A 56,173-nucleotide genomic window follows, 5' to 3' on the forward strand; every position below is an offset into this window, starting at 1 on the left:
GCCTCGCGACCGCCGAACTGTTTCTGCGCGCCGGCGCTTCGGTCGCGATCTGCGGCCGCGACAGCGAACGGCTCGGCGAGGCGCAAGCCGCGCTCACGCAGAAATATCCCGGCGCGCAACTGCTCGCGCAGCGCTGCGACGTGCTCGACGCCGACGAGGTGAACGACTTCGCGCAGGCGGTGCAACAGCGCTTCGGCCGCACCGACATGCTGGTGAACAACGCCGGCCAGGGCCGTGTGTCCACCTTCGCCGATACGAGCGACGACGCCTGGCGCGAAGAGCTCGACCTGAAGTACTTCGGCGTGATCCGCCCGACCCGCGCGTTCCTGCCGATGCTGCGCGACACGGCCGGCGCCGGCCGCAACGCGGCGATCGTCAACGTGAACTCGCTGCTCGCGCTGCAGCCGGAGCCCCACATGGTCGCGACGTCGTCGGCGCGCGCGGGTCTGCTGAGTCTGACGAAGTCGCTCGCGGTCGAATTCGCGCCACAGCGCGTGCGCGTCAACTCGATCCTGATCGGCATCGTCGAATCGGGTCAGTGGCGCCGCCGTTACGCGACACAGGCAGAGCCCGGTCAGAGCTGGGAAGACTGGACCGGCGAACTCGCGCGCAAGAAAAACATTCCGCTCGGCCGCTTCGGCCGCCCCGAAGAGGCCGCACAGGCGCTCTTTTATCTGGCTACCCCGCTGTCGTCGTACACGACTGGCAGTCACATCGATGTTTCTGGAGGCGTTGCACGACATGTCTAACAAAACCACCGTTGGCGAACTGATCGCCGCCTTTCTCGAGCAATGCGGCGTCAAAACCGCATTCGGCGTGATCTCGATTCACAACATGCCGATCCTCGACGCCATCAACACGCGCGGCAAGATCCGCTACGTCGGCGCGCGCGGCGAAGCCGGCGCGGTCAACATGGCCGACGGCCTCGCGCGCGTCTCCGGCGGCCTCGGCGTCGCCTTCACCAGCACCGGCACCGCGGCGGGCAACGCGGCGGGCGCGATGGTCGAAGCGTTGACGGCGGGCACGGCACTGCTGCACGTGACCGGCCAGATCGAAACCGAATACCTCGATCAGGACCTCGCGTACATCCACGAGGCGCCGGATCAATTGTCGATGCTGCAATCGATCTCGAAGGCCGCGTTCCGCGTGCGCTCGGTCGAAACCGCGCTGCCGACGATCCGCGAAGCCGTGCGCGTCGCGCAAGCCGCGCCGAGCGGGCCGGTCAGCGTCGAGATTCCGATCGACATCCAGGCCGCCGAAGTCGAATGGCCGAGCGATCTCGGCGCTCCGCACGTGACGACGCTCACGCATTGCAAGGACCGCGTCGCGCAACTGGCCGAGCAACTGACCAGGGCGAAGCGTCCGCTGCTGTGGCTGGGCGGCGGCACGCGTCATGCGCGCGCGGCGGTCGAACGTCTGGTCGCGCTCGGCTTCGGCGTCGTGACCAGCGTGCAGGGTCGCGGCGTGCTGCCCGAAGATCATCCGGCCACGCTCGGCGCGTTCAACGTGCACCCGGCAGTCGAAAGCTTCTACAAGACCTGCGACGCGCTGGTGGTGGTCGGCTCGCGTCTGCGCGGCAATGAAACGCTGAAGTACAAGCTTGCGCTGCCGCAGCCGCTGTATCGGGTCGACGCCGACGCGCTCGCCGACAACCGCGGCTATCGCAACGACATGTTCATCCACGGCGACGCCGCCGCGGTGCTCGACGAACTCGCGACGCTGCTCGAAGGCAAGCTGAAGATCGATCCGGCGTTCGCGCAGGATCTGGCCGCCGCGCGCGAGAGCGCGGTCGCCGACGTCGCCAAGGGTCTCGGGCCGTACAAGCGTCTGGTCGACGCGCTGCAGGAAGCCGTGGGCCGCGACTACAACTGGGTGCGCGACGTCACGATCTCGAACAGCACGTGGGGCAACCGCCTGCTGAAGATCTTCTCGCCGCGCGCGGGCGTTCATGCGCTCGGCGGCGGTATCGGCCAGGGCATGCAGATGGGCATCGGCGCGGCGCTCGCGGGCAACGCGGCGAAGACCGTCGCGCTGTGCGGCGACGGCGGCCTGATGGTCAACGTCGGCGAACTCGCGACGGCCGTGCAGGAAAACGCCAACGTGATGATCGTGTTGATGAACGATCAGTGCTACGGCGTGATCCGCAACATTCAGGACGCCCAGTACGGCGGCCGCCGCTGCTACGTGCAATTGCATCAGCCGGATTTCGCGCAGTTCTGCGAAAGCCTGAAGCTCACCCACTACCGCATCAAGTCGCTCGACGATGCTTCCGCGATCATCCGCGAAGGCATGACGAAGACGGGGCCGGTGCTGGTCGAAGTGGACATGCTGTCGATCGGCTCGTTCGCGACCGCGTTCGCGGGCCCGCCGGTCAAGAAAGAGGAGCCGCAACATGCATGAGGCCGCCTACGCGGGACATCACGCGCCGCTCGACATCGCGATGATCGGCTTCGGCGCGATCGGCCAGGCGGTGTATCGCTCGGTCGCCGCCGATCCGGCGGTGCGCGTGTCGCACGTGATCGTGCCCGAAACCCACGTGGCGTCGGTTCGTGATGTGGTGGGCGCGGGTGTCGACGTGGTGTCGTCCGTGTCGGCGCTCAGCACGAAGCCGCAGTTCGCGCTCGAATGCGCGGGCCACGGCGCGCTGGTCGCTCACGTCGTGCCGCTCTTGAAGGCCGGCACCGACTGCGCGGTCGCGTCGATCGGCGCGCTGTCCGACGTGTCGCTGCTCGATGCGCTCGCCGCCGCGGCCGATGAAGGCGACGCGACGGTCACGCTGCTGTCGGGCGCGATCGGCGGTGTCGACGCGATCTCGGCGGCGCGGTTCGGCGGTCTCGACGAGGTGCTGTACACGGGCCGCAAGCCACCGGTCGGCTGGCTCGGCACGCCGGCCGAGGAGGTCTGCGATCTGGCCGCGCTCACCGAAGAAAAAGTGATTTTCGAAGGCAGCGCACGCGATGCCGCGCGGCTCTATCCGAAGAACGCAAACGTCGCCGCGACGATCGCGCTCGCGGGCCTCGGCCTCGACCACACGACGGTGCGGCTGATCGCCGATCCGAACGTGACGCGCAACGTGCATCGCATCGTCGCGCGCGGCGCGTTCGGCGAGATGGCGCTCGAAATGAGCGGCAAGCCGCTGCCGGACAACCCGAAGACGTCCGCGCTGACCGCCTATAGCGCGATCCGCGCACTGCGCAATCGCGCGGCGCGCTGCGTGATTTAAGACTCGTTAAGCCCTAGGCTTGAAAGAACCGGAACGACCGACATGACTCACTTCGATACCAGCCTCGTGCCCAACGGCGATATTTTCATCGGCGGCGAATGGCGGCAAGGGCGTGGCAACCCGTACAAAAGCCAGTATCCGGCGGATCAGTCGGTCAACATGGAAATCTCGACGGCCAGCGCCGACGACGCGCGCGAAGCGATCGAAGCCGCCGACGCGGCATGGCGCAAGCCGAACTGGTCGGGTCTGAAGCCGCATCAGCGCGCGCTGGTCCTGTATCGCATCGCCGATCTGATCATGGCGCGCCACGAAGCGCTCGCGAATCTGCAGCGCCGCGACAACGGCAAGCCGATCGGCGAGACGCGCGTGCTGGTAGCGAGCGCGGCCAACACGTTCCGCTATTTCGCAGCCTGCCTCGAAACGCTCGACGAAGACGTCACGCCGTCGCGCGGCGACTATCTGACGATGAGCATCTATGAGCCGATCGGCGTCGTCGCGGCGATCACACCGTGGAATTCGCCGATCGCGTCCGATGCGCAGAAGCTCGCGCCGGCGCTCGCGGGCGGCAACGCGGTGGTGCTGAAGCCCGCCGAAGTCACGCCGCTGGTGTCGCTCGCGCTCGCACGTATCTGCGAGGAAGCGGGTGTGCCGAAGGGCGTGGTCAGCGTGCTGCCGGGCAAGGGCTCGGTGATCGGCGACGTGCTGGTGCGTCATCCGCTCGTGAGGAAGGTGTCGTTCACGGGCGGCACCGAAGTGGGCCGCGGCATCGCGCGCATCGCGGCCGACAAGCTGATGCCGGTGTCGCTCGAACTCGGCGGCAAGTCGCCGACCATCGTATTCGACGACGCCGATCTCGATCATGCGGTGAACGGCGTGCTATACGGCATTTTCAGCTCGTCGGGCGAGGCGTGCATCGCGGGCTCGCGCCTGTTCGTGCAGCGCTCGATCTACGACACGTTCATGCAGCGTCTCGTCGAAGGCGCGCGCAAGCTGCGCGTCGGCGACCCGACGCGCGAGAACACGCAGATGGGTCCGCTGATCACGCAGGCGCATCGCGAGACGATCGAACGCTATGTCGCGCTCGGTCTCGAAGAGGGCGGTCGTCTGCTGTGCGGCGGCGAACGTCCGGTCGGCGATGGCCGCGAAGCCGGCACCTACTTCCAGCCGACCATTCTCGAAGGGCTCAGCAACGACGCGAAGATCTGCCAGGAAGAAATCTTCGGGCCGGTGCTCGTCGCGATGCCGTTCGACGACGAAGCGTCGCTGCTGAAGGAAGCGAACAATAGTGTGTTCGGCCTCGCCGCCGGCATCTGGACGCGCGACTACAAGCGCGCCTACCGGATCGCACGCGCGCTCGAAGCCGGCACCATCTGGATCAACACCTACAAGCTGTTCTCGATCTCGACGCCGTTCAGCGGCTGGAAGGAGAGCGGCATGGGACGCGAAAAAGGCCGGGTCGGCATTCGCGAATACATGCAACAGAAGAGCCTCTACTGGGGCTTGAACGACGCGCCGCTGGCGTGGGCGAACTGAAGCGGCGACGCAGAGGCAACCAAGAGGCACGTTATGACGATTCTCGGCATTGAACAGATTACTTACGGCGTGACGGATCTCGCCACCTGTCGGCAGTTTTTCGCGGACTGGGGCATGAAGGAGACCGCGCATGACGAAACCCGCGCGCGCTTCGAAACGCTGAACGGCTGCACGGTCCTCGTCGCCTTGGCCAACGATGCGTCGCTGCCGCCCGCGTTCGAGGAAGGCCCGACCTTGCGCGAAGTGACGTGGGGCGTCGCGACGAAGGCGGAGCTCGACGCGCTGCGCGGGCGCTTCGCCGGCCAGCCGGGCCACTACGAAACCGACGACGCGGTCGGCTGCATCGACCCGAACGGCATGGCGGTGCGCGTCGAAGTCACGCGCAAGCGGCCGGTCGACGTGCACGGTTCGCCGTCGAACGTGTGGGGCCAGACGTTGCGCGTCGATCAGCCGTCGCCGGTCTACGAACGCGCGGAGCCGGTCGAAGTGGGCCACGTGGTGTTCTTCACGAACAACCTCGCCGAGCAGGAAAAGTTCTATCACGAGCTGCTCGGCTTCGAGACCTCGGACCGTTATCCGGGCCGTGGCGCGTTCATGCGCTGCGCGCCGCACGGCGGCCATCACGACCTGTTCCTGCTGGCATTGCCGAACGGCAAGCGCGGCCTGAACCACGTCGCGTTCACCGTGCGCGATATCCACGAAGTGTTCGGCGGCGGCATGCACATCAGCCGCTGCGGTTGGGAAACGCAGCTCGGGCCGGGACGTCATCCGGTGTCGTCGGCTTACTTCTGGTACTTCAAGAATCCGGCCGGCGGCCTGATCGAGTACTACGCCGACGAAGACCAGTTGACGCCCGACTGGCAGCCGCGCGATTTCGAGCCGGGTCCGACCGTGTTCGCCGAATGGGCGATCGACGGCGGTATCGACGGCAATACACGACGCCAGAAGGACGCGAAGGCGCCCGAAGGCAAGTTCATGACGGAGCGCAAAAATGACTGACGCTGCTACCGAAAAGGCCCAGGCCGCGCATGCGGGACTCGAAGCGCCGCGCACGATCGTCGTGATCGGCGGCGGCCAGGCGGCCGGCTGGGTCGTGAAGACCCTGCGCAAGGAAGGCTTCAACGGCCGCCTCGTGATGATCGCCGACGAAGTGCATCTGCCGTACGAGCGTCCGCCGCTGTCGAAGGCCGTGCTGGCCGGCGACGCGGACATCGAGACGGTGCGGCTCGTGAAGCCCGACGATTTCGATGCGTTGAACGTCGAGGCATGGCAACCCGATTGCGCGACGTCGATCGATCGCGCGCAGCGCATCGTGCACACGAAGTCCGGCCGCGAAGTGCAGTACGACCGCCTCGTGATCGCGACCGGCGGCGCGGCGCGCCGTTTGCCCGACGCGCTCGTGCAGACCTCGCACATCACCTATCTGCGCACGCTCGACGAAGCGCTCGCGCTCGGCGAACGGCTGCGCGCAAGCAAGCGCGTGCTCGTGATCGGCGGCGGCTGGATCGGTCTCGAAGTCGCGGCGACCGCGCGCAAGCTCGGCGTCGACGCGTGCGTGGTGGAAGGCGCGCCGCGTCTGTGTGGGCGCTCGCTGCCGCCGCTGGTGTCCGATTTCCTGCTGAAGCTGCATCGCGCGAATGGCGTGGACGTGCGGCTGAGCGCTGCGCTCGTCAAGCTCGAAGATCATCCGAACGACGCCAACCGAGTGCGCGCGACGTTCGCGGACGGCTCGACGCTCGACGCCGACTTCGCGGTAGCCGGCATCGGTCTCGCACCGCACACGGCGATTGCGCAAGCGGCGGGCGTGAAGGTGGAGGACGGCATCGTGGTCGACCACTTCGGCGCCACCGACGACCCGCGCATCTTCGCGTGCGGCGACGTCGCGAATCATCCGAGCGCGTGGCTGAAGCGCCGCGTGCGGCTCGAATCGTGGGCCAACGCGCAGAACCAGGCGATCTCCACGGCTAAGGCGTTGCTCGGCACCTTCGAACCGTACGCGGATATTCCGTGGTTCTGGTCCGATCAGTACGACGTGAACCTGCAGATTCTCGGCGACATTCCCGCCAACGCGGAACTCGCGGTACGCGGCGATCTTCCGGCCAAACGCGCGACGCTGTTCTATCTGGAAGACAACACGATTCGCGGCGTGATCGCGATCAACACTCCGCGCGAGCTGAAGCTCTCGCGCAAGTGGATGAACCAAGGCCGGACCATCGACCTTGCCACACTGACTGACGCCTCTACGGCGCTTGCCTAACCATTTCTACGGACGGCACCTTGGCATGAGAACCATCGAAAACACTACAGGAGACCGCAGCAGCGCCGGTGTTTCAGGCGCTGTGACGCAAGGCTCGATCATCGCGCGTCTGGAGCGCTTGCCGCGGAACCGGATGCAGGTGCGCGCGCGCATACTGATCGGTCTCGCGACGTTCTTTGACGGCTTCGACGTCATCGCGATCGCGGCGACGCTGCCCTTGCTGATCGCGAAATGGAATCTGACTCCTTGGGACGTCGGCTTCCTGCTTGGCTCCGGCTCCGTGGGACAGCTGATCGGCGCGTTCCTGTTTCCGTGGTATGCGGAACGCGGCGGACGCGTGAAGGCGATCGCGCTGAGCTCGGGCATCATCGGCATCACCAGTATCGCGTGCGGCTTCGCGCCGACCTTCGCGGTGTTCGTCGCGCTGCGTATCATCCAGGGCCTGGGCCTCGGCGGCGAGTTGCCGGTGGCCGCGACCTATATCAACGAGATCAGCCGCGCGCACGGCCGCGGACGCTTCGTTCTGCTGTACGAAACCGTGTTCCCGATCGGGCTGCTCGCGTCGAGCGCGCTCGGTGCGTGGATCGTGCCGCGCTTCGGCTGGCAGGCGATGTACTTCATCGGCGGCATGCCGTTGATCCTGTTCTTCGTGCTGCGCAAGCTCGTGCCGGAATCGCCGCGCTGGCTCGCCGTGCGCGACCGGATGGCCGAAGCCGATTCCGCCGTGCTCGCGTTCGAACGTGCCGCCAAGGTGCCGCTGCCGCCGGTCGCGCATGCGTCGGAGTTCGACGAGATGGTCAATCGCCATCCGAAGCGCCGTGTCGCGGACCTGTTCGGCCCGGCCTATCTGAAGCGCACGCTCGCCGTGGCGATGCTATGGGTCACTTGCGGCTTCATCCAGTACGGTCTGTCGACCTGGCTGCCGACGATCTACCGCACGATCTATCATGCACCGCTGCAACTCGCGCTGAACCTGGCCGTCGCGGCGTCGGTGCTCGGCGTGCTCGGATCGCTGGCTTGCGCGTTGCTGGTCGACAAGGTGGGTCGCAAGCCGATCATCAACATCTCGTTCCTGCTGTGCGCGTTGTCGCTGGCCATGGCGGGGGTGCTGCACGGTTCGTCGGTGTATGTGGTCGCAACCTGCTGCGCGTTCGCGCTCGGCTTTCTCGCCAGCGGCTTCATCACGGCCTATGTGTACACGCCGGAGCTGTACCCGACGAGCATCCGCGCGATGGGCTGCGGTGTCGGCGGCGCGTGGCTGAAGGTGGCGGCGATCTTCGCGCCGGCGATCGTGTCGAAGACGATGATCGGCGGCAACCTGGAGGTGGCGTTCTATATCCTGGCTGCGGTGCCGTTCGTCGCGGCGGTGGCCGTGCACTTCCTCGGTATCGAAACCAAGGGCAAGGTGCTGGAGCAGCTCGAGGCTTGACCCGTACTGCGTGATGACCGCTTGAGCAGTAGAAACGCAAGGCGCACCGGGTGGTGCGCCTTTTGTCTTAGATGGGCCTCGATGAAGCGCCGCGCTTTTAGAGCGCTTTGCGATAAACCACGAAGCCGGACTTGTCCGCGACCTTGTCGTAAAGCCGCATCGCGGTGTGATTCGTCTCATGCGTCTGCCAGTAGACGCGCTGCGCGCCGTCGGCTTTTGCCCGCGCATAAACGGCCTCGATCAGCGCACGGCCGACGCCCTTGCCGCGCTCGCTATCGAGCGTGTACAGGTCCTGCAGATAGCAGATCGGGCCGGCCATCGTCGTATGACGGTGATAGAGGAAATGCACGAGGCCTTGCAATTGCCCGGCGCGTTCGGCGACGAACGCATGCATCGGCTCGTACCCATCGAAAAAGCGATTCCACGTGATTTGCGTGATTTCGCGCGGCAGCGCGGTATCGCCCGAGCGGCCATAAAACGCGTTGTAGGCGTCCCATAGCGGCAGCCATGCGTCGAAGTCGTCACGGTTGACGGCGCGAATCTGCAGCGGGGCGGACATGTGGGCGGCTCCTTGGGAAAGCAGTGGAACCGCCAGCATAGAAAATTTGCAGCGCGATTGTTAGCTCCACTATCTGCGCAAAATCTGGAGCCACGGCGCCTGCGACGCAGCGGTGAGCGGATGCGTCACCGCCTGCCGCGAGTCAGTGCTTGTGATGTTGCTTGTGGCGCAGCTCGTTGCGGACCTTCTTCGCGGCGAATAGCGGCACGTAGTCGAATACGCGCGCGTCGTTCCTGAATTCGGCGAGCGTATCGGCGTACATGCGCGACACCGTTTCGGCCGGCGTCCCAGTTTCTTCCGCGATGCTTCGGACTACTTCGTCTACATTCGGCTCTGGCTGAGACATGGGCTTTCTCCGGGTAGGGCGGCGGGCTGGATGGACGGACGGTACGCGGACGGCAGGAAACCATTACAGGATGCGAAGCGCGGGCACGCCAATTGAATCACCCTATCGCTCGACTCAAGTCACAGAGATTTTCTTCTTGCACCCCGGCAAACGCCGATGCGGTGGGGCCGCGCGGAAAAGCAACCGGCGCGGCGGTGGTGAATACCCGGGAAACGCGCTTGGGTAAGCGAGCGGCGTTTCTACTTCTCCATCTTCTGCGCCACATGCGCGATCCGGTCGCGCACGACGCCGATCGCCTGCTTCAATGCGTAAACGTCCTGAAAGTATCGATACGGAATGCGGATCTGACTCGCGTTCGCGTCGATGCTTTCAATCTCCTCACGCCATTGGGCGATCTGCGTGCGAGACGGCGTGGCGTTCTTCCACACTTCGTCTTCGAGCGCCTTGATCGCGCGATACCACACGAACAGGCGTTTCTTCATACGCGCTTCGAGCATGCGAGGCAGCGCCTGCGCGAGGCCGATCAGCAGCGCGAGGAACGGCACCAGAATCAGCAGCCGCCGTTCGATCAGGCTTGCGAGCCAGAACGGCAGGTAGCGATACAGAAACGGCCGGCCCGATTTGAAGTAGCGCACGCTTTCGTCGGAGATCGGGAATTCTTCGGTGTTCAGGTTCGGGAACGTGCCGAGCGGCGTGAAGTAGTCCTCGCCGCCGTGCACCGTGCGCGCCGCGTCGAGCAGCAGATAGACGAGCGCCGGATGCAGCGTGTCCTTCGACACGAGCAGCGCGGTGGCCGCGAGCAGCGTGACGTCGCTGCGCGGCAGATCGTCGGCGACGCTCGTCGATGCGCGCGGCAACACGATCTTCGATAGCGACGGGAATTTCTGCACCAGCGCATCGGCCTGGGCGAAGCTCATCAGCTTCAGGTTGCTGGTGAGCAGCGTGTGCTGCATGTCGGCGTCGGGCCGGCCGATGAAGAACGCCGCGTCGACCTGACCGCTTTCGAGCCCCTGGTAGGCGGCGTTCGCGTCCATCTGCAGCAGCGTCGAGTTCTGACTCGTGATGCCGCTATAGCCGAGCAGCACCTGCGATACGTTGAGCAGGCCGCTGCCCGGCACGCCCATCGAAATGCGTTTGCCGCGCAGTTGCGATAGCCGGTCCATCGTCGCATCGCCTCGATAGAACACCCAGATCGGCTCGTACGACACGGCGGCGATGGTTTGCAGATTGTCGGTGTCTTTCGGACTGGTCGTGCCCGACTGGATGAAGCCGACCTGATAGGCGCTGTCCGGGTCCGCGAGACGCTGGTAGTTTTCGATCGAGCCCGACGAGCTGCGGATGTCGAGCTTGATGCCCTCGCGCTTGAGCAGCGGCGCGTAGCGATCGGCGAAGCCGCGATAGATGCCGCCCTGCGCGCCCGAGGTGATGACGATCGTGCGCTGGAACGCGGGCTCGAGCACGAGCGCGAGCATCCAGCAGAACGCGGCGAACAGCACGATCGCGCCGACGAGCAGAAGACGCCGGCGCCGCCGCGTCATTGGCGTTCTCAGACTGCGGTACTGTGCGGGGTCTGGTCTCGGCATCGTTACCCGGGTATGGTCAGTCCGCCGTCGGCGAGCGACGTGCTGGACTCGGCTTGTGGTCCTTCAACTGTACGATATCGGCGCGCTTTATTCGACAGCGCTACGCAACATCCTCTGCCTCGCTGCCCAACTCCCGCGCAATGAACTCGACGAACGCGCGGATCCGATTCGACATCTGATGCCGCGGCGAATACACCGCGAAGATATCCGCATTCGGCGTGTCGTGATCGGGCAGTAGCTGGACCAGCGAACCATCCGCGAGATATTGCCGGATGTCCCATTCGGCGCGCATCAGGATGCCGTGTCCTTCGAGCGCCCACTTGACGGCGATCTCGCCGTCGTTGGTGGTCAGCGTGCCTTTGATGCGCACCGCCTCGGTCTTGCGCGCGGCGCCGCGTCCCGAGCTCAGCCGCCACACGCCGTAGGCTTCGTCGCCCTGACGGATGCCGATGCAGTTGTGGCGCGTCAGATCGTGCGCCGTGAGCGGCGTGCCGTGCGCCGCGAGATACGACGGCGCCGCGCACAGCAAACGCCGGTTCGGCGCAAGACGGCGCGCGACCACGCGCGTATCGGGCGGCTCGCCGAAGCGGATGCAGACGTCGAAGCTGTCGTCGGTGAGCGGCGGCGGCGTGACCGACAGCTGCAGTTGAACCGACACCTGCGGATACCGCGCGACGAAGCGCGAGATCGCCGGGCCGATATGGCTGCGCCCGAAGCCGAGCGTCGCGTTCACGCGCAGCAGACCCTTCGGCGTCTGCTTCGCCGAGCCGAGCAATTCGGCCAGCTCGTCGATCTCGTCGAGAATCCGCCGCGCGCGTTCGAGGTATAGCTCGCCTTCGGGCGTGAGCATCATGCGGCGCGTCGTGCGGTTCACGAGCGCGGCGCCCGCGCGCTGCTCCATTTGCGTGAGGCGCTTGCTGACGGCGGCAGCCGTCAGCCCCAGTTCGCGCGCGGCCGCGCTCAAGCTGCCGCTCGCGGCGAGCGTCGAGAAAAAGCCCAGATCCGCTGGCTGGACGGTGTCGCGCATCGTCTTTTCGACGCCTTCGCATTTGTGAATGCAAGTTAAAGATGCTTTGAGTTTAGCACCGGTTTTTACCTGAGGGATCGCGCTAGAGTGCACCTACGCCATTCACCAAGTACAGGACGGAGACATGAAAACCTATCGCATCGCAACCATCCCCGGCGACGGCATCGGCAAGGAGGTCGTGCCGGCCGGCGCGCAGGTGCTCGACGCGCTCGCGAAGACCACGCGCGCCTTCACGTTCGAGTTCGAGAACTTCGACTGGGGCGGCGACTACTATCGCCAGCACGGCGTGATGATGCCGGCGAACGGGCTCGACGCGATCCGCAACAAGGACGCGATCCTGTTCGGCTCGGCTGGCGACAAGGACATTCCCGATCACATCACGCTGTGGGGGCTGCGCCTGAAGATCTGCCAGGGTTTCGATCAATACGCGAACGTGCGCCCGACGCGCATCCTGCCCGGCATCGACGCACCGCTGAAGTACTGCAAGCCCGAAGATCTGAACTGGGTGATCGTTCGCGAAAACTCGGAAGGTGAATATTCGGGCGTCGGCGGCCGCGTGCACCAGGGCCATCCGATCGAAGCCGCGACCGATGTGTCGATGATGACGCGCGCCGGCGTCGAGCGCATCATGCGCTTCGCATTCCGCCTCGCGCAGTCGCGTCCGCGCAAGCTGTTGACCGTAATCACGAAGAGCAACGCGCAGCGTCACGCGATGGTGATGTGGGACGAGATCGCGCTCGAAATCTCGAAGGAGTTTCCGGACGTCACGTGGGACAAGGAACTCGTCGACGCGGCGACTGCGCGCATGGTCAACCGTCCCGCGACGCTCGATACGATCGTCGCCACCAATCTGCACGCGGATATTCTCAGCGACCTCGCGGCCGCGCTGGCGGGCAGCCTCGGCATCGCGCCGACCGGCAACATCGATCCGGAGCGCCGCTATCCGTCGATGTTCGAGCCGATCCACGGCTCCGCGTTCGACATCATGGGAAAGGGGCTCGCGAATCCGGTCGGCACGTTCTGGTCGGTCGTGATGCTGCTCGAACATCTCGGCGAATTCGATGCGGCGAGGCGCGTGATGCAGGCCGTCGAAGCGGTCACCGCGAACAACGCGCTGCACACGCGCGACCTCGGCGGCACGGCCACGACCGCGCAGGTGACCGCGGCCGTATGCGCGTTCATCGAGCAGGCGGCGACGCCCGCGGCGAACGCGGCTTGAGCGTCGGCTTCGCGTGAACTGACCAGCACTGAGCGGGAAGCGCGCGCAATTCGGGCGCGCGCTACGCCCCGGCCACGACGTGGCCGGCACCCAACCTTGACTCGACTAGCTCGGCCCAACGTCGGCCGGCGCGAGGCTCGCGCGCGGTCTACTGCCGCGCGCCGCAGGAGGAGACAATGAGTTCGGAACTCGAAACCCGGGTGTCCCGCAAGCTGATGCTGCGGATCATCCCGTTCGTCATGCTGTTGTACTTCGTGAGCTTTCTCGATCGCGTGAATGTGGGCTTCGCCGCGTTGTCGATGAACAAGGCGATCGGTCTGTCGCCGACCGCGTTCGGCCTCGGCGGCGGGCTCTTTTTTATCGGCTATTTTCTGTTCGAAGTGCCGTCGAACCTGATCCTGCACAAGGTCGGCGCGCGTCGCTGGATTGCTCGCGTGATGGTGTCGTGGGGGATCGTGTCGCTCGGATCCGCGTTCGTCGTCGGGCCGAACAGCTTCTACGCGCTGCGCTTCATTCTCGGCGTCGCGGAAGCGGGCTTCTTTCCCGGCATCATCCTGTATCTGAGCCTGTGGTTTCCGACGCGCCAGCGCGCGGTCGCGGCGGCGTGGTTCATGGCGGCCGCGCCGATCTCGACCGCGATCGGCTCGCCGATCTCCGGCGCGATCATGAAGCTGCCGCCCATTGCCGGACTCGCCGACTGGCAATTGCTCTACATACTGGAAGCGTTGCCCGCGATCGTCCTCGGCTTCTGCGTGCTCAAGTATCTGACCGACAAGCCCGCGCAAGCCGAATGGCTGCAGCCCGAAGAGCGCGACTGGCTGATCGCGAAGCTGAAGCTCGAAGCCGACGCGCGGCACGCGCATGCGGGCCACACGGCCGGCGCGCTCAGCGCGTTGCGCGATCCGCGTGTGCTCGCGCTCGCGCTGATCTACTTCGGCACCTCGGCGGGACTTTATACGCTCGGCTTGTGGGCGCCGTTGATCATCCGCCAATACGGTTTCGGCACGTTCGAAACCGGGCTGCTTGCCGGTGTGCCGAGCGTGCTCGCGGTGATCGCGATGGTGTTGTGGGCGAAGAACTCGGATCGCACCGACGAACGCACGTGGCACGTGGTGATTCCGTGCGCGCTCGCATGCGTCGGCTTCGTGTTCGCCGGCAATGCGGGCAGCGCATTGATGATCGTGCTTGCGCTCGTCGTCGTGAACGTCGGAATCAGCGCTGCGAAGGCGCCGCTGTGGGCGATGCCGAGCATGTTCCTGTCGGGTGCCGGGGCCGCGGCGGGGATTGCGATGATCAACTCGATCGGCAATCTCGGCGGCTTCGTCGGGCCGTTTGCGATTGGCTGGCTCAAGAACGTGACGGGCGGGTACACGGCGGGGCTTTATGTGGTCGGCGCGACGTTGGCGGTGTCGGCGGTCGTGACGCTGATGCTGAGCCGGCAGACGAAGCATGCGCCGGTCGCGGTGCGCGAACGGCAAGGGCATTGAACGAAGCATCGATGAGGCGAGCGGGCCGCCGGTTGAAATGCCGGCGGCGCCCGTAAATCGATCCGATGCGTCAGCACTTCGACTACCGGAACCCGTAGACAAGCACCTTCTTCCCTTCAAAGTGTTCCTGCACACCTTGCACGCAATTCATCGGACAGCTGTAGTCGGGAGTCGACGAGGCCGTCGGGACACTCGCCCGATAGACCACCGATTCGATCTGCGTCCCGTCCGAAGTGATCACGATGTTCAGGTCAGTCGCGACGCCAGCCGCCACCGGTCCTCCGGCGGTGTAGCGGACCGACATCGTTCCGGTGCAATCGGAGTTCACCGTGTAGGTGCCGGTCTGGTGCGGATTGAACGTAGTCGAGCCGGCTTTCGGCACGCCGTTGATGTTCCCGACGTCAGTGCGCTTGAAGCCACCGTTCCCGTCGAACGTCACGAGGGCGACGTCATCGTAAATCAACGGGGTCGTGAACGGATGCAGCGTGTTCGTCGAATCGAGCAATCCAAGAATCTCTCCGTGACCGATGAACCCATAGGGTCCCTTTAGCGTTGCCTTGGAGCAAAGGCCACCGCCACCACCGTCACCATCGCCATCACCCCTGCCGCCTGCCTGCGCGGTGCCGCTTAGCGACAGAAGTGCAACGGCTACCGCCGGCCAAACGCTTATATGCCGGGTCTTCATCTTCATCTCCTTGTTAGCAAATCAGGCGCATGAAATCGCGGCATGCAACAGCCCTTCGGCTGCCGGGATCGGGGCCTGAATCAATCAAACGAAAATAGTCGATCTGAAATGGCCGCAGCAATGCCTGGTCGCCGTCGGTTGAAGGACCAGGGGGGGCCAAAGTGGTGAATGACGAAACGCTTTCACCGGGCAATCGTGCTTCGCCCGGTGTCGGCGGATACGTGCTGAAGGAATGCACGAAAGTCCGCGCAATGGTGACTTCGTGGGTCAGCCACGCTTTAAAGGCGCATGGCGAAAACCAGTGTAATCCACGCTATTTGCGCGGACCTGATGAATATCGGACAAAAGGGAGGCACATTCAGATCGCACCACGCGAATCGAGGCGTTTTCTCTGGTTCTCCGCGTGGCTAATGTGCAACGTCGTCACGCGCGGCACAAGAGCGCGCGTGACGACTCGATGGCGGCGAGAAGCCGACTGACGGCGCGAGTGGCCGCTTTAGATTCCAGGCAAGCTCACTGCGGCGCGCGCTCGACTGGCGACACCGCTGCCTGATTCCGGTAGCGCGCGAAATACATCACGCTCAGCACGATCAGGAATGGCACACCGAAGATCAGCGTCATGTGGAACTCGGGCGTGAAGTACGTCGTGATCATGATCGCGAGCATCAGGCCCGCGCCGAGCAGCGTCGGCACCGGAAAACCCGGCATGCGGAAATTGCCGGCGGGCGCGCCGCTGGCCGCGCGGCGCCGGCGGAAGAAATAGTGCGTGACGAAGATCGTCATCCACGTGAATAGCGCGCCGAACATCGCAATGGCCATCATGATCGTAAACGATGCGTTCGGATACAGCACGCTGACCACGGTTGCAATCGCGATGCCCGCCGTCGACAGCAGCAGCGCGCTGAACGGCACGCCACGCTCGTTGACTTCGCCGAGGCTGCGCGGCGCGTAGCCGGCGCGCGCGAGGCTGAACATCATGCGCGTTGTGATGTACAACTGGCTATTCATCGCCGACAGTGCCGCCACCAGCACCACGAAGTTGATCACGCCCGCCGCGCCCGGCATGTGCACCGCCAGCATCATCTTCACGAACGGGCTTTCGTCGCGACCGGCCGCGGTCCAAGGCACGATCGCGAGCATCAGCGCCATCGTGACCAGATAGAACAGCACCAGACGCACGACCGTCGAGCGGAACGCGCGCGTGACGGCGCGCTCGGGGTCTTCTGCTTCGCCCGCGGCCACCGCGATCATCTCGATGCTCAGGTAGCTGAAGATCGACACGATGACCGCTACCCACATGCCCCAGAGGCCCCTCGGAAAGAACCCGCCGTGATCGAAGTAGTGATGAAAGCCGGCGACCGATCCGTTAGCGCTTCCGTCGGCACCCGCAACCAGAGAAGGATTCACGAACACCACATACGAGCCGATCACGATGAACGCGACGATCGCCGTGACCTTGATGACCGAGAACCAGTACTCGACCGAGCCGAATACGTCGACGCTCAGTGCATTGACGAGCACGAGTACCGCCGAGAAGCCGATGATCCACATCCATCCCGGCACGGCGGGAAACCAGTACTTCATATACAGCGCGATCGCGGTGACCTCGGTGCCGACCGCGAGCACGATGCACGCCCAGTACGAGTAGCGCACCAGAAAGCCCGCCCACGGGCTGATGTAGTGCTCGGCGTAGGCGCCGAACGAACCCGAGGTCGGATGCGCGACGGTCATCTCCGCAAGGCAGCCCATCAGCAGCAGCGAGATCAGCGCGCCGATCGCATAGCTGATCAGCACGCTCGGGCCGGCGAAGCCGATCGCGAAGCCGCTGCCGAGAAAGAGCCCGGTGCCGATGGCACCGCCGATCGCGATCATCGACATCTGCCGGGCCGTTAGCGTGCGACGAAGACCTGCTTCACGCGCGGCGATTTGCTGAAATTGTCCTTCTGAACTCATCGAATATCTCCTCCAACTTATTTGACGCCTGACGCGCAGCGCGGGCCGATGTTTTACCATCGATTGCCCGCGCGGACGAGGCACGACGTATTGCTTCGTTTAGAACAAGTGGCGTATGCCTGCCGCCACGCCGGTCTGATTGCTGTTGCCCGGCAATTCGGAGACGGCGCCGCCGGAGACCTTGTTGTAGTCGACGGTGCCGTAGACCTGCGTGCTCCTGGACAGCGCGTATTCGGCGACCACCACGCCCGTGTAGCGCTTGCCGCCGTTGTCGGCGATGCCGTTGACGTCGCGAATCGAGTCGTAGTAGAACGCGCCCGTCACGGTGACGGCCGGCGTGACCTGATACACGATGCCGGTATAGCCGATCGTGTCGCGACGCGGGTTGGCGACGAACGAACCGGTCTGGACGTTGCGGCTCGGATCGTTCAGATAGCCGTCGATTTGACCCGTCGAGTCCTTGCCGCCGATATAGCCGACGAACAGCGACGCCGGTCCGATCACGTAGCGCGCCGCGGCGCCCCACATCTGCTGCGAATGGCTTTCGAGGTCGCGGGTCTGCTGATACACGCCGCCGATCGTGAACGGACCGTGCGTGTACGACGAGCGCAGACCCCAGTACCAGTTCTGGCTCATGCTGCCCGCCTGGCCGCCGAAGCCATAGCTCGCGCCGACGTCGAGACCGGGGATCGTGCTGTTGTTGTCGTAGCTGACGACGTTGTTCGCGTAGCCCTGCGTCAGGTAATACGGCCAGCCGTTGGCCGTGTAATTGCCGATCGTCAGCGGATCGAGATCGCCGAACAGGTTGAAGCCTTCGGTCGTCTGGCGGCCCATTTTCACGGTGCCGAAATTGCCGGACAGACCGACATACGCATAGCGGCCGAACAGCAGATTGCTGTCCATCTTGCCGGTCTGCGGCTCGAAGCCGTTCTCGAGGCGGAAGATCGCCGACAGACCGTTGCCGAGATCTTCCTGGCCTTTCATGCCCCAGCGGCTGTTGGTGATCGCGCCGTTGAGCATCTGCACGCTGCTGTCGTTATCGGCATTCGCATTCGTCGTGTAGCGGACGCTTTGATCGACGATGCCGTACAGCGTGACCGAGCTCTGCGCGAAGGCGCTGCCGGTGATCGCGAGACCGAGCGTCGTTTGTAATGTCAGTACCCCAAACCGGTTGATGTGCTTTTTCATGATCGTGTGTCTATATCAGTCTTTTGATGCGTGGCTATCAAGCCGCGTTGTTTCGTTAGGCAGGTTGGTAAGCCGGTCAGATGGAATGCGCGGCCTGCCGGCCGAGCGCCACGTACGCCACCAGTTCGATACGCATGTCCGGATGCGCGAAGCCTTGCACGGCGACGCAGGCGCGATTCGGATACGGCGCCTGAAAGACCTTGCGGTACTCGGCGTCGATGATCGACATCTCGCGCGCGTCGGCCATGTACATCAGCACCTGCACGACGTCCTCCATGCGCGCGCCGGCGGCCCTGACGGCCTGCGCCAGATTCGCGAACGTCAGACGCGCCTGCTCGGCGATTCCGTCGCCGGCGATCGCGCCGCTCGCGTCGACCGGGCCGTGGGCCGTGAACATCAGGCCGTTGGCGTGGGTGGCCCACGAGAAGGGCTGGTTGGGTTCGGGCAAACCCACGGGGATCAGTTCAGGCATTGGAAATCCTTCGGGTGGGTTGGTATCGATTGACTCGCGCTTTCAGCACTTCACCGATCGAGTCCGCAACGTAATCGACATTCGCGTCGTTCAGACCAGCCATGCACGCGCGTCCGGAGCGCAGCAGATAAACGCCGCGGCGCTCGCGCAGCGCGCCGACTTCGTTCGGCGCGAGACCCGTGTAGCTGAACATGCCGCGCTGCGTGACCAGATAGTCGAACGACATGCCCGGCACCAACGTGTCGAGGCGAGTCTTCAGCGCGGCACGCATGCGCTTGATGCGCTCGCGCATCGCCGCGACGTCCGCTACCCATTGCGTTGCGAGCACCGCATCGTTGAGCACCGTCGAAATCAGCTGCGAGCCATACAGCGGCGGGCTCGAATACATGCGGCGCACGTTTGCCTGCGCCTGGCCGAATACGCGCGCGGCCTCGTTCTGGTTCGGACACACGACGGACAGGCCGCCGCATCGCTCGCCATACAGCGAGAAGTTCTTCGAAAACGAATTGCTGACGAACAGCGACAGACCCGCATCGGTCATCGCGCGAATCGGCCAGGCGTCGTCGGCAAGCTCGTCGCCGAAGCCCTGGTACGCCATGTCGAGGAACGGAATCAGGCCGCGCTTCGCGCACAGTTCGGTGATCGCGAGCCATTGCTCGCGCGACGGATCGATGCCGGTCGGGTTGTGGCAGCACGGCTGCAGCAGAACGATGCTGCCCGCGGCGAGACCCGATAGCGTCGCGATCATCTCGTCGAAGCGGATGCCGTTGGTCAGCGGGTCGTAATACGGATAGGTATGGACTTCGAGGCCGGCCGCGGAGAACAGCACGCCTTGGTTGTCCCAGCTCGGATCGCTGACCCAGATCGCGCTGTCCGGGAAATAGCGCTTCAGCAGGTCGGCGCCGAGACGGATCGCGCCCGAGCCGCCGACGGTCTGCAACGTCGCGATGCGCCGCTCGCGCAACGCCGCGCTGTCGGCGCCGAAAATCAGCTGCTGCAGCGCCTGGCAATAGCCGGCCGAGCCTTCCATCGGCAGATACGTGTGAGCGGTTCCCTGTTCGGCGAGTCGGCTCGCCGCGCCGCGCACGCTCGGCAGCACCGGCACCTTGCCGGCTTCGTCGTAGTACAGGCCGATGCTCAGATTGACTTTGCGGGCTTCGGGATCGCGCTGGAAGTCCTGAAACAGCGACAGGATCGGATCGCCCGGATAAACGGGAATGTGTTCGAACATGGTTTTCAAAACGCCAGAAGAGGATTTGCGGAGTGCGGGCGAGCGGCGCGGTTTCATCCGAGGGCGGTGGCGGCGGCGCGGTTGCGGGCCGTTGCGCCGTGAGGCTGCATGGCGACGTCTCTGGCGGCATGTTATCGACGTCAAATTGAAATGTGCTTCAGATATCGTGCTTGGAGAGCCTCTAACATGGTAGAGTCTGCGAATTCGTACAACTCACGCGACAGATTCTTCAATATGACGCCAGATCGAACGGATATGCGCATCCTCCGTCAGCTTGAAAACGACGGACGCATCAGCAATCAGGACCTCGCGAACGCAGTTGCGCTGTCGCCGTCGGCCTGTCTGCGGCGCGTGAAACTGCTCGAGGAGGAGGGCTTTATCGAGGGTTATCGGTGCGTGATTGCGCCGAAGCGCATCGGCGTGGAATTCGAGGCGCTCGTGCATGTGTCGATGCGACCGGATGTCGAGGAGTGGCACGACAAATTCCTCGAGGCGCTGCAGACATGGCCCGAAGTGGTGTCGGCGCAAGTGGTGACGGGCGCGTCGAACTATGTGCTGACGGTGCGCGCGCGCAATCTCGATCACTTCTCCGATTTCGTGATGAATCGCCTGCATCGCACGGCCGGTGTGATGTCGACGAATTCGTCGATCGTGATGGCGACGTTGAAACGGAATGGGTCGGTGCTGGATCTGGTGAATGAGTCGGCTTAAGGGCTTTCGTAAGGCGGCGAAAAGATAAGACGAATACGCCGCGTGCCGTCTATGCTGAAGAACGTGATGAAGCGACGGCTTGTTGTGGCCGTCGCGTTTCTGATGCACGACCTTGCACTGTGAGCTCACGGCATACGGAGACGAGATGGCAACCCACGATTCCTCGCAGGCGCTCGATCCTTCTGACTACGTCGCCCACCATCTGCAGAACTTTTCGACGACGTCGCCGGCTTCCGTCGCGGCGTCGGGCGGACAGCATGCGGGCGCGTTCATATGGAGTTCTGATGCGCTGGTTGTCGCTGGCGTGCTGTTCGTCGTGCTGGTGTGCTTGGCGGCGCTGAAGGATAGAGGTGCATTGTTCAGCGTCGGGCGCGTGATTGGTTTCTGGCGACGCCTGTATGTGTGGTGGTCGTGCGCGTGGCGTCAGTGGCTCGCGAGTACGCTGCTTTTCGTCGTCGCCGTGCTGGCGTTTCACATTTTGATGCCGCGCACGGCGGTGCCGCTGATGAGATTTTCCGAGCACGTGATCTCGCCTGATGTCGCGAGAAGTTCGCCGGTATGGTCGGGCGTGATCGCGGCAAGTCCGGCGATCGTGGCAGTTGTGATCTACCTGCTGGTGAGCCTGCCGATCGCGGGATATATGGTGCGCAGCGGATTGGCCGCGCATGCTTTCGCCGGCCCCGAACGTTTCGGCTTCCGGCGCGCGGTGTTGCTCGGGCTCACGACGTATGTCTGGTCGGTGCCAGGAAGCCTCGTGATTGCCGACGTCGGGATTTCGTTGCCGGGTCATGCCGCGGACGTGCTTCGCGCGATTCTTGTCGTCGCGTGGGGGATGTACGTCGTTTTGCCGAGGCAGGTGAAGAGGGTAGGGAGGTTTGCGGCGGGGTGAATCCCCGCGAAGCGACTCGACCGCGCGTGTGCGACGGCCCGCTCGAAGCGGGCCGTCCTTGTCTTGCCGCCGCCCGCACGGGTCAGCGCTCGCGGCACATCAATGATGCGCGTAGACCGGGGCGAAACCGGCAACGTCCTGCTGCTTCGATAGAACCGACACCTTGACCGTGCCGGCTCCGGCCGCCGATGCCCCGTTCGCCGACCCGCCATATGCGGCCGCCGCGCCGTTCTGTGCGCTCACGCGGGCCTCGGCGGCCTGGATATTCTGCGGATACGTAACGTAATCCGCAGCCGGGTTGTAGCCCGCCTTTTCCAGTTGGACCAGTTCCGCGCGAACCTGGGCACGCGTGAGCGCCGCAGTGGACTGCGCGAACGAAACGACGGGGACAGCGACGACAGCGGCGACGATCAGCGACTTGATGAGTTTCATGGTATCCACCTGAGAGCAATGAGTTGGTTCGAACCACGCTTGCGTGGCACATGCATCCAGTCAAGTCGACGTCCGCCTGGCTTTGCGATTCCGCCGACTGGCTTGGGCGTATTTGAACGTCCTCACGTATCTCGTTTGTTTCCACGAGCCCCGCCTTTTGCAACGGTATTTGTCCGTTTGCGCGGTGGATACACAACGATACGAAACTCGTCGAAATCAACCCGCACCGGTACTGCTCGCGCGCCCGGCACCGCCGCGCAACTCGCTCAGCGACGCGCCGTTTGGGCGCAACCGCAGGCGCGGATCGAGCCGCTGCCACGGCAGATCGGCGGGGTCGGCGGCCATCGGACCGGGCGCTTTCGCCACCAGATGGGCGGCGGCTATCGCGTCGAAATCGGCGCGATAGTGAACCGAACTCTTGTTGACGAGAATCTTCATTCGTTCGGGGTCGATGCCGGCGGCGCGATAGAGATTGCGGTCGAAAATCTGCATCTTGACGGAGCTGACCGCGATCCTCACGCCGTCGACGCGCAGGCATGCCACCGGCCCGATATCGGTCCACATGCCGTTCATCATCGGGCCATCGAAGCGCACCCGTCCGTGATCGAGATGCTCGACCACGAAGCGCCCGGCGAGCGGCGCGTCGCCAGGCACGCCCGAGCCGCCCGCGAGTTCGAGCTCGATCGTCGCGCCGAGGCCCGCCGCGTGCGCCTTTGCGGCCGCTTGCGGGTCCCAGATCAGGCCCACGGCGGCGTCGCTCGCGCCGTGGCGCAGCAGCGCGCGCACCAGGCCCATCGTGTTCGAATCGCCGCCCACGCCCGGGTTGTCCTGCGTATCGGCGATCACGACGGGCTGCGTGGCATGTTCGGCGAGCCGCATGGCTTCGCGCACGGCGGTGTCCGGGTCGAGGAAGCGCACCTCCCAGTCGCGCTCCTGCGCGACGATGGCCGAGGCCAACGCATCGACGGCGGCCGTCACGGCGGCCTCGTCGAAGCCGTAGCCCCAGACCGCCGCGCCACATTCGGGGAAATCGGACGCCGGAAATCCTGGCGCGAACGACAGCGAGACGACGCCGTCGCGTTCCAGCGCCGCGAGACGCTCGTACGTGCCGTGCGCCGGTTCGGCGAGCGTGCACATGCCGTTGACGGGGATCAGGAACGGAATACGGCGCACGACGCGCTTCAGACCGCGGCCCTTCTCTTCGGTGACGCGCATCAGGATTTGCGCGGCGCGCGCGCCGGTCTCGGCCATGTCGACGTGCGGATAGGTGCGGTACGCGACCATGGCATCCGCGTGCGTGAACATCTGTTCGGTCACGTTGGCGTGCAGATCGAGCGATACCACCAGTGGCATGTCGCGGCCCACGATCGCCCGCACGCGCGCGAGCAGTTCGCCTTCGCCGTCGTCGAGATGCTCGGCGACCATCGCGCCGTGCAGGTCGAGATAGATGGCGTCGAACCCGCCGCGCCGCACGGCATCGACGATTTCGCCCGCGATCCGCTCATAGGCGTCTTCCGTCACGTGCGCGGAGGCGCTCGCTCCTGCCCAGATCACCGGCACGAGCGTATGGCCCGCCGCTTCTACCGCCTGAATGAAGCCGCCGGCCGGCACGTTGACGTCGCGCAGCGCAAGCACGCCGTCGCCGCGGGCGAGCGGCGGAAAGCCCTCGCCCTGAACGAAGCTCTGCCAGCTTGCTTTGGTCGGAGCGAACGTGTTGGTTTCGTGCTGGAAGCCCGCGATGAGAATCTTCATTTCCGGTTACCTCGTTGATAAAGGATGACTAATCGAATGGATTGGGTGTCGCGCCTCGAAAGCGCGGCACACCGTTAGGGCTTCGTGGTGGCGAGCCTGAGCGGTAGGATCAGCAGTGCGGCGAGCAGCGACACGCCAGCGAGCGCGAGCAGCGCCGGTTGCAGGCTGCCGGCCGCGGTCTTGATCCAGCCGATCGCCGCGGGCCCCCAGAAGCCGCCAGAAAGTCCGATGGTGTTGATGAGCGCGATACCGCCCGCGGCCGCCGGCCCCTTGACGTACTCGGGCGGAATCGCCCAGAACACCGTATAGGCCATCCACAGCGCCATCGTCACGAGCGTGAGCAGCGTCAGCGTCAGCGCGAGATGAGTGCCGGCGGCCGCGCATGCCGCGAGCAGCAACGCGGCGGCGGCGGCAGGCGCCGCGAAGTGCAGGCGCCGCTCGCCGAAGCGGTCCGAACGCCGGCCCATATAGAGCATGCCGACGGCCGCCGCCACGTATGGAATCGACGTGTACCAGCCGAGCGTGATCAGGTTGCTCACGCCCTGAGCCTTCAGGATCGCGGGCAGCCAGAAGCTGATCGCGTAGATCGAGGCGATGATGCAGAAGTAGGCGAACGCCAGCACATAGATCTTGCGATCGCGCAGCACGTTGCGAAACGAAGTGGCATGCGCCGCGGCCACGCCGACCTCGGCCTCCAGTTGGCGCCTGTCGGCGTCGCTGAGCCACGACGCGTCCGCCGGGCGGTCGGGCAGATAGAGAAAGGTCGCAATGCCGAGCACGATGCACGGCAGGCCTTCCACGAGAAACATCCATTGCCAGCCGGCGAGCCCCGCCTTGCCCGCCAGCGTGCTCATGATCGCCGCCGAAACCGGTCCGCCGACAATCCCGCCGATCGGGCCGGCCAGAAACACCATCGCAATCGCGCGCGCCATGCGCGAAGGGCCATACCAGCGCGACAGATAGAAGATCATGCCCGGCGCGAAGCCCGCCTCGAACACGCCCAGCAGGAAGCGCATCGCGTAGAACGCCGGCACGCTGCGCACGAACAGCATGCAGGCCGATGTGATGCCCCAAAGCACCAGAATGCGGCCGAAGGTCTTGCGCGCGCCGATGCGCGGCAGCAGCAGATTGCTCGGCAGCTCGAACAGCACATAACCGATGAAGAAGATGCCCGCGCCCACACCGTAAGCGGCATCGGAGAAGCCGAGATCGGTCTGCATCTGCAGCTTGGCGAACCCGACGTTCACGCGATCGAGGTAAGCAAACAGATAGCAGAGCAGAAGGAACGGCAGCAAACGTGTGTTGATCCTGCTATAGAGCGCCGAAGCGTCGCCGCTTCGCGCGGTGGGAAGAATGGCCGCCATGTCTGTCTCCGAATGTGTCGACCGGGGGCGGCGCCTGGGCGCCTGCTCGGGTCGCATGCAATTGATGTGTGACGCGCTTCGTGCGCAACACCATCCTGACCAGGGCAATTCTCGCTAGCAAGAGCAACAAAGTTCACATATCGTTCCTCTCAGGGCAACGGTCATTCAGGCAAGCGGGGGTTGCGATGCGCGAAATCAATCAGCAGCGGTTGCGCTATTTCCACGAGGTGCTCGCGCACGGCACGATTCGCGGCGCGGCGGACAGCCTCAACACGTCGCCGTCGGTCATCACGCGGCAGATCAAGCTGCTCGAAGACGAACTGGGCGTGCAACTGTTCGAGCGCCAGGCGCGTGGCGTCAAACCCACCGAGGCGGCGGACCATCTGCTGGAATTCTGGCGCGGCTATCGCGCGCAGCAGGAGAAGTTCGAGGACCAGCTGCACGCGTTGCGCGGGTTGCAGCAAGGCCGCGTCGACCTGGCCATCAGCGAGGGTTATGTGGATGCGCTGATTGCCGAGGTCCTCACGCCGTTCTGCGTGCAATACCCGAAGGTCGATATCGGCCTGACGGTGCTGCCGGTCGACGACGTGCTGGACGCAGTGGCGGAAAGCCGCGCGCATATCGGGCTCGCATTCAATCCGCCGCCGCACCCGCGCATCGAATATCGCGCGAGTTCCGCGCAGCCCGTGGTGCTGCTGGTGCGCCGCGATCATCCGCTCGCGCGGCGCGGCACGCCCGCCACGATCGACGACCTGCTCGCGTGGCCGCTGGCGCTGATGCCGAGCACCTTTGGCATCGGACATCTCGCGACGATGCTGGCGTTCGTCGAACACGTCGAGATTCGCGCGACGCTCACCACCAATTCCCTGACGGCGCTCAAGCGTTTTGTCGCCGATGAAAACTTTGCGACGCTAATCGGCGAGTTCGCGGCCTCGCGCGAGATTGGGGCTGGGGAACTGGTGACCGTGCCGATCGACCATGCGCTGTTTCAGGGCACGAAAGCGCGCGTACTCGTGAAATCCGGGCGGCCGCTGGTTGCGGCGGCGCATGAACTGCTCGCTTGGATCTTGCAGCGCATGACGATGTTTGGGGCGGCGGGCGAAGGTGAACCGGCTGAATGATGCGAAGGCCGCATGAGCAGCGGCCAAAGCCGGCGTCGAGCCACTGCCGCGCAGGCGCGCCACGACGGTAGAGGCGCGCGCCGTTTTCCCGGTCGCGGTCGCGCGCGAGTTTTGTATCGCCACGTATCTGCGGTGCACGCGGAAACATGCGCATACAAGAAGGCGGCTCGCCCGACACATTTGGGGTACACCAGGACGTTTCAATACGCCTACCGGGCAAGACGCCCGTTCGTCCTGGAGTGGCGAAGCATGCAGGTGCGCTCTGCCACGAATGCCACGCAATCGGAGCCCATATGTCTGACGACCTTCTTCTCGCATCTTCGTCGCGCCGCCGTTTCGTAGGCGCTAGCGCCGCTGCCCTGGCAGCAGCTTCGCTGAGCCAACTGGCGTTCGCGCAAACTTCGCAAGCCATTACCGATGTTAAGCAGGCGGCGGACGGCGACAAGACCGCGATTCGTCCACTGCGCGTGCACGTTCCCGAAGCGCAGCTCGTGGACCTGCGTCGCCGCATCAAGGCGACGCGCTGGCCTGACAAGGAGACCGTCGATGACGACTCCCAAGGCGTGCCGCTCGCGATGATGCAGGAGCTGGCGCGCCACTGGTCGACCGATTACGACTGGCGCAAGTGCGAGGCGCGCCTGAATGCACTGCCGAATTTTGTGACCGAAATAGACGGACTCGATATCCACTTCATTCACGTGCGCTCGAAGCACCAGGATGCGATGCCGCTCATCGTCACGCACGGCTGGCCCGGCTCCGTGATCGAGCAGTTCAAGATCATCGATCCGCTGACCAACCCCACGGCTTATGGTGCACGCGCTTCGGACGCCTTCCATCTCGTCATTCCGTCGCTACCCGGCTACGGCTTCTCGGGCAGACCTACGGATCTGGGCTGGGGCCCCGAACGAACAGCGCGCGCATGGGTCGTGCTGATGAAGCGCCTCGGCTACGACAAGTTCGCGGCGCAAGGCGGCGACCTCGGCGGTGTGGTCGCGAACGTGATGGGCAAGCAGGCGCCGCCTGAGCTGCTCGGCATCCATGTGAATTTTCCGGCCACGATCCCGCCGGAAATCGCGAAGGCGCTGCAGGACGGCGATCCCACGCCCGCCAATCTCTCCGACGACGAGAAGCATGCCTACGAGCAATTGAGTAGCGCGGCAAAAAAGCGGCGCGCCTATGCGCTCGAAATGGGCACGCGCCCGCAGACGCTTTATGGGCTCTCCGATTCGCCGATCGCACTTGCCGCCTGGCTGCTCGATCACGGCGACGGCTACGTTCAGCCAGCGGCGGCGCTGACCTCCGCCGGGTATGGGCGTACCGTCAACGGTGAGTCGGCGGGGGCGATGACACGCGACGACCTTCTCGACGACATCACGCTCTACTGGCTGACGAATACCGGCGTGTCGGCAGGGCGCTTCTATTGGGAATCGCATTTCAACTTTCTCGCCGCCGCCGATGTATCAGTGCCGGCGGCGGTCAGCGTATTCCCGCGCGAGAACTATCAGGCTCCGCGCAGCTGGACGGAGCGCGCATATCACCACCTCATCTACTACAACCGTCTCGACAAGGGCGGCCACTTCGCGGCGTGGGAACAGCCGCAGCTGTTCGCCGAGGAAGTGCGCGCGGGGTTGAGGCCGCTGCGTCAGCAGTAAGCCGATCGAAGTTCCAGGCATGCCGGGACGTAGTGGCCGGCACGTTGTTGCCAATGATGGAATGTGGCAATGCGAGTGGGCCAGATTGAACATCTGGGCGATTTACCGCGACCGCTCGGAATACCGGTCCACCTGCCGCCTTCGCACCACCATCAACAAACACACGCCACCGGACGCCACGATATTCACCGCCGGATAAAACGCCACGGCCACACTCCATTTCGGCAGCGCAAGAATCGCGAGCGCGTATTTGAGAACACATAGCGCAAAGTACAAAAGACTCTCGCTCCACGGATCACGGACCGTCTTGCGAATCGTCGGCGCAAGGCCGACGAGTTCGATCAGCGTCACAAGACAGATCGACAGAGCCGGATCGTTGGTGAGTATCCAGAGCGGAATAGCCGACAAGGCAGCGGCAAGGCAAAGCCAATCAAAAGTGGTCCGCTGCCGTTCACCCCGAAAGACGCTCGCCACGAGAACGAAGAAGCAGGTGGCCGCGATCGCCGCGGTACACCACGCCGAAGGACCCGCGCCGGCGACGAACTGTCCGGCGGCCGCAATCGCCGTGACGACCGACCAGATCAACCACGTGAACAGATGAGGACGTACGGTGCCGCGCCAGATCGCAAGTCCATAAGGCAGAAACGCGACTAGCGAGACGATCGACCCCATCACGCCGAACAGTCGAGTCATGTTCTGATCGATGCTCAGCATAGGAAGATCACACCCGGCACTGCCCCCGATACCGCGCCGGCGGCGCCCCACACGCACGCGTAAAAAACCGCGTAAACGCGGTCGTCGATGCAAAGCCGACCCGTTCGCTGATCTCGCTGATCGACATCGGCGTATGCGCGAGCAGCGTGCGCGCTTCGTCGATACGCGTTTGCGTCAGCACCGCGCTGAAGGTTTTGCGCTCCGCCGCGAGCTTGCGTTGCAAGGTCCAGCGCGTCAGCGACAGCCGCTCGCAGACGATCGTCTGCAGGCTCTTCGGCTCGATCGCATCCCCGTGCTCGCGCAGCACGTCGCGCAGACATCGCTCGACCGTCGGAGAAAAGCGACCCTGCTCGCGAATCCGTTGCAGGATGCCATGCGCGGCATGCAGGTGAATCTTCGAAAGCGGCGCGTTGTAGACCTCGAACGCGCGATCCAGCGCCGACGATTCCAACACCATCCGATTGCACGCCTGACCGAGTTGAACGCGCACGCCCAACGGTCCACCCAGCGCCGCGATCGCGCCGGTCCGCGCATCCGTGATGCCCGCGTCGCGCACGCGCAGTCGTGCGTCGTAGAGCTTCGCCACACTCGCAATCAGCGCGAAATTGCCGAGCGCGCTCGATGCGTTGCGCCCTTCGCCTTCCGTCACGTATTCGAATGCGACTTCATCGTCATGCTCGTGCATCACGAGCCAGTCGACATTGCCGATCAGGTCGCGATACGTGACGTAATTGCGCAACGCGTCGCGCAGCGTCGGACTGTTGCAGAGCACGCCGGCCAACTCCGGAAAATACAACAGACCATCGAGCAGGTCGCCCTCGGGCGCTCCGCGCATCAGACAGCTTTCCGCAAGCTGGAGCATCGCGACGTGTTTGTCGCCGGGAACTCGCGCATCCGCCGTGGCGATGTCGGCCTCGTCGATGCCGATATCGTGAGCCACTTTCGTGCGATCCAGACCCTCTCGCTCCGCCGCGTCGAGCAATCCTCGATAGATGCGCGCTGATACGGACTTCTGACGCAAATCCACTGTGCCTCCTCCGGTCGAAACCTGTCTGCGGGTTTTCCTGACTCTTCGTCGGTCAAGTGCTGCACCCATCGGTCAAGCGCGTTTCGGGCGCATCCCTAGAATTTCTTACGCCGCATTTCCGTGAGCGCTAAGCGTAACAGGACGCGCCGCGTGCCGGTAGCGCGTCGATACGACGTTATGCAATGCAAATCACATTACCGACAACGACGAGACGGAGCGAGATGATGAGAAGGAAGTTGACGATACCCTTTGCCGCAAGCGCGATCGCCTGCGGTGTCGCGGTAGTACTCGCCGCTTGCGGCAATGGCAATGGCGTCAGCGATCCGCCGTTGCCGGCCGATCCCGACGCGCGCGCCGATGCGCGTGCCGCCGCGCTCGTCCAGCAGCTGACGACCGCCGAAAAGATCCAGCTCGTGCACGGCGTGGGCATCCCCAATGCGGGACTCGGCGGTCCGTATCCGGCCGGCGTCAACGGAGCCGGCTACATTCCCGGCGTCGCGCGGCTCGGCATTCCGGGTCTCGCCATGGCGGACTCGGCCGGCGGCGTCAATGTGGCCAACTCGAACGCGACGGCGCTGCCCGCGCCGGTGGCGCTTGCGGCAAGCTGGGACCCGACGCTCGCGAACGAATACGGCGCGCGTATCGCGACAGAGCTGCGCGTGCTCGGCTATGGCGAAGGTCTCGGCGGCGGCGTCAATCTGACGCGCGAGCCGCGCAACGGCCGCACCTTCGAGTACATGGGCGAAGACCCGGTGCTGACCGGCACGCTGAGCGCCGCGCGCACGATCGGCACGCAGGCGCAGAACGTCATCGCGACGATCAAGCACTACGCGATGAACGATCAGGAAACGAACCGCATGACCAGCAACTCGGTCGTCGACGAACGCACGATGCGCGAGACCGAACTGCTCGCGTTCGAAATCGGCGTCACGCAGGGCACGCCCGGCAACGTGATGTGTTCGTACAACATGGTGAACGGCGTGTATGCGTGCGAGAACCCGTATCTGCTGACCACCGTGCTGAAGAACGAGTGGGGCTTCAAGGGCGTGGTGCAGTCGGATTGGACCGCCACGCATAGCACGGTGGCCTCGGCGATGGCCGGCCTCGACGAAGAAGAGCCCGGCGATCTCGGCGGCGGACCGTCGATTCCGGGCTTCACGCTGACGTCGTATTTCAACACCGCGCTGACGAGCGCGGTCAACGCCGGCAGCGTGCCGATGTCGCGACTCAACGACATGGTTCAGCGCAAGCTTCGCACGATGATCCGCTATGGCGTGTTCGATTCGCCGCCCACCACCGGCGGCACGGTCGATCAAACCGCGGGCAATGCGCTCGCATTGCAGGTCGCGCAGCAATCGTCGGTGCTGCTGAAGAACGCGGTGGCAAGCGGCGATTCGCAACCGGTGCTGCCGTTGAACGCGGCGGGGCTGTCGTCGATCGTGGTGATCGGCGGTCACGCGGATGTGGGCGTGCTGTCGGGCGGCGGCTCGGGCGCCGTGCCGGCGGCCGCGGGCAACGCGGTGTCCGGATGCGTGTCGCCGTCGCCGCTCCTGAGCACCTGCGCGACGTGGTACAAGTCGGCGCCGCTCGCCGCGATCCAGGCGAAGGCGCCGAATGCGAGCGTGACGTTCGTCGACGGCACCAACGCGACAGCCGCGGCGAGTGCCGCCGCGAAGGCGGACGTGGCGATCGTGTTCGCGACGCAATGGGAAAGCGAGGGCGCGGATCTGCCGAGCCTGAGCCTGCCGAGCAATGCGACCGACAGCTATAACCAGACCTACGATCAGAACGCGCTGATCACCGCGGTCGCGGCGCAAGCCAAGCGCGTGATCGTCGTGCTCGAAAACGGCAGTCCGGTTCTGATGCCGTGGCTCGGCAACGTGCACGGCGTGCTCGAAGCGTGGTATCCGGGCGTGCAGGGCGGCGAGGCGATTGCCGATCTGCTGTTCGGCGCGGTGAACCCGTCCGGCAAATTGCCGATCACGTTCCCGATGCAGGACGCGGATCTTCCGCAGCCGACGATCTCCGCCACCGATACCACCGTCACTTACGGCGAAGGGCTCTTCATGGGTTATCGCTGGTATGACGGCAAGCAGATCGCGCCGCTGTTTCCGTTCGGTTATGGGCTGTCCTATACGAGCTACAGCTACTCGGGTCTGAACGCGCAAGTGGATGCGAGCGGCAACGTGACCGTCAGCTTTACCGTCAAGAATACGGGCGCGCGCGCCGGCGCGGAGATCGCCGAAGTATATGCCGCGTTGCCGAGCGGTCTGGGCGAACCGCCGAAGCGTCTGGTCGGCTGGCAAAAGGTCGCGCTGCAGGCGGGGCAGTCGCAGCAGGTCAGCGTATCGATTGCGCCGAAGCTGCTGTCTACATGGGACGCGACCAACCACGTGTGGAAGCTCAACGGCGGCGTCTATCAGATGATCGCGGGGGCTTCTTCGCGCGATCCGAATGCGTTGACGGCATCGGTGACGATCGCGGGGCATTGAGCGCTGAGGTGTTGGACTGGATAGCCTGGCAGCGGGGTACGGGGTCTTGCTCCGTATCCTGCTTGCCCGGCTAGCTCGTGTCGAGGGCGCCCGATGTTCGGCGTGTCAATCGCCGGGCAGACGATAAGCGAACTCGTACGAATGCGCACCGTCGACGATGTCGATTCTGAACTCGCCTTCAATGCCGCTCAGTTCGCCCGTGCCCGAATCCGGCACGACCGTCACCTTCAGCGACGCGGCGCCGCGATTCATCACGCCGATATGCTGCAGCACGAACGTACCGTGCTTGCCCGCAAGCGTGCCCGTGACCTGTTCGATCGCCACATAGCCGGCCGAGCCTTTGACGTCCGTCATCGCACTCAGCATTTGCCCCTGGGTGGTCGCGGCGAGATCGCCGGAGATCTGCTTGTCGATCGACATGCGGCCGAGCTTCGATTCGGCGTCCGCGTTTTCGAACGGCATCGGTTGAAGGGAGACGATGAAGGTGCCTTTTGCGACGTGCTGAGTCATCGGGATTTCCTCCTGGCATGAACTGGAGACGCGACGTTTCCGAACCGTAGCACACGTCGCTGTCAGGACGCTGCACGCGCGGTGCCGTCGCTCGTGCCGAACGCATCCGCGAACTCGCGCTTCAACCACGCGAGTGCCGGGTCCTGATCGTGCGCCGCGGCCCACATCAGCGAAACCTCGTAGCCCGGCACCTCGAACGGCAACGGACTGAGCGCGAGACCGAGCGTATCGCGCCACACGCGGCCGATGAACTCCGGCACCGTCGCGATCGCCGCCGTGCGTTGCACGATGAACGGACTGGTCGCGAAGTTCGAGCTTGAAAACACGACCTCGCGTTTCAGTCCCTGCAGCTCGAGTCGTTCATCGATGAAGCCGCGCAGCTCCGCACTGAACGAAGTCAGCACATGGCGATGGCGCAAAAATTCGTCCATCGACAGACTCTTGCGGCGCGTCCTGACGAGCCGCGGGTTGTAGACGCTCACGAAGCGCCATGAAAACAGCGGCATGCGGCGCTGCCACGGCACGCACTCGCGGAAGACGCCGACCGCGAGTTCGATCGCGCCATCGTCGAGCATCGCGGCGGCGCGTGTCGAATCGGTGGAGCGCGCGATCAGCTTCACGCCGGGCGCCGTGTCGGCGAGGCGCGCCATGATCTCCGGCATCAACAGCAGTTCGAGCGAATCGCTGAGGCCGATGCGGAACACTCGCTGCGCGCGTGCCGGATCGAAGACGGACGGCTGCGTGAGCGCCTGATGCAGCGATTGCAGGAACGGTTCGATCTGCCGCGCGAGTTCGAGCGCGCGCGGCGTGGGCGTCATGCCTTGCGGCGTGCGCACGAACAGCTCGTCGCCGAAGGTTTCGCGCAAGCGTTTCAGCGCGCCGCTGACGGCCGGTTGCCCAAGGAACATCCGCTGTGCGGCACGTGTGACGCTGCGCTCTTCCAGCAGCGCGCGGAAGGTCAGCAGCAGGTTCAGGTCGAAGCGCCGAAAATCATTTTCAATGATGTTGGCCATGACATTAAACGATTTGAGTGATGGGCACGCAACGCGCATTCTACTGCCACGGGGTCTTCCGTTCACTCTCAGGAGCAATCACATGGATTGGCAAAATCAGAAGGTCGTGGTGCTGGGTGGCTCGTCGGGTGTCGGACTTGCGACGGTGGCGCGGCTCGCGGCGGCCGGCGCGAGCGTTGTGGCGGTGGGGCGCGACCGCGCCAAGCTGGACGATGCGCTGAGCGGCATCGACGGACGCGTGACCGGCGAAGCGCTCGATTGCACCGATCGCGCGGCGCTCGAACGCTTCTTCGGTAGCGTCGGCCAGGTCGATCATCTGGTGCTGACGCTGTCGGGCGGCGAAGGTGCGGGGCCGTTTGCCCAACTCGATCTGGCGGCGCTGCGGCGCGGTTTCGAGGCCAAGTTCTGGCCGCAGCTCGAAGCGGCGCAGACCGCGCTGCCGACGCTGCGTCGCGACGGCAGCGTGACGTTTCTGACCGCGATCTCGGCGCGCATCGCGAATCCGGGCACGGCGGGTCTGGGCGCGATCAATGGCGCGCTCGAAAGCATGATCGGCACGCTGGCGCGCGAGCTGGCGCCGTTGCGCGTGAACGCGGTGTCCCCGGGTGTGATCGATACGCCCTGGTGGGACCGATTTCCCGCAAGCGTGAAGAGCGAGCTGTTTCGTCAGCAAAGCGAAACGTTACCGGTGCGGCGTGTCGGCCATGCCGACGATGTCGCGCACGCGCTGCAGTTTCTGCTGGAGAACACGTTTATGACGGGGGCGGTGATCGAGTGCGATGGAGGTTTGCGGCTACTGTGAAGCGTAGGCGCAGTAATGCGTAGTCAGGCGTTCTTCGCGCTCTGAACCCGAAGCGGCAGAAACATCGCCGCCGCGAAGCACAGCAAATGCAGCGCGGCCAGCAGCGCGAACGTCGGCAAAAACCGGCTCGGCTGTGCACCCGAGGCACCGTGCAACGTCGACGCGATCACCATCGAAAGCAGCGTCGTCGCGAACGGACCGCCCACTCTCTGCGCGATGTTCAACGCCGTATTCGCGACCGCGAGCCTCTGTCTCGCGATCGACGAATACGCGGCCGAGATCGACGGCACGCTGATCGTCCCCTGACCGACGCCAGCGAAGAACAGACTGACAGCGGCCCATCCGGCGGAGAACGAAGCGACGCTCATCCACAGAAACACGAGCGTGCTCAGAAACGCCAGCAAGGCGCCGCCCGCCGCGAGCGCGCGGCAGCCGAGCCGCTCGGTCAACCAGCCGAGCAGCGCAAACGAGCACATCATGCCGACGCCGGTGGCCGCGAGCAGGCCGCCGGCGTGCGCAGCCGACAAGCCGCAGCCCGCGATCAGAAACAGCGGCACGGCAAGCTGGCGTCCATACATGATGCCGTTCGCGAAGAACTGCGCGAGTGCCGCGACCGAGAAGGTACGCGTCGCAAACATGCGCACGTCGATCAGCGCGGCATCGCCTTTGCGCCTCGCGTGCAGCACGAACCAGGCGAGAAACACGACGCCCGCGAGCAGACACGCGAGACCGACCGCACGCGATGCGTCCTGAAGTCCATAGACCAGCGCGACGAGCCCAGGGGAGATCAACGCAAAGCCGGTGAAATCGAACGGTCGCTTCTGCGACGCGGCGGCATCGCGCGGCAGCAGCAACACCGCCATCGCGACGCCGAAAACACCCACCGGAACATTGATGAAGAACAGCCAGGGCCAACTCGTGTGCGCGAGGACGAGCCCTGCCAGCACCGGGCCGAGAATCGGCCCGAGCAGGATCGGCAGCGCGGTATAGCCCATCACGCGCTCGAGATTCTTGCCGGCCACGCGTCCGATCATCATCTGCGCCATCGGCACGAGCACACCGGCAACGAGGCCCTGGAAGATGCGCGCGCCGATCAGCCCGCCGATCGTCTGCGCGGCGCCACACAGCATCGACGCTATCGTGAACGTGGAAAAGCAGAACAGGTACAGGCGCTTCGCGCCGATGCGGTCGACCAGCCAGCCGTTGAGCGGCAACATCAACGCCATCGCGAGCAGGTAGCCGCTGACGATCCACTGCGCGGTGGCGATCGACGCATCGAGCGTATGGCCGATCGTCGACAGCGACACGTTGACGAGCGTCGAGTCCATCTGCGACATGAACGAGCCGATCGACACGACCGCCGCGACCTTCCACACGGTCGGATCGATTCGCGTGGACGCGGATGCTGAGTCGCGCTCGCGCACGCGGTTCATCGATCCGCGCGTGTACAGACGATGGTCTGGCGCCCGGTGAAGCCCATGTACCGGCTCACGCGGCGTTGCCGCTCGCGGTCGCAGCGGTCGCCGGCTGTACCTGCTCGAGATGGCGCAGCAGCTTCGTCACCATCAAGACGACGACGAACGCGAGGACCACGAAGAACAGCGCGAGCGGCGTGAGCACCTGCACCGACACGAAGCCGGCCAACCCCATCATCGCCGACGACACCAGCAACAGCGCGCAGCCGAGAATCGCGCTCGTCAGACCCGCGATGTGCGGGAACAGCGAATTGCCCTTCGCCATCAGCGTCGGATACATCGCGCCGGCGCAGAAGCCCATCACCAGCACGGGCGTCGCGAGTGTCCACACGCGCAGGCCGACCGTCAACGCAAGCAGCAGCATCGCAAGCGACGCGGCCGCCATCAGCCGCGAGCCGATACGCAGCCGCTTCTCGGCGCTCGGCAGACCCGGACCGTGCAGGCGATTCGACAGACCGCCGAGGAAGTACATCATGCCGATGCCGAGCGCGAGGTAGCCGAAGAAAGTCGGCGGCTCGTGCAGCGTGGTCTGCACCATGAACGGCCCGACGATGTTGAACACGAGCAGGATGCTGTAGCACAGGCCCTGCGCGAGGAAGCAGCTCTGGAACACGGGGCTCGCGAGCACTTTGCGCGCGTTCGCGATCAGCGTGCGCGGTTCGAGATGCACGGGCTTCGGCAAGGTCTCGCGATAGCGCCACAGCAGCGCCCACATCACCAGCGAATAGATCAGCAGGAACACGAGGCACGCGCGCCAGCCGAACGCCGTCTGCAGATGCGCGCCGATCACCGGCGCGACGATCGGCGCGAGCCCCCACGCGATCGACATGTACGTGAACGCATGCAGCAACGCCTGGCCCGCGAACGAATCGGTGATGATCGCTTTCGCAAGCAGGTTCGTGCTCGCGATGCCGAAGCCCTGCAGTGCGCGGGCGAGGATGAACGTCTCCAGATTCGGCGCCGCGAGCGACAGCAGGCAGCCGACCGTGTAGACGGTCAGACCGAACGCGAGCACGCGCTTGCGGCCGTACGCGTCGGCGATCGGACCGAAGATCAGCTGGCCGAGCGCGTAGGCGGCCATATAGCCGGTGACGCTGGTCTGGATCGCTTGCGGCGAGGTGCCGAAGTAGCGCGCCATCGCGGGCAGCGCAGGCACGTAGATGTCGATGGCGAGCTGTCCGGCGGACGCGAACAGGCAGATCAGGAACAGCAGGAAGCGTGGCGAGTTCGGGGCGGAGTCGGCGGAAGCGGGGTGGTCGGCGGTGGCGTGGCTCATGGGTGCATCGAAAGGGAATACTGGCGGCGCGGGCATCGGCGCGTTCGGATGTCGAACGGAAAAGCCGCGGGATGCACCGGCATTATCGCCGGGTATTGTGCCCGTGGTATGGCAGGAAGTGGGATTTTCCCTGACGGGGGTGTGGGATGGCGCGGTCGGCGGGCACGCTAACCCGCCGCCATCGGCCTTATTTCGCGCAGTCCTCGATCGCCTGCAGCAACGCGCCCTGGTCCGCCGGGTCCTGGAAGAACGCGACGAGGCTTGCATGTTCGTCGTTTGCGATGCGGCCGGAGCAGTCCTTGCCCTTAAGCGGGGGGCGAGAGGCCGTCCAGATCATCGCCATCACGGCGAAGGCCAGCACGACGCCTGTAAAGACGAGCCCGAGCAGTAACGACCTGGCGTTGTCCGACATAGCGTCCAGCCGATGCGAAGCCTCCCGCGACTCGCAGCTTCCCGTTGAAGATGAGTTCATGCCGATGGCCCCGATAGTCCGCGTTGAAAAAACCAGCGCCACCATCTTCCATCTGCACGTAAGATTGGAAAAGTTGAGTTTACTGACCACCTGATTCAGCTTTTCTGACCGATGCCATTCCCATTCCGATGAGAGAGATCAGTCTCGACCGCCTGCGCACCCTCGTCGTCGTCGCCGACCTCGGCTCTTTTGCCGAGGCCGCTCGCGTTCTGCATCTCGCACCGCCCACGGTCAGTCTGCATATCGCGGATCTCGAAAGCCGTGTCGGCGCGCCGCTGCTGTCGCGCAAACGCGGTGAGGTGCGGGCCTCGGCGATCGGCGAGACGCTGGTGGCTTATGCGCGTCAGTTGCTGGCCAACGCCGAGCAGGCGTTGGAAGACGTGCGGCGACAGGTGGAGGGGCTCGGCGGACGGGTTCGGCTCGGCGCTTCCACCGCGGCCATCGCGAATCTGCTGCCGCGAGCGTTGGAACGATTGGCCGAGGAGCATCCCGGCATCGATGTGCAAATCGCCGTACTGACTTCGCAGGAAACGCTGACGCGACTCGCGGACGAGTCGCTAGACGTGGGCATCGTGGCGTTGCCGCAAGCGCCGATACGCGGGCTATCGATCGAGAAATGGCGCCGCGATCAGGTGGTCGCATTCATGCCGGCCGGGTGGAAGTGTCCGGCGCGCATCACGCCGCAATGGATCGCCGCGAAGCCGCTGATCCTGAACGACGCCACCACGCGGCTTTCCCGTTTGACGACGGAGTGGTTCAGCGCGGCGGGGCAGCACCCCACGCCGCGCATCCAGCTCAACTACTCGGATGCGATCAAGAGCCTCGTGGCAGCGGGATACGGCGCCGCGCTGCTGCCGCAGGAAGCCAGCCGCTCAACGGCCGACGCGCGCATCGTCACGCGTGCGCTGCGCCCGGCGTTGTGGCGGCAGTTGGGGCTGGCCTTTCGCGCGGGGACGGTGGAGCGTCCGAGTCAGTATGTGCTCGAGGTGTTGCGGAGTTTGCGGTTGAGCTAGCGAGCCATCTTACGTCGCCGCCGCTTTTCGCCTCTCCTGCTCGTCACGATAGAGCACGAACTCCTCCGCCAATGCTTTTGCAACCGAAGCCCTACGGGTGATTCGTTCGTAGTACTTCTGCACGGATGGCCATTGCTCGAGCTCGACGCCCCCATAGCGCGCCCAGTTCAGCACGGTAACCAGATAAGCATCCGCGACGGAAAACCGCTCTAGCAAAAACTCGCGTCCATGCAAATGCCGCTCCAGCAGATCCAGCCGCAACGCCACCTTCTTGCGCGTATAGCTATGAACGTCGGCGGGCGCCTGCTCATCTAGCAGCGGCACGAACACCGCCTTATGCAACTCGGTGCTGATGAACCCTAGCCACTCCTGCAATTTCGCCCGTTCCGCCGTGCCGGGCTGCGGCGCGAGCGCGGCTGCCGGAAAGGCGTCGGCGACATAAGGCAGGATCGCGGTGTTTTCCCGCAGCAGCCAACCGTCGTTGGTGCGAAGCACGGGCACCTGGCCCAGCGGATTGATCGGATAGAAATCGGAGCCGTCGCGCAGCCGCTTCGATTTCGTGTCGACTTCGATAAAGCGCGCGTCGGCGCCGGCCTCGTAGAGCGAAATGCGCGTGGCGAGCGAACAGGCGAGCGGCGAAAAATAGAGCTCCATGCTGATGTCTCCAATCGTCGGTGAAGGTGTTTTTGTACTATAGTGAACAAAAATCGACGACGCCAGAGAATTTCATGCATACCGGTACAAAAAGTGAAAAACGCCCGCGCGGACGGCCGCGCAACTACGATTCGCATCAGGCGTTGAACGATGCGCGCGACGCGTTCTGGCATGGCGGCTACTCGGGCACGTCGCTCGATACGTTGAGCGACGCAACCGGCATGAACCGGCCGAGCCTGTACGGCGCCTTCGGCGACAAGCACGCGCTGTATCTCGACACGCTGGACCGTTACATCGCGCTGGGCCGCGACGCGATGCAAGCCGCGCTGCATGGCGATCGGCCGCTCGCCGATGCATTGCTGGCCGTGTACGACGGCGCGCTCGCACTTTACTTTCCGCCGGGCGAGGTGGCGCGCGGGTGCTTTCTGATCGGCACGGCGGCGGTGGAATCGAGAGCGGATGCGCAGGTGCGCGACAAACTCGCGCGGGGCCTCGCCACGTTCGATGCCGAGTTCGAGCGACGGCTCGAACGTGCGCAGGCACAAGGGGAACTCGATGCGGCCGCGAGTCCCGCGCTGCTCGCCAAAGTCGCATCGGCGATTCTGCATACTCTCGCGCTGCGCTCGCGCGCGGGTGACTCGCGCGAGTCGCTGCGCGCAACGGCGCAGGCTGGTGTCGCGCTGATCTGCGGCACGCCGGGCGAAACGCCGGACAAACCATCGAGCAAAGCGCCCGGCAAAGCGCGGCGCAAGCCCAAAAGCTGAAACGCCGCGACCACGCACCGCTTAGCGGTTAACGAACTTCTGAAGTTGCGCCGGATAGCGCTCGCCCGCCACCTTGACCTGCTCGAGCGCCGCTTCGATGTCGGCGAGATCCGCCGGGGTCAGCACGACGCTGGCGGCGCCGACGTTCTCGTCGAGGCGCGCCAGCTTCGTCGTGCCCGGAATCGGCACGATCCACGGCTTTTGCGCGAGCAGCCACGCGAGTGCGATCTGCGCGCGCGTCGTGCCTTTGCCGTCCGCGATCCGGCCGAGCACGTCGACGAGCGCGGCGTTCGCCTTGCGATTCTCTTCCGAGAAGCGCGGCACGATATTGCGGAAATCGCTCTTGTCGAAGGTCGTGCGTTCGTCGATTGCGCCGGTCAGAAAGCCCTTGCCGAGCGGGCTGAACGGCACGAAGCCGATACCGAGTTCTTCGAGCGTCGGCAGCACGCTTGCTTCGGGCTCACGCCACCACAACGAGTACTCGCTTTGCAACGCCGCGACCGGCTGCACCGCGTGCGCGCGTCGGATCGACTCCACGCTCGCTTCCGACAGGCCGAAGTGCCCGACCTTGCCCGCGGCGATCAGATCTTTCACCGCGCCCGCGACATCCTCGATCGGCACGTTCGGATCGACGCGATGCTGATAGAGCAGATCGATGCGATCGGTTTTCAGACGCTTGAGCGAGGCCTCGACGACGGCGCGAATGTTTTCAGGGCGGCTGTCGAGCGGCTTTTTCGAATCGCCGTCCTGAAAGCCGAACTTGGTCGCGATCACCACCTGATCGCGAAACGGGGCGAGCGCCTCGCCGACCAGTTCCTCGTTGACGAACGGACCATAGACTTCGGCGGTATCGAAGAACGTGACGCCGCGCTCGAAGGCCGTGCGGATCAGTTCGATGCCGGCCGCTTTTTCCGTGGCGGGGCCGTAGCCGAAGCTCAGGCCCATGCAGCCGAGGCCGAGCGCGGAGACTTCGAGGCCGCTTTTGCCGAGTTGACGTGTTTGCATACGATGCTCCAGTTGACGCGCGGGACCCCGGCCGCGGCCGGCACCACGACACGTGGGATGCGGGACGAGCCATGCAGTTCGTGGCACTGGAAGCGAGTTTAGGTTGCTGTGCCTGACTCAACAATATCTCTATACTTGCATGAGGTATTGAATCGAATTCACAAATGCCAAATTCCCGGCTACCCCGTGCAGGCCTCGCCGAACTGACCGCCTTCATCACGATCGCCGAGCAGCGCAGCTTCAGCGCCGCCGCGCGCGTGCTCGGGCTGTCGCCGTCGGCGTTGAGTCACGCGATGCGCAACATGGAGTCGCGCCTCGACGTGCGGCTCTTCAATCGCACCACGCGCTCGGTCGCGTTGACGGAGGCCGGCGAGCAATTGCTACGGCGTGTGCGCCCGGCGCTCGCCGACCTCGACGACGCGGTCGTGGAAGTCACGGCCGCGCGCAACCGGCCGTCGGGCACGATCCGCATCAGCGCTTCGGAGGCATCCGCGAAACAGCTCGTGCAGCACGTGCTGCCGGATTTCTTCGCGCGCTATCCGGAGATCCACGTCGAGTTCGTGGTCGATTCGAGGCTCGTCGATATCGTCGCCGAAGGGCTCGATGCGGGCATTCGCGTGCTCGAGGACGTGCCGCGCGACATGATCGCGATCCGCTTCGGGCGCGACATGCGTCTGGTGGCGGTCGCGTCGCCCGACTATCTAGCGCGTCATCCCGCGCCCACGGCGCCGCACGATCTGCTGCAGCACCGTTGCATTCGCTTTCGCTTTGAAAGCGGCACGCTGTATCGCTGGGACCTCACGCACCGCGGCAAGAGCGCGAGCATCGACGTCGATGGGCCGATGACGCTCGGCAATCTGAACCTGATGGTCGAAGCGGCGTTGGCCGGCATCGGCATTGCCTGGGTGCCGTTCGACCATGTAACCGAGCATGTCGCGAGCGGCCGGCTCGCGCCGTTGCTGCCCGAGTGGAGCCCGACGTTCGCGGGCTTGTGCCTGTACTACCCGGCCAACCGTCACCCGCCGACCGCGCTGCGGCTGTTCGCCGATGCGGTGCGCGCGTGGGGCGAGCGCCAGTTGAGCGATGAACGAGGCAAGGACGCGCGGCGTTCCGTGAAACGCAGCGGCGCCGGAAATCAGAAGCCCGCAACAAACTGAAACATGCACGTTAAGCGCTTTGCGGAATAAAGCGGCACACTTGGGAGTTAGCCTGATACCGGTAGCGCCGAGTTTCAAACAGCTTTCGCGGCATTCATGCCGTAGCGAACGGAATCCCCATGAACACCCAAACGAACCCCCTGACCGATTCGACCGAAGCAATTCGCCCGCCACGCTACACGCGCACCGCAATGACGCTGCACTGGCTGATCGCGTTGCTGATGATCGTCAACGTCGGGCTCGGTCTGTCTGCGGATTCGCTGCCCGACGACTGGGTGCGTCCGGTGATCGATACGCATAAATCGATCGGCATCACGGTGCTGGGGCTCGCGCTGCTGCGCATCCTGTGGCGCGCGTCGCACCAGCCGCCGCCGTTGCCGCGCGAGTTTCCGTCGTGGGAAAAGATTGCCGCGCATCTCGCGCATTTCGCGCTGTATCTGCTGATGATCGCGTTGCCGCTGTCCGGCTGGCTGCACGATTCCGCGTGGAAAGACGCGGCCACGCATCCGATGCAGTGGTTCGGCCTGTTCCGGTGGCCGCGCATCGGCTATGTGATGCACCTCGATCCGACACTGAAAGAGACGTTGCACGATCGCTTCGGCGCGCTGCATACGTGGCTCGGCTATGCGCTTTATGCGTTGCTGGCGATGCATATCGGCGGCGCGCTCAAGCACGAGTGGCTCGATCGCAAATCGGTGTTGAAGCGCATGACGCCGTGAAGGCGCGGCGCGCATTATCGATCGAGCACGAACGCAGCCTCACCGACCAACCGCAACCATCCTCAACCTGAAACATTCGCCTTGAAGAAGACCCTCGAACAGGCACTCGCTGTCGCATCGCCACGCATCCTGCCGCGTCGCGCGACGCTATCGAGCACGCTGATCCATTCCAGCGTCGTCGTGCTGTGGGCGCTGCTGTTCGCGCGCGCATTCTTTCTGCGTGGCGCGCTCGCGTGGTCGACCGGTATCGCGTATGTCGTCTATGACACGTTGCTGCTCGCGTTCGTCACGTGGAAATCGTTGCCGCTGACGCGCCGCGCGGCGCCGCTCGAAGCCGACTACGAACGGCGCGAGCTGCCGGACATGGGCGTCATCGTCGCGTCGCATAACGAGGCGGCCGTGCTGCCGGTCACGCTCGCCGCGCTGCTGCGGCAAACGCACGGTCCGGCGCAGATCGTGATCGCCGACGACGGCTCCACCGACGCCACCGCCGAGTTGCTCACGCAACGCTTCGGCCTCGTGCCCGCCGCCGAAGGCGTGCTGAGCGCGCCGAGCTCGCTCTATCCGAATCTGTTCTGGCTGCGCGTGCCGCACGGCGGCAAGGCGCGCGCGCTGAACGCCGCGATCACCGTGATGACGACCGACACCGTAATGACCGTCGACGCCGACACCCTGCTCGACGATGACGCCACCTACGCGATGCGCGCCGCATTCGCGAGCGAGCCGAAGCTGGTCGCGGCAGCGGGCATCCTCGTGCCGGTTTGCGGCAAGTCGCTGTCGGGCCGCGTGTTCCAGTGGTTCCAGACCTACGAGTACATGCGCAACTTCATCGCGCGTTTCGCATGGATGCGCGCGGACAGCCTGCTGCTGATCTCGGGCGCGTTCGCGTCGTTCCGGCGCGATGCGCTGGTCGCGGTCGGCGGCTTCGATCCGCAGTGTCTGGTCGAGGACTACGAGCTGATCCACCGGCTGCGCCGCTATTCGGTCGATCACAGGCTCGGCTGGGACGTGCGCGTGGTCGGCGAAGCGCATGCACGCACCGACGCGCCCGACAACCTCGCGAGCTTTCTGCGCCAGCGCCGCCGCTGGTTCGCGGGCTTCCTGCAGACGCAGTACTGGAACCGCGACATGACCGGCAATCCGCGCTACGGCACGCTTGGCCTGCTGATGCTGCCGGTCAAGGCGGTCGATACGATGCAGCCGATCTACGGCCTCACCGCGTTCGCCTTGCTGCTCGGCTTTCTGTTCGGCGGACACGGCGCGATCGTGGTGTCGATCTTCAGCGTGATCGGCCTGAAAACGGCGATCGATCTGGCGTTCTACCTGTGGAGCATCCATCTGTACCGGCGCTGGACCGGCGAGCGCAGCGGCAACAGCCTCGGCATGGCGATGCTCGCGGCGGTTGCCGAGCCGTTCTCGTTCCAGCTCGCGCGTCACCTGGGCGCGGCGCTCGGCTGGCTGCACTTCTTGCGCGGCGGCCGTGCATGGGGCGTGCAACGGCGCTCCGGGCTCGTCGCGGGCGATGAGGGCTGACGGCATGAAGCCACTGGATCTGACGCGTTTCGATCTGAACCTTCTGGTCGTACTCGAGGCGCTTTGGGCCGAAAGGCACGTCGGCCGCGCGGCCGAACGATTGCATTTGTCCCAGTCCGCAACCAGCCATGCTTTGTCGAGGTTGCGCGCGGCGTTTTCCGATCAGCTGTTCATTCGTCATCCACGCGGGATCGAGCCGACGCCGCTGGCCATCGAGTTGATGCCGCGAGTGGCGGCGGCGCTCGAGTCGGTCAGGCTGGTTGCCACTCCACGTGGCAAGTTCGATCCAGCTCGTTTGCAAGCGACGCTCTCGGTGGCGGCCACGGATCACGCCATATTGACCGTCGTCGCCCCGGTTCTGGCCAGGATCCAGGCTGCTGCGCCGGGTGCCGTGCTGAAGCTCAGGCCGGCCGATATCGAGTCCGCGCTGCGCATGCTGGATACCGGCGATCTCGACATCGTGCTGGGGTCCGGCTCTTTTGCCCAGATCCCGCAGCGTTTCGATTGCCAGCTCGTCCATCAGGAGCGGTTCGTCGGCATTGCGCGCAACGGGCATCCAGCGCTGGTCAAGCGAGGCAGGAAGCTGTACATGGAACTGGATGACTTCGCCCGGCTGCCCCACATTCTGGTCTCGCCGCGCGGCGATCCGCGGGGCGCTGTCGACGATGCGCTGGAGGCGCTCGGCCGTACCCGCAAGGTGAGCGCCACCTGCCCCAGCTTTCTGGCTGTGCCGTTCATGGTCGGCGCGTCGGAATCGATTGCCGTTATCGCCGAGCGAGTCGCACTGCGGATGCGGGATACCGCGCAGCTGAGCCTGTTCGAGCTTCCGCTGGCGTTACCCGGCTGGGAGGTGCTCGTTGTTCGAGCCCGAGGGCGCGCCAACGAACCCGCGGTTCGGTGGATTACCGACATGATGATCGCTGACTGAACGTCCGCACGGGCTTGCTGTCGTTGGAGCGACCAGGGGACCATGAATCTCGTGCATCGACATGGTGTGCAAATGTCATTGGATCGAATGCCTCGGGGCCCCTAGAGTGCGTGTGTCGTTCATTCAACCCGCGCGTATCCCATGAAAACAGACCCCACCCTGGTCATGATCCCTTGCTTCGCAGGCGCTCCGTGGCAGCTCGACCAGCTAACCCATTTGCAGCGTCACCCGATGCGTACAGTTCGTCTACCGGACGACGTGTGCGAGCTGGAAACGCTGGCCGACTTCATCGCCGGGCAGGTGAAAGACCTGGAGAGCTATGTACTGGTTGGCGATTCGTACGGCGCGGTCTCCTCGATCGCGTTTGCGACGCGGCAGCCGAAGGGCCTGAAGGGCCTGGTGCTCTCCGGCGGTTTTGCCAGGAGCCCGATCACCTCGCCGTTGCTCAAAACGCTGGCGGCGCTTGCGCCGTTCTTCCCCGGGCCTTTTTATCGACAGGTCACGCTTCGGTTCCATGCGGCGCAGTTGGCTTCGTCGTTTGACGAGGAGGGGGAGATCCCCTGGTCAGCCGGAAAGAGCCGCGCCTTCTTCATCAGGGAGACGTCGCATAAGGCCTATGTCAACCGCATGCGCTCGATCGCGAAGACGGACTATACGGCCCTGCTGAAGAAGATCGCGGTCCCCACGCTGATCCTGACTCCCGAGGAAGACAGGCTGATCGGCAAAGAAGCCGCGGGAATCCTCCTGAACGGCATCAAAGGATCGCGGGAAGTCATCATGCCGCGCACCGGACACATGTTCAGGTTTTCGCATCCTGGCGCCTACTCTCTGGAGATCGGAAAGTTTCTGGAGCGGGCTTTGCAATAAGGGCTTTGGCGCAAACGAAGGTGCTCGCCGAGATGTGAACAGAGCCTGATCAGCGGGCGAACGAGGAGGCCAATCTTTCCGTAATGTGCGCGTGGTAAAGATAGTTCTACACGCTGATGCGCGCGCTTTCGCAATGTGTGCTGCGACGCTTTGCGCAGGCCGTCGCCAGCCCCATGCGCTGGCCGCTTCAAGTAGACTGATGAAGATGCCACCTCGCGATCCGGGGCGGCAACCTTCTATCCGCTCGTGCACGGAGGCTTGACCTATGCATGCTGTTCCCCCGCTCGGACAAGAACAAGATATCGCCGACGCAACGCTTGCCGCGACGCCTGCCCAGGCGGCGTCGCAGAACCCCGCATCATCCGCTTCTTCCGCATCGCAGACCTGTTCGCACGCTCCCGGTCACGCCACTCACGACGCCCCCGTGCGCGATCTGCGCCGCGTCGCCATTCATCCGGATCATTGGTATCCACTCGCGTGGTCGCATGAAGTGAAGCGCGGCAAGACGCTCGGCGTGACCTTCGCCGGCGATCCGATCGTGCTCGCGCGCACCGAGAGCGGCAAAGTGTTCGCGTTGGAAGACCGTTGCGCGCATCGGCAGGTGCCGCTGCACCAGGGGGTGGTCGACGGCGAATCGATTCGCTGCGGCTATCACGGCTGGACCTACGACTGCGCGGGCAAGTGCATCGACGTGCCGTACCTCGGCCGCGAGCGTCTGCCGAACGGCGTGCGGTCATATCCGTGTCACGAAGTCGAGGGGCTGATCTTCGTGTTTCCGGGCGACGCCGCGCTCGCGCAGGAGCGGCCGCTGCCGGGCTTTCGCTCGGTGTCGGACCCGAAGTACAAGACGCGCCGTTTCGGTCGTCCGGTCAAGTGTCATTATTCGTTCATGCACGAGAACCTGATGGACATGAATCATCAGTTCCTGCATCGCCGCCAGATGGGTCAGATGCGTGCGCGTTCGCTCGGACGGCGGCGCGGCGAGGGCTGGGTCGAGGTCGACTACACGTTTGCGCGCATGGAGGGGCAGCAGCCGCTAGGCGAGGCGATGGTGTTCGGCGAGAGGCGCAAGACCGGGGGCTTCAACGACAAAGACGTAATGACGATCCGCACCGAATACCCGTTCCAGACCCTGCAAATCCGCAACGATGAGAAGACGCTGGTGATGGACCTGTGGATCGTGTATGTGCCGCTCGATCGCGAGCAGCGCACCAACCGAACGTTCGGCGTGCTGTCGATCCGCAAGCCCGGCATTCCGGGCGTGATGCATCTCGCATGGCCGCTGCTGGTGTGGTTCACCGAGCGCATCTTCAAGGAGGATCGCGAGATCGTCGAGGCGGAACAGCGCGCGCACGATTCGCAGGGCGCCGACTGGAATCACGAGGTGTTCCCGGTCATCAACGACCTGCGTGCGCTGCTGCGCGAGTGCGGCGCGCCGGACCAGGTGGTCGGCGCGGGCACCGGAGACACCGCCGTGATCCGCTTCTGGGATTCGCGTCAGGGAGATCCGCTCGCGAAGACCTGAGCGCGGCGCGGCGCGGGTGGTTCGACCGGCGCCGTGCGGTGCACCCTTCCCGGCGCGGCTCTCCCACTCGCCGGGAATTAATCCATCTCCCCACGGTAGACAATGCGCGGCGCGCGAGCGGCGATAATAGCGCCCGGTACTTTTATTGCGCGCGAGTTTGCGCCAATCGACATTCGGTGCGTTCGCACCCGTGTACCATTGCGCTTTTTCCGAACTTCAAGACTCGCTCGTGACCACACAACAACCCCCCACCAACTCGCGTAAATCCCTCACTCTGCTGCAACTGCTCGGCCTGATCGGCGCCGCTGGCCTGATCGCCTCGTATGCGCTGAATCTGCTGGTGCAGACGCACTGAAGCAGCGCCCGCCTCGCGCGGGCAGCCTTGTGCCGGCGCGCATCGCCGGCTTTCTCGAGATTCCGATTGCCATGTACAAGAAGGGCGTAGCCGTAGAAATCCAGTTTTCCCCCGAGCGGCTCAACGACGGCGCCGGCGATCCGTACTGGATCGACCTCACGCACGACGAAGCGCAGCGGCTGCTCTACAGCCTGCAGGCGCGGCTCGCGGGAACCGGTAGCGGCACGGTCGCACCGCTCGTCGTAAGCCTCGATGCGACGGCGCGCACGTTCGCAGCGGATGCCGCTGCGAACGAATCGCCTGATGCGTCGACGGCCGCGAACGCCGCCACGGCCGACGACTTCAAGCAATGGGTCTGCGTGATCTGCGGCTGGGTCTACGACGAAGCCGCCGGCCTGCCCGAAGAGGGCATCGCGCCGGGCACGCGCTGGGCCGATGTGCCGGCCGACTGGCGCTGCCCGCTGTGCGATGTGGGCAAGGAAGATTTTGCGCTGGTGGAGTTTTGAGGCGCGGGCCGAGGCTCGCCCGATCAACCCGCTCTACGCCGTCCCTTCCGGATAATCCGCCCCCTCGGTCGCCGCTCGCCAGGTGTCGAAGTCACCGCGCAGGAAATCGAGTTTCTTGTACGCGAGATCGAGCGCCATCTTGCCGAGCAGCAGACGCAGCGGCGGCGCGTCCGACAGCGCCGCATCGATGATCGCCTGCGCGGCGCGCACCGGGTCGCCGGCCTGCTTGCCGCTGCGCGCTTCGGTCTGCTTGCGGCGCTCGCCGGCGGTCGACGCGTAATCGTCGATCAGCGTCGCCGACTGCTTGATCGACGGACCCGCCCAGTTGGTGCGGAACGGCCCCGGCTCGACGATCAGCACGCCGATGCCGAGCGGTTTCACTTCCAGCGCGAGCGATTCCGACAGCCCTTCGACCGCGTACTTCGTCGCATGGTAGTAGCCGGTCGCCGCGAAACTCGCAATCCCGCCGATTGACGACACGTTGACGATCAAACCGCTGCGCTGCTCGCGCATGATCGGCAGCACGGCCTTCGTGATGTCGACGAGGCCGAACACGTTGGTCTCGAACATCGCGCGGACTTCGCTGTCCTCGCCTTCCTCGATCGCGGCCAGATAGCCGTAGCCCGCGTTGTTGACGAGCGCGTCGATGCGGCCGAAATGACGCTTCGCCTGCGCGACCACGGTTTCGATCTGCGCGCGATTGGTCACGTCGAGCGGCAGCACCAGCGCGCGCTCGCCGTGCCCCTCGGCGATGTCCTTCACTTTCGATGCATCGCGCGCGGTGACGACCGCGCGCCAGCCGCGTTCGAGCACGAGCTTCGCGAGCTCGCGGCCGAAGCCGGTGGAACAGCCTGTGATCAGCCAGACGGGATTGTCTCGATTCATCATTTGGAACACTCCTGTTGAGGGTCTATGACGTGAAGACTCGAAAACGGCGCTAAAAGCGGCGCCACGATGCGGCGCGAATGCGCGGCGCGTCGGTAATCGGTATGCGGGTGATGTCAGCTTGAAGCGTGCCCGGTTCGCACGGCGGACGGTTCGGGCGGTGGCCCCGCGCGAGCGCGCGTTCTGCTGCGCGGATTCGCCGGGCGATGAGGATGGGACGCCGCCGTGACTGTTATGACTGCGCTGACCGCCTGGGGCCGATGTGGCGCTTCAATTGTAATCGCAGCGCGGCGGCTTCGCTTTGCAGCGCGCCGACGAACGCGTCCGCGAGCGGCTGCGCGGGCCGGTGCTCGGGACGGATCACATTGACGCGAAACGGCAGCGACAACGCAAGCGGCCGGATATGCAGATTGCGGTCAGCGAAATCGATCGCGGTCAGCGGATTGACGATCGCGATGCCGAGTCCTTGCCGCACGAAGCTGCACACGGACACTGCGGTCGGCGTTTCGATCAGCAGTCGGCGCGCGACGCCGGCCCGCGCGAACGCTTCGTCGATCTGCAGCCGGTATGGATCGTTCGCGGACAGGCTGATAAACGCCTGATCCGCGAAGTCTTTCAATGCGATCACGCGTTTCGCGAGCAGTGGGTGAGCGTCGGGCAGCACGCACACTTCATCGACAGCGACGAGCGGCGTGAGCCGCGTGCCGGGCGGCGGCGCATCGTGCTCGGTGAGGCCGAGGTCGTAGCGCTGCGCGCTCAGCCATTCTTCGAGAAACGGCGACTCCTGCGTCGCGATCGACACGCTGACGCCGGGCTGCGCAGCATGAAAACGTTTGACGGCGCCCGGCAGAATCGAATGCGAAAACACCGGCAGCGCGATCACCGACAGCTGGCCACCCTTGAATTCGCGCAGCGCGGCCGCCGTCGACGCGACCCGTTCGAGCCCGACATACGCGCGCTTGATTTCGTCGAACAGCGTCAGCGCGGCTTGCGTGGGACGCAGCCGGCCCTGCACGCGCTCGAACAACGCGAAACCGATGCTCTGTTCCATGCGCGCGAGTTCGCGGCTCACGGTGGGCTGCGACGTGAACAGCATCTCGGCTGCCTTGGTGACGCTGCCGGCCGTCATCAACGCGCGGAAGATTTCGATGTGACGGTGCGTGAGCGCCATGGCTGGTCGGAGCTATATCAGAAGTGAATAGACGGGCGATAGATTGGTATTTTACTGAATGAGCGCTGCGGCTCATCATGTCGGCTAACGCTTTCGCAAAGCTTCGACATGCAGCCGACCACGATGCCATTCAACCCCCGTCAACTTGCCGACCTCGCGCGCCAGCACGGCACGCCGCTATGGGTCTATGACGCCGAGACGATCCGCCAGCGCATCGCGCAGTTGCGTAGTTTCGACACGATCCGCTACGCGCAGAAGGCCTGTTCCAACGTGCACATCCTGAGGCTGATGCGCGACGAAGGCGTGATGGTCGATGCAGTCTCGTTGGGCGAACTCGCGCGTAGTTTTGCCGCAGGATTTACGGCTCGATCCGCATCGAACGGTGGACCCGAAGGCGTCGTCTTCACCGCCGACCTGCTCGACCACGCGACGCTAGCCACCGTGCTCGACGAGCGGATCACCGTCAACGCCGGCTCGCCCGACATGCTCGAACGGCTCGGACGACATGCGCGCGAAGGCCATCGCGTGTGGTTGCGGATCAACCCCGGCTTCGGTCACGGCCACAGCAGCAAGACCAACACCGGCGGCGAGCACAGCAAGCACGGCATTTGGCGCGACGACCTGCCGCGCGCGCTCGAACTGTTGCGGCGCTATCGGCTGAAGCTCGTCGGGCTGCACATGCATATCGGCTCGGGTGTCGACTACGCGCATCTCGCGAAAGTCTGCGATGCGATGGTCGATGCTGTGTCGCAGGTCGATCAGGATATCGAGGCGATTTCCGCGGGCGGAGGCTTGTCGGTGCCGTATCGCGATGGTGAGCCGAGCGTCGACACCGCGCATTATTTCCGGCTGTGGGACGACGCGCGGCGGCGCATCGAAGCGCAGGTCGGGCATCGTGTGCGGCTCGAAATCGAACCGGGGCGCTTTCTGGTCGCGCAGGCCGGTGTGCTGGTCGGCGAAGTGCACGCGCTGAACCCGCGGCCGTCGCGGCAATTCGCCCTGCTCGACGCGGGTTTCAACGACCTCGTGCGGCCGTCGTTCTACGGCAGCCATCACGAGATCAGCGTGCTCAGGCGCGACGGTACGCCGAGCGATGCGCCGGCCGGCTCGTTCAGCGTGGCGGGGCCGTTGTGCGAGGCCGGCGACGTGTTTACGCAGGTGGAAGGCGGGGTCGTCACCAGCCGCTCGATGCCCGCGCCTCAAGTGGGCGACCTGCTCGTGTTTCACGACGCGGGCGCGTACGGCGCGTCGATGTCATCGAACTACAACAGCCGGCCGCTCGCGCCCGAGGTGCTGATCGAGCGCGGCAACGCGCGGCTGATCCGGCGCAGGCAGCGCATCGAAGAACTGATCGCGCTCGAAGAAACCGCGGTTTGAAGTTCAACGCTCAACGCGCCCGCACCGTGCGCATATACGACGCGATCATCGTCGCGAACTCCTGCGCGGCTGGCGTCAGCGGGATCGCCGCGCGTTGCAGCAGACAGACGTTCTGCTGCAACGCGCGCTCGCGCACCGGGATGGTCGTCAGCAGGTCCGCGAACGGCCCGCGCTTCGCGGTGACCGACGCTTCGAGCGACAGGCAATCGGTCGCGCCAACCAGATGCAGCGTCTCGTACAAGCCCTCGACGGTCGCGACGATCTTCGGCGGCGGCAAGCCGTGGCTGTCGAACAGATGGCTCAAGCGGTTGACGTGCGGCTCCTCGGTCAGATTCGGCGAGCGCGTCGTCACCCACGTGCAATCGACGAGCTCGGCGAGCGACTTCGCGCGCGCCTTCGGATGACCGCGCCGGCACACGATCACCGGATCGGACGGATAGAGCGGCGTGACCGACAGATCGGCGGTGTCGGTCTGCTTCGACACCAGCGCGACCGCGAAATCCAGGGTGCCTTCTCGGATCCACGAAATCATCATGCGCGACGTGCCCGTGCGCAGATGCACGGCGACGCGCTCGAAGCGCGCACGAAACTCCATCAGCACCGGCGCGAACGCGTCGACGAGCGGCTCGGTCGTCATGCCGAAGGTGACCTCGCCCGCGTAGTCGCCACGTAGCTGACGAACGTCCTCTTCGGCACGCTCGCACTCACCGAGGATCGCGCCGGCCCGCTGCAGCAACCGCTGGCCCAGCGCGGTCAGCGCGATGCCGCGATTGGTGCGCGTGAACAGCGTCGCGCCGAGCATCGATTCGAGGTTCTGCAACTGCTGCGTGATGCCGCTTTGCGCGATGCCGAGCGCGCGCGACGCCGCGCGGATGCTGCCATGCTCGGCGACCGCCGTGAACGCGCGCAGCTGGGAAATCGTCAAGGCCATGGCGTCAGAATCTGGTGATCGGTAAAAGTGATCATGATAGTCCGAACGGGACTTCTTTGAGGCACCGCGGGCGCGTACGATCACGCTGTCCTGATCCGCTCACCGTGCCCCTTCCATGAAAACTCCGCTGATCACTCTTTGCGCCGCGCTGGCTTTCAGCAGCGGCGCGTTCGCCGCTGACGCCAACACGTTGCGCCTCGGCATCGACCCGACCTATCCGCCGATGGACTCGAAGGCGCCCGACGGCAGCCTGAAGGGTTTCGACGTCGATCTCGGCAACGAGATTTGCCGGCGCATCCATGCGCATTGCCAGTGGGTCGAACTCGAGTTTTCGGGCATGATCCCGGCGCTGCAGGCGCGCAAGATCGACGCGGTGCTGTCGTCGATGGCGATCACCGAGAAGCGCCAGCAGCAGATTCTGTTTTCGTCGAAGCTGTTCCAGTTCAAGTCGCGGCTGATCGCGAAGCAAGGTTCACCGCTTGCGCCGACGGCGAGCGGACTCGCCGGCAAGCAGATCGGCGTGCAGTCGGGCACGCAGTTCGAGGGCTACGCGCTGAAGAACTGGACGCCGCTCGGCGCGAACGTGGTCGCCTACAAGAGCCAGGACGAGGTGTTCGCCGATCTGCAGAACGGGCGGCTCGACGGCGCGTTGCTCGGCACGGTCGAGGCCGATTACGGCTTCCTGCGCACGCCCGCGGGCAAGGGCTTCGCGTTCGTCGGCGAGCCGCTTTCGATGGGCGACCACGGCGTCGGCATCGGCCTGCGCAAGGACGAAACCGAAGTGCAGGCATCGATCAACGCGGCGATCGCGTCGATGCTCAAGGACGGCACGTATGCGCAGATCGCGAAGAAGTACTTCGACTTCGATCCGTACGGCAACTGATTCAGACTTCCAACGACATCTTCCCGGCTTTCCATTCATGAACAGGCAATCTATTCCGCTTCTGTCGCCGGCTATCGGCACGCACCGCGAACTGGTGTCGTTTCATTTCTGCCCGCTCGACAGCGGGCAGAAGATCTATATCCAGGCGTCGCTGCATGCCGACGAAACGCCTTCGATGCTGACCACCGTGCTGCTGAAGCGGCGCCTGCTGGAGCTCGAAGAAGCCGGCGCGCTGAAGGCGGAAATCGTGCTCGTGCCGGTATCGAATCCGGTCGGGCTCAGTCAATACGTGCTCGGTCAGTTCGTCGGCCGCTTCGATCTCGGCAGCGGCAAGAACTTCAACCGGCATTTCGTGCAGTTCGCGAAGCTCGTCGCGAATGCGAAAGAGGCGCTGGGTGCCGACGCGAACGAGAACCGCCGCATCGTGCGCGCGCTGCTCGCGGCCGAACTCGCGCAACAGAAGCCGCTGACCGAATTCGAGTCGCTGCAACTGGCGCTGCTGAAGCTGTCGTGCGACGCGGACGTCGTGATCGATCTGCATTGCTCGCTCGAAGCGGCGATGCATGTGTACACGAGCGAGGCGGCGTGGGCCGAGTTCGAGCCGCTGTCGCGCTACCTCGGCGCCGAGGCATCGTTGCTCGCGACGGATTCAGGCGGCGGCGCGTTCGACGAAACCCACAGCCTGCTGTGGTGGACGTTGCAGCAGCAGATGCCGGCAAGCAAGCCGGTGCCGACCGGCTCGATCGCGGTGACGGTCGAGTGCCGCGGCCAGCGCGACGTGTCGTACGAAGTCGCGCAGCAGGATGCTGACGCGTTGGTCGACTACCTGGTGTGGCGCGGCGCGATTCGCGGCGACGCGAAGCCGTTGCCGCCGCTGCTGTCGCCGGCGACGCCGCTCGCGGGCAGCGAGCAGTTCTATGCGCCGGTGAGCGGGATCCTCGTGCACCGCGCGAAGATCGGCGACACGATCCGCGTCGGTCAGCCGCTGTTCGATATCGTCGATCCGCTCACCGATGAGACGACCACGATCGCGAGCCAGACCGAAGGGGTGCTGTATATGCGCCGCGCGATCCGTTTCGTGACGGCCGGCGCGCCGCTTGGTCGCGTGACCGGCACGCGGCCGATCAGAACGGGCGTGTTGCTGGGCGCCTGACCGATCGACCGAGGCAGAGGGGCGCTCGGCTACTTTCGTCCGACCAGATACGTGACGCCCTGCGGCCCGTACCGCTCGGCGTGCGCCACGTTCGCCGGCAGATGAAACACGTCGCCGACGCGATACAGGCGCTCGTCGTCGCCGACGCGGATCTGCAATTCGCCCTCGACGATCAGCGCCTTCGCCTCGAACGGATGCGTGTGGACCTCCATCGCGACGTTCGGCTCGCGCGTGACGAGCACTGCGTCGGGAAAGCCTTCGTGGGTCAGCATGTCGGTAAAAGCTTCGCGATTCATGGCGCCGGCCTCGTGCGGAAATAGTGGAAGTCGACTGTAGCGCGATCTGCCGATCTTCGCAGCGCCGTCGCCGCGCACCGCTCGCATGCCGGCGGCGCGCGTCACGACGCAGCGCGGGCCGCTATGCCAGACTCGGCATCCACGGCAGCCAGCAAGCGTCGCGCGATGGCGCTCGCATACGCCGCAACCGCCTTGCCACCATGTGGCGGGCAACCGCCCGGCCAGCCATTCCGCGCTTCCCGACTGTGCGGATTTAATCTCTTTCAGCTACGAAAAAGCCCAAGCCCGCTTGCGGACAAAGGCCGATACTCGTCGTCATATTCAACGTGTGTCGGCGCGGCCGGCTTTTAGAAGGAGACGGACAAAGTGAGCAAGGCTATCCAATGGAGCGGGGTGTTTCCCGCCGTCAGCACCCAGTTCAAGCCGGATTTTTCGCTCGACATCGACGCGACGCACCGCGTGGTCAGCAATCTCGTCAAGGACGGCGTGTCGGGTCTTGTGGTCTGCGGCACGGTCGGCGAGAACACTTCGCTGAGCACGTCGGAAAAGCTGCAGGT

Annotated in this window: 54 protein-coding genes (2 of these 54 cut by a window edge); 29 read left to right on the forward strand and 25 right to left on the reverse strand. The window is 64.8% G+C overall.

The genetic code is table 11. From position 1 onward, the window contains the following. The 7 genes in view from EVC45_RS00775 to EVC45_RS00805 are tightly spaced (at most 42 nt apart) and all read left to right on the forward strand, a layout consistent with a single transcriptional unit that may run on beyond the window. Positions 1-749: the 3' portion of an SDR family oxidoreductase gene (locus EVC45_RS00775; protein WP_129956137.1), read on the forward strand. The gene continues 61 nt to the left of window position 1, outside the view; 749 of the gene's 810 nt are visible here — the last part of the coding sequence; its start codon lies beyond the left edge, outside the window; the stop codon is at positions 747-749. Beyond that, positions 742-2,400 carry a thiamine pyrophosphate-binding protein gene (locus EVC45_RS00780; protein WP_129956138.1) on the forward strand — a complete coding sequence of 553 codons (1,659 nt, stop codon included), beginning with the start codon at positions 742-744 and terminating at the stop codon, positions 2,398-2,400. Before EVC45_RS00775 ends, EVC45_RS00780 begins: the two co-directional genes overlap by 8 nt. Then, entirely contained in the window at positions 2,393-3,223 is an 831-nt protein-coding gene (locus EVC45_RS00785) for an aspartate dehydrogenase (RefSeq protein WP_129956139.1), read from the forward strand. Before EVC45_RS00780 ends, EVC45_RS00785 begins: the two co-directional genes overlap by 8 nt. Before the next feature lie 42 nt (positions 3,224-3,265). Beyond that, a complete protein-coding gene (locus EVC45_RS00790) occupies positions 3,266-4,756 on the forward strand; it encodes an aldehyde dehydrogenase (RefSeq protein ID WP_129956140.1) in 1,491 nt (496 codons plus the stop codon). 33 nt (positions 4,757-4,789) lie between these two features. Beyond that, positions 4,790-5,755: a VOC family protein gene (locus tag EVC45_RS00795; protein WP_129956141.1), complete on the forward strand. Its 966-nt coding sequence runs from the start codon at positions 4,790-4,792 to the stop codon at positions 5,753-5,755. Continuing rightward, positions 5,748-7,013 (forward strand): NAD(P)/FAD-dependent oxidoreductase, encoded by a 1,266-nt coding sequence (locus EVC45_RS00800; protein ID WP_129956142.1) that lies wholly within the window; start codon positions 5,748-5,750, stop codon positions 7,011-7,013. The genes EVC45_RS00795 and EVC45_RS00800 overlap by 8 nt, the downstream gene beginning before the upstream one ends. A 25-nt stretch (positions 7,014-7,038) precedes the next feature. After that, positions 7,039-8,442, forward strand: coding sequence for an MFS transporter (locus EVC45_RS00805; RefSeq protein WP_129956143.1), 1,404 nt, complete (start codon positions 7,039-7,041; stop codon positions 8,440-8,442). Positions 8,443-8,539: 97 nt separating this feature from the next. Here EVC45_RS00805 and EVC45_RS00810 read toward each other — a convergent pair whose 3' ends face one another. The 4 genes from EVC45_RS00810 to EVC45_RS00825 all read right to left on the reverse strand — a co-directional run bounded on the left by EVC45_RS00810 (position 8,540) and on the right by EVC45_RS00825 (position 11,957). Continuing rightward, the gene (locus EVC45_RS00810; RefSeq protein WP_129956144.1) at positions 8,540-9,001 is read right to left on the reverse strand and encodes a GNAT family N-acetyltransferase; all 462 of its coding nucleotides are present in this window, start codon (positions 8,999-9,001) and stop codon (positions 8,540-8,542) included. 142 nt (positions 9,002-9,143) lie between these two features. Then, positions 9,144-9,347 (reverse strand): DUF3562 domain-containing protein, encoded by a 204-nt coding sequence (locus tag EVC45_RS00815; protein WP_129956145.1) that lies wholly within the window; start codon positions 9,345-9,347, stop codon positions 9,144-9,146. Positions 9,348-9,586: 239 nt separating this feature from the next. Then, positions 9,587-10,885, reverse strand: a complete 1,299-nt coding sequence (locus EVC45_RS00820; protein WP_129956146.1) for a TAXI family TRAP transporter solute-binding subunit — start codon at positions 10,883-10,885, stop codon at positions 9,587-9,589. A gap of 145 nt (positions 10,886-11,030) precedes the next feature. Continuing rightward, on the reverse strand, positions 11,031-11,957 hold the full coding sequence (locus EVC45_RS00825) for a LysR substrate-binding domain-containing protein (protein WP_129956147.1): 927 nt from the start codon (positions 11,955-11,957) through the stop codon (positions 11,031-11,033). A 124-nt stretch (positions 11,958-12,081) separates the two neighbouring features. Here EVC45_RS00825 and EVC45_RS00830 point away from each other — a divergent pair, with 124 nt between their 5' ends. Then, positions 12,082-13,176: a tartrate dehydrogenase gene (locus EVC45_RS00830; RefSeq protein WP_129956148.1), complete on the forward strand. Its 1,095-nt coding sequence runs from the start codon at positions 12,082-12,084 to the stop codon at positions 13,174-13,176. A 176-nt stretch (positions 13,177-13,352) separates the two neighbouring features. Beyond that, positions 13,353-14,663 carry an MFS transporter gene (locus tag EVC45_RS00835; RefSeq protein WP_129956149.1) on the forward strand — a complete coding sequence of 437 codons (1,311 nt, stop codon included), beginning with the start codon at positions 13,353-13,355 and terminating at the stop codon, positions 14,661-14,663. Positions 14,664-14,745: 82 nt separating this feature from the next. Here the strand turns inward: EVC45_RS00835 and EVC45_RS00840 are convergent, their stop codons facing one another. From EVC45_RS00840 to EVC45_RS00860, 5 genes are all read right to left on the reverse strand, one after another. Further along, on the reverse strand, positions 14,746-15,348 hold the full coding sequence (locus EVC45_RS00840; RefSeq protein ID WP_129956150.1) for a hypothetical protein: 603 nt from the start codon (positions 15,346-15,348) through the stop codon (positions 14,746-14,748). A gap of 513 nt (positions 15,349-15,861) precedes the next feature. Next, positions 15,862-17,301, reverse strand: coding sequence for an amino acid permease (locus EVC45_RS00845; RefSeq protein WP_129956151.1), 1,440 nt, complete (start codon positions 17,299-17,301; stop codon positions 15,862-15,864). Between the two features lie 99 nt (positions 17,302-17,400). After that, positions 17,401-18,489, reverse strand: a complete 1,089-nt coding sequence (locus EVC45_RS00850; RefSeq protein WP_129956152.1) for a porin — start codon at positions 18,487-18,489, stop codon at positions 17,401-17,403. Between the two features lie 76 nt (positions 18,490-18,565). Next, complete coding sequence (locus tag EVC45_RS00855) at positions 18,566-18,961, reverse strand: RidA family protein (RefSeq protein WP_129956153.1); 396 nt, start codon at positions 18,959-18,961, stop codon at positions 18,566-18,568. Beyond that, the gene (locus EVC45_RS00860; RefSeq protein ID WP_129956154.1) at positions 18,954-20,192 is read right to left on the reverse strand and encodes an amino acid aminotransferase; all 1,239 of its coding nucleotides are present in this window, start codon (positions 20,190-20,192) and stop codon (positions 18,954-18,956) included. The genes EVC45_RS00855 and EVC45_RS00860 overlap by 8 nt, the downstream gene beginning before the upstream one ends. Before the next feature lie 234 nt (positions 20,193-20,426). Here EVC45_RS00860 and EVC45_RS00865 point away from each other — a divergent pair, with 234 nt between their 5' ends. Further along, complete coding sequence (locus EVC45_RS00865) at positions 20,427-20,903, forward strand: Lrp/AsnC family transcriptional regulator (protein WP_129956155.1); 477 nt, start codon at positions 20,427-20,429, stop codon at positions 20,901-20,903. Positions 20,904-21,048: 145 nt separating this feature from the next. Beyond that, on the forward strand, positions 21,049-21,792 hold the full coding sequence (locus EVC45_RS00870; RefSeq protein WP_129956156.1) for a hypothetical protein: 744 nt from the start codon (positions 21,049-21,051) through the stop codon (positions 21,790-21,792). A gap of 99 nt (positions 21,793-21,891) precedes the next feature. On the opposite strand, the gene EVC45_RS00875 is transcribed toward EVC45_RS00870, so the two are convergent. The 3 genes from EVC45_RS00875 to EVC45_RS00885 form a co-directional block, all read right to left on the reverse strand. Next, on the reverse strand, positions 21,892-22,224 hold the full coding sequence (locus EVC45_RS00875) for a DUF4148 domain-containing protein (protein WP_129956157.1): 333 nt from the start codon (positions 22,222-22,224) through the stop codon (positions 21,892-21,894). A 216-nt stretch (positions 22,225-22,440) separates the two neighbouring features. Next, positions 22,441-23,976: a M81 family metallopeptidase gene (locus EVC45_RS00880; RefSeq protein ID WP_129956158.1), complete on the reverse strand. Its 1,536-nt coding sequence runs from the start codon at positions 23,974-23,976 to the stop codon at positions 22,441-22,443. Positions 23,977-24,050: 74 nt separating this feature from the next. After that, a complete protein-coding gene (locus tag EVC45_RS00885; RefSeq protein WP_129956159.1) occupies positions 24,051-25,340 on the reverse strand; it encodes an MFS transporter in 1,290 nt (429 codons plus the stop codon). 185 nt (positions 25,341-25,525) lie between these two features. Between EVC45_RS00885 and EVC45_RS00890 the strand changes: the two genes are divergently transcribed. Both EVC45_RS00890 and EVC45_RS00895 read left to right on the forward strand, forming a co-directional pair. Next, positions 25,526-26,461, forward strand: coding sequence for a LysR family transcriptional regulator (locus tag EVC45_RS00890; RefSeq protein ID WP_129956160.1), 936 nt, complete (start codon positions 25,526-25,528; stop codon positions 26,459-26,461). 293 nt (positions 26,462-26,754) lie between these two features. Continuing rightward, positions 26,755-28,113 carry an epoxide hydrolase family protein gene (locus tag EVC45_RS00895; protein WP_129956161.1) on the forward strand — a complete coding sequence of 453 codons (1,359 nt, stop codon included), beginning with the start codon at positions 26,755-26,757 and terminating at the stop codon, positions 28,111-28,113. Positions 28,114-28,215: 102 nt separating this feature from the next. On the opposite strand, the gene EVC45_RS00900 is transcribed toward EVC45_RS00895, so the two are convergent. After that, a complete protein-coding gene (locus tag EVC45_RS00900) occupies positions 28,216-28,827 on the reverse strand; it encodes a hypothetical protein (protein ID WP_168991379.1) in 612 nt (203 codons plus the stop codon). A 7-nt stretch (positions 28,828-28,834) separates the two neighbouring features. Beyond that, positions 28,835-29,854 (reverse strand): AraC family transcriptional regulator, encoded by a 1,020-nt coding sequence (locus tag EVC45_RS00905; RefSeq protein ID WP_168991375.1) that lies wholly within the window; start codon positions 29,852-29,854, stop codon positions 28,835-28,837. 224 nt (positions 29,855-30,078) lie between these two features. Between EVC45_RS00905 and EVC45_RS00910 the strand changes: the two genes are divergently transcribed. Next, complete coding sequence (locus EVC45_RS00910) at positions 30,079-32,346, forward strand: glycoside hydrolase family 3 protein (RefSeq protein ID WP_129956320.1); 2,268 nt, start codon at positions 30,079-30,081, stop codon at positions 32,344-32,346. A gap of 105 nt (positions 32,347-32,451) precedes the next feature. Here EVC45_RS00910 and EVC45_RS00915 read toward each other — a convergent pair whose 3' ends face one another. Then, positions 32,452-32,856 carry a DUF3224 domain-containing protein gene (locus tag EVC45_RS00915; RefSeq protein WP_129956163.1) on the reverse strand — a complete coding sequence of 135 codons (405 nt, stop codon included), beginning with the start codon at positions 32,854-32,856 and terminating at the stop codon, positions 32,452-32,454. 62 nt (positions 32,857-32,918) lie between these two features. Then, on the reverse strand, positions 32,919-33,869 hold the full coding sequence (locus EVC45_RS00920) for a LysR family transcriptional regulator (RefSeq protein ID WP_129956164.1): 951 nt from the start codon (positions 33,867-33,869) through the stop codon (positions 32,919-32,921). 82 nt (positions 33,870-33,951) lie between these two features. On the opposite strand from EVC45_RS00920, the gene EVC45_RS00925 reads away from it, so the two are divergent. Next, positions 33,952-34,671, forward strand: a complete 720-nt coding sequence (locus tag EVC45_RS00925) for an SDR family oxidoreductase (RefSeq protein WP_129956165.1) — start codon at positions 33,952-33,954, stop codon at positions 34,669-34,671. A gap of 23 nt (positions 34,672-34,694) precedes the next feature. Here EVC45_RS00925 and EVC45_RS00930 read toward each other — a convergent pair whose 3' ends face one another. The 3 genes from EVC45_RS00930 to EVC45_RS00940 form a co-directional block, all read right to left on the reverse strand. After that, positions 34,695-36,104, reverse strand: a complete 1,410-nt coding sequence (locus tag EVC45_RS00930) for a DHA2 family efflux MFS transporter permease subunit (RefSeq protein WP_129956166.1) — start codon at positions 36,102-36,104, stop codon at positions 34,695-34,697. 55 nt (positions 36,105-36,159) lie between these two features. After that, positions 36,160-37,422, reverse strand: a complete 1,263-nt coding sequence (locus EVC45_RS00935) for a multidrug effflux MFS transporter (protein ID WP_129956167.1) — start codon at positions 37,420-37,422, stop codon at positions 36,160-36,162. A gap of 187 nt (positions 37,423-37,609) precedes the next feature. Further along, positions 37,610-37,939 (reverse strand): hypothetical protein, encoded by a 330-nt coding sequence (locus tag EVC45_RS00940; RefSeq protein ID WP_248294995.1) that lies wholly within the window; start codon positions 37,937-37,939, stop codon positions 37,610-37,612. Positions 37,940-38,022: 83 nt separating this feature from the next. Here EVC45_RS00940 and EVC45_RS00945 point away from each other — a divergent pair, with 83 nt between their 5' ends. Further along, positions 38,023-38,907: a LysR family transcriptional regulator gene (locus EVC45_RS00945; RefSeq protein WP_129956168.1), complete on the forward strand. Its 885-nt coding sequence runs from the start codon at positions 38,023-38,025 to the stop codon at positions 38,905-38,907. Positions 38,908-38,916: 9 nt separating this feature from the next. On the opposite strand, the gene EVC45_RS00950 is transcribed toward EVC45_RS00945, so the two are convergent. Further along, a complete protein-coding gene (locus tag EVC45_RS00950) occupies positions 38,917-39,561 on the reverse strand; it encodes a glutathione binding-like protein (RefSeq protein WP_129956169.1) in 645 nt (214 codons plus the stop codon). A 74-nt stretch (positions 39,562-39,635) separates the two neighbouring features. On the opposite strand from EVC45_RS00950, the gene EVC45_RS00955 reads away from it, so the two are divergent. Next, positions 39,636-40,325, forward strand: coding sequence for a TetR/AcrR family transcriptional regulator (locus tag EVC45_RS00955; RefSeq protein ID WP_129956170.1), 690 nt, complete (start codon positions 39,636-39,638; stop codon positions 40,323-40,325). Positions 40,326-40,346: 21 nt separating this feature from the next. Here EVC45_RS00955 and EVC45_RS00960 read toward each other — a convergent pair whose 3' ends face one another. After that, positions 40,347-41,330 (reverse strand): aldo/keto reductase, encoded by a 984-nt coding sequence (locus tag EVC45_RS00960; protein WP_129956171.1) that lies wholly within the window; start codon positions 41,328-41,330, stop codon positions 40,347-40,349. 164 nt (positions 41,331-41,494) lie between these two features. Between EVC45_RS00960 and EVC45_RS00965 the strand changes: the two genes are divergently transcribed. From EVC45_RS00965 to EVC45_RS01000, 8 genes are all read left to right on the forward strand, one after another. After that, complete coding sequence (locus EVC45_RS00965; RefSeq protein WP_129956172.1) at positions 41,495-42,487, forward strand: LysR family transcriptional regulator; 993 nt, start codon at positions 41,495-41,497, stop codon at positions 42,485-42,487. A 119-nt stretch (positions 42,488-42,606) separates the two neighbouring features. Next, entirely contained in the window at positions 42,607-43,206 is a 600-nt protein-coding gene (locus EVC45_RS00970; protein ID WP_129956173.1) for a cytochrome b, read from the forward strand. An 81-nt stretch (positions 43,207-43,287) separates the two neighbouring features. Beyond that, entirely contained in the window at positions 43,288-44,739 is a 1,452-nt protein-coding gene (locus tag EVC45_RS00975) for a glycosyltransferase (protein ID WP_129956174.1), read from the forward strand. Positions 44,740-44,743: 4 nt separating this feature from the next. Beyond that, positions 44,744-45,667, forward strand: a complete 924-nt coding sequence (locus tag EVC45_RS00980; RefSeq protein ID WP_129956175.1) for a LysR family transcriptional regulator — start codon at positions 44,744-44,746, stop codon at positions 45,665-45,667. Positions 45,668-45,808: 141 nt separating this feature from the next. Next, positions 45,809-46,534, forward strand: a complete 726-nt coding sequence (locus EVC45_RS00985) for an alpha/beta fold hydrolase (protein WP_129956176.1) — start codon at positions 45,809-45,811, stop codon at positions 46,532-46,534. A 265-nt stretch (positions 46,535-46,799) separates the two neighbouring features. Beyond that, complete coding sequence (locus tag EVC45_RS00990) at positions 46,800-48,059, forward strand: aromatic ring-hydroxylating dioxygenase subunit alpha (RefSeq protein WP_129956177.1); 1,260 nt, start codon at positions 46,800-46,802, stop codon at positions 48,057-48,059. A 229-nt stretch (positions 48,060-48,288) separates the two neighbouring features. After that, positions 48,289-48,414, forward strand: a complete 126-nt coding sequence (locus tag EVC45_RS47555) for a hypothetical protein (RefSeq protein WP_306770726.1) — start codon at positions 48,289-48,291, stop codon at positions 48,412-48,414. A 71-nt stretch (positions 48,415-48,485) separates the two neighbouring features. Beyond that, positions 48,486-48,920 (forward strand): rubredoxin, encoded by a 435-nt coding sequence (locus EVC45_RS01000; RefSeq protein WP_129956322.1) that lies wholly within the window; start codon positions 48,486-48,488, stop codon positions 48,918-48,920. Positions 48,921-48,953: 33 nt separating this feature from the next. Here the strand turns inward: EVC45_RS01000 and EVC45_RS01005 are convergent, their stop codons facing one another. Then, the gene (locus EVC45_RS01005) at positions 48,954-49,808 is read right to left on the reverse strand and encodes an oxidoreductase (RefSeq protein ID WP_129956179.1); all 855 of its coding nucleotides are present in this window, start codon (positions 49,806-49,808) and stop codon (positions 48,954-48,956) included. Positions 49,809-50,037: 229 nt separating this feature from the next. After that, positions 50,038-50,976 (reverse strand): LysR family transcriptional regulator, encoded by a 939-nt coding sequence (locus EVC45_RS01010; protein ID WP_129956180.1) that lies wholly within the window; start codon positions 50,974-50,976, stop codon positions 50,038-50,040. A gap of 123 nt (positions 50,977-51,099) precedes the next feature. Here EVC45_RS01010 and lysA point away from each other — a divergent pair, with 123 nt between their 5' ends. Continuing rightward, positions 51,100-52,353: a diaminopimelate decarboxylase gene (gene lysA, locus EVC45_RS01015; protein ID WP_129956181.1), complete on the forward strand. Its 1,254-nt coding sequence runs from the start codon at positions 51,100-51,102 to the stop codon at positions 52,351-52,353. 10 nt (positions 52,354-52,363) lie between these two features. On the opposite strand, the gene EVC45_RS01020 is transcribed toward lysA, so the two are convergent. Further along, on the reverse strand, positions 52,364-53,284 hold the full coding sequence (locus EVC45_RS01020) for a LysR substrate-binding domain-containing protein (RefSeq protein ID WP_129956182.1): 921 nt from the start codon (positions 53,282-53,284) through the stop codon (positions 52,364-52,366). A gap of 115 nt (positions 53,285-53,399) precedes the next feature. Here EVC45_RS01020 and EVC45_RS01025 point away from each other — a divergent pair, with 115 nt between their 5' ends. Both EVC45_RS01025 and EVC45_RS01030 read left to right on the forward strand, forming a co-directional pair. Beyond that, on the forward strand, positions 53,400-54,167 hold the full coding sequence (locus EVC45_RS01025; RefSeq protein ID WP_129956183.1) for a transporter substrate-binding domain-containing protein: 768 nt from the start codon (positions 53,400-53,402) through the stop codon (positions 54,165-54,167). A 37-nt stretch (positions 54,168-54,204) separates the two neighbouring features. Then, positions 54,205-55,320: a succinylglutamate desuccinylase/aspartoacylase family protein gene (locus EVC45_RS01030; protein WP_129956184.1), complete on the forward strand. Its 1,116-nt coding sequence runs from the start codon at positions 54,205-54,207 to the stop codon at positions 55,318-55,320. 29 nt (positions 55,321-55,349) lie between these two features. On the opposite strand, the gene EVC45_RS01035 is transcribed toward EVC45_RS01030, so the two are convergent. Beyond that, positions 55,350-55,616, reverse strand: coding sequence for a cupin domain-containing protein (locus EVC45_RS01035; RefSeq protein ID WP_129956185.1), 267 nt, complete (start codon positions 55,614-55,616; stop codon positions 55,350-55,352). Between the two features lie 366 nt (positions 55,617-55,982). On the opposite strand from EVC45_RS01035, the gene EVC45_RS01040 reads away from it, so the two are divergent. Then, on the forward strand, positions 55,983-56,173 hold the beginning of the coding sequence (locus tag EVC45_RS01040) for a dihydrodipicolinate synthase family protein (RefSeq protein ID WP_129956186.1). The gene runs 727 nt beyond the window's last position; 191 of the gene's 918 nt are visible here — the first part of the coding sequence; its start codon is at positions 55,983-55,985; the stop codon falls past the right edge of the window.

Origin of the sequence: Paraburkholderia sp. UYCP14C, assembly GCF_004197395.1 — a bacterium.
In the GTDB taxonomy this organism is placed as follows: Bacteria; Pseudomonadota; Gammaproteobacteria; order Burkholderiales; family Burkholderiaceae; genus Paraburkholderia.

Bases quoted from the DNA above. Each gene is read 5' to 3' on its own strand.
- EVC45_RS01020 (WP_129956182.1), bottom strand. From the start codon at position 53,284: ATGGCCTTGACGATTTCCCAGCTGCGCGCGTTCACGGCGGTCGCCGAG.
- EVC45_RS00990 (WP_129956177.1), top strand. From the start codon at position 46,800: ATGCATGCTGTTCCCCCGCTCGGACAAGAACAAGATATCGCCGACGCA.
- EVC45_RS00895 (WP_129956161.1), top strand. From the start codon at position 26,755: ATGTCTGACGACCTTCTTCTCGCATCTTCGTCGCGCCGCCGTTTCGTA.
- EVC45_RS00820 (WP_129956146.1), bottom strand. From the start codon at position 10,885: ATGACGCGGCGGCGCCGGCGTCTTCTGCTCGTCGGCGCGATCGTGCTG.
- EVC45_RS00860 (WP_129956154.1), bottom strand. From the start codon at position 20,192: ATGTTCGAACACATTCCCGTTTATCCGGGCGATCCGATCCTGTCGCTG.
- EVC45_RS00800 (WP_129956142.1), top strand. From the start codon at position 5,748: ATGACTGACGCTGCTACCGAAAAGGCCCAGGCCGCGCATGCGGGACTC.
- EVC45_RS00815 (WP_129956145.1), bottom strand. From the start codon at position 9,347: ATGTCTCAGCCAGAGCCGAATGTAGACGAAGTAGTCCGAAGCATCGCG.
- EVC45_RS01025 (WP_129956183.1), top strand. From the start codon at position 53,400: ATGAAAACTCCGCTGATCACTCTTTGCGCCGCGCTGGCTTTCAGCAGC.
- EVC45_RS00805 (WP_129956143.1), top strand. From the start codon at position 7,039: ATGAGAACCATCGAAAACACTACAGGAGACCGCAGCAGCGCCGGTGTT.
- EVC45_RS00920 (WP_129956164.1), bottom strand. From the start codon at position 33,869: ATGGCCAACATCATTGAAAATGATTTTCGGCGCTTCGACCTGAACCTG.
- EVC45_RS00840 (WP_129956150.1), bottom strand. From the start codon at position 15,348: ATGAAGACCCGGCATATAAGCGTTTGGCCGGCGGTAGCCGTTGCACTT.
- EVC45_RS00855 (WP_129956153.1), bottom strand. From the start codon at position 18,961: ATGCCTGAACTGATCCCCGTGGGTTTGCCCGAACCCAACCAGCCCTTC.
- EVC45_RS01010 (WP_129956180.1), bottom strand. From the start codon at position 50,976: ATGGCGCTCACGCACCGTCACATCGAAATCTTCCGCGCGTTGATGACG.
- EVC45_RS00880 (WP_129956158.1), bottom strand. From the start codon at position 23,976: ATGAAGATTCTCATCGCGGGCTTCCAGCACGAAACCAACACGTTCGCT.
- EVC45_RS00875 (WP_129956157.1), bottom strand. From the start codon at position 22,224: ATGAAACTCATCAAGTCGCTGATCGTCGCCGCTGTCGTCGCTGTCCCC.
- EVC45_RS00945 (WP_129956168.1), top strand. From the start codon at position 38,023: ATGAGAGAGATCAGTCTCGACCGCCTGCGCACCCTCGTCGTCGTCGCC.
- EVC45_RS00940 (WP_248294995.1), bottom strand. From the start codon at position 37,939: ATGGTGGCGCTGGTTTTTTCAACGCGGACTATCGGGGCCATCGGCATG.
- EVC45_RS00865 (WP_129956155.1), top strand. From the start codon at position 20,427: ATGACGCCAGATCGAACGGATATGCGCATCCTCCGTCAGCTTGAAAAC.
- EVC45_RS00870 (WP_129956156.1), top strand. From the start codon at position 21,049: ATGGCAACCCACGATTCCTCGCAGGCGCTCGATCCTTCTGACTACGTC.
- EVC45_RS00980 (WP_129956175.1), top strand. From the start codon at position 44,744: ATGAAGCCACTGGATCTGACGCGTTTCGATCTGAACCTTCTGGTCGTA.
- EVC45_RS01005 (WP_129956179.1), bottom strand. From the start codon at position 49,808: ATGATGAATCGAGACAATCCCGTCTGGCTGATCACAGGCTGTTCCACC.
- EVC45_RS00965 (WP_129956172.1), top strand. From the start codon at position 41,495: ATGCCAAATTCCCGGCTACCCCGTGCAGGCCTCGCCGAACTGACCGCC.
- EVC45_RS00850 (WP_129956152.1), bottom strand. From the start codon at position 18,489: ATGAAAAAGCACATCAACCGGTTTGGGGTACTGACATTACAAACGACG.
- EVC45_RS00795 (WP_129956141.1), top strand. From the start codon at position 4,790: ATGACGATTCTCGGCATTGAACAGATTACTTACGGCGTGACGGATCTC.
- EVC45_RS00910 (WP_129956320.1), top strand. From the start codon at position 30,079: ATGAGAAGGAAGTTGACGATACCCTTTGCCGCAAGCGCGATCGCCTGC.
- EVC45_RS00780 (WP_129956138.1), top strand. From the start codon at position 742: ATGTCTAACAAAACCACCGTTGGCGAACTGATCGCCGCCTTTCTCGAG.
- EVC45_RS00935 (WP_129956167.1), bottom strand. From the start codon at position 37,422: ATGAGCCACGCCACCGCCGACCACCCCGCTTCCGCCGACTCCGCCCCG.
- EVC45_RS00885 (WP_129956159.1), bottom strand. From the start codon at position 25,340: ATGGCGGCCATTCTTCCCACCGCGCGAAGCGGCGACGCTTCGGCGCTC.
- EVC45_RS01000 (WP_129956322.1), top strand. From the start codon at position 48,486: ATGTACAAGAAGGGCGTAGCCGTAGAAATCCAGTTTTCCCCCGAGCGG.
- EVC45_RS00900 (WP_168991379.1), bottom strand. From the start codon at position 28,827: ATGCTGAGCATCGATCAGAACATGACTCGACTGTTCGGCGTGATGGGG.
- EVC45_RS00930 (WP_129956166.1), bottom strand. From the start codon at position 36,104: ATGAACCGCGTGCGCGAGCGCGACTCAGCATCCGCGTCCACGCGAATC.
- EVC45_RS00925 (WP_129956165.1), top strand. From the start codon at position 33,952: ATGGATTGGCAAAATCAGAAGGTCGTGGTGCTGGGTGGCTCGTCGGGT.
- EVC45_RS00790 (WP_129956140.1), top strand. From the start codon at position 3,266: ATGACTCACTTCGATACCAGCCTCGTGCCCAACGGCGATATTTTCATC.
- EVC45_RS01035 (WP_129956185.1), bottom strand. From the start codon at position 55,616: ATGAATCGCGAAGCTTTTACCGACATGCTGACCCACGAAGGCTTTCCC.
- EVC45_RS00845 (WP_129956151.1), bottom strand. From the start codon at position 17,301: ATGAGTTCAGAAGGACAATTTCAGCAAATCGCCGCGCGTGAAGCAGGT.
- EVC45_RS00915 (WP_129956163.1), bottom strand. From the start codon at position 32,856: ATGACTCAGCACGTCGCAAAAGGCACCTTCATCGTCTCCCTTCAACCG.
- EVC45_RS00960 (WP_129956171.1), bottom strand. From the start codon at position 41,330: ATGCAAACACGTCAACTCGGCAAAAGCGGCCTCGAAGTCTCCGCGCTC.
- EVC45_RS00985 (WP_129956176.1), top strand. From the start codon at position 45,809: ATGAAAACAGACCCCACCCTGGTCATGATCCCTTGCTTCGCAGGCGCT.
- EVC45_RS00830 (WP_129956148.1), top strand. From the start codon at position 12,082: ATGAAAACCTATCGCATCGCAACCATCCCCGGCGACGGCATCGGCAAG.
- EVC45_RS00950 (WP_129956169.1), bottom strand. From the start codon at position 39,561: ATGGAGCTCTATTTTTCGCCGCTCGCCTGTTCGCTCGCCACGCGCATT.
- EVC45_RS00955 (WP_129956170.1), top strand. From the start codon at position 39,636: ATGCATACCGGTACAAAAAGTGAAAAACGCCCGCGCGGACGGCCGCGC.
- EVC45_RS00825 (WP_129956147.1), bottom strand. From the start codon at position 11,957: ATGCGCGACACCGTCCAGCCAGCGGATCTGGGCTTTTTCTCGACGCTC.
- lysA (WP_129956181.1), top strand. From the start codon at position 51,100: ATGCCATTCAACCCCCGTCAACTTGCCGACCTCGCGCGCCAGCACGGC.
- EVC45_RS00835 (WP_129956149.1), top strand. From the start codon at position 13,353: ATGAGTTCGGAACTCGAAACCCGGGTGTCCCGCAAGCTGATGCTGCGG.
- EVC45_RS01030 (WP_129956184.1), top strand. From the start codon at position 54,205: ATGAACAGGCAATCTATTCCGCTTCTGTCGCCGGCTATCGGCACGCAC.
- EVC45_RS00785 (WP_129956139.1), top strand. From the start codon at position 2,393: ATGCATGAGGCCGCCTACGCGGGACATCACGCGCCGCTCGACATCGCG.
- EVC45_RS00890 (WP_129956160.1), top strand. From the start codon at position 25,526: ATGCGCGAAATCAATCAGCAGCGGTTGCGCTATTTCCACGAGGTGCTC.
- EVC45_RS00970 (WP_129956173.1), top strand. From the start codon at position 42,607: ATGAACACCCAAACGAACCCCCTGACCGATTCGACCGAAGCAATTCGC.
- EVC45_RS00810 (WP_129956144.1), bottom strand. From the start codon at position 9,001: ATGTCCGCCCCGCTGCAGATTCGCGCCGTCAACCGTGACGACTTCGAC.